Genomic DNA, 57,671 nt, shown 5'->3' with positions numbered 1-57,671 from the left:
TTACCCGTTCCAGCTTGCCGGTGCACACTTATCGGTAGGGGGCTAGGCAGGATTAGTACCCACTGGACATGATGGCACGTTGCCGCCAGTCCCTCGGACTAATACCAAAGGCCGACTTGAAGCTGCGACTGAAACTGGCACTGTCGGTGAAGCCATGATCTAGTGCTATCTCCAGGATGCTTCTATGAGCGTTGCAGGTCATCTCCAGGGCATCACGAACCGCTTCCAGCCGCACTTTGCGGATAAAGTGGCCGGGAGTCAGATGGTAATCCTTGAACAGGCTGTAGAGGGTACGTCGCGAAACGTGAAGCGCGCCGGCCAGTTCATCTGGACCCAGCTCGGGGTCGCCAATATGCATCATGATGTACTGATAGGCGGCATTAAGCTTGTCTCCCGCCGGCCGGCAGCGCGGAGAGGCGACCGTCGAACCATGCAGGAATGCCGAAAGCATCAGCTGAACGGCCTGTAGCACCGGGCTGGCACCATCGGGGTCGTCCTGACAGGGGGGATCGAGCAATGCCAGAGTCGCCGCCAACGCCGCCCGGGCGGTCGTATTTTCCCCTCCCAGTGCAGTACCACAGACCCGCGGGCTCAGCCGCCCCCAGCCGGGAACCGCCTCGTAAGGCAGGATAAGAAAGGCGAGCTGGGCATTTTGCTCCAGTGTCAGGCAATAGGGACGGGCGGTATCACAGATGGTGACGCCGCCGGTGGATAACCGCGCACTGCGGCCGTCCTGCTCTACCCTCATGCTGCCGGCTTGCTGCCACATGACCTTGATATAACCCGACTCAGTCGGGCGGATTCCCGGCTCAGTGTGGCTGACACGCAGGCTGGACGACTGAATGGATGCCAAGGAGCGCTCGCCAAAGCTGCGTAGGCGCACGTTCGCCCAAAACTCCCGGGTACAGTCCGAGACCATTTCCAGCCCGGGAAAATGGTGATCGGCAAAGTCCCGCCAAGAACCAAAGCCGTGGATAGTACTGTTCGTCGTCCCTTCCCGCCTGTCCGGGGAAGAAACCGGAAATCCTGCGCTGTTGGAGGCCGCCGGATGCACAAGCTCGTCAATGTTCACGGGAACCATCTACCTTCCTTAGTTGTTCCACCTCAATGTAACAGTTCGAAAACAATTGTAACAGTGCTGGATACCGCCGTCGGGGAGGCTCGCTTTTCCATCCAGAGGGAACGGATCGTCAACAGGTTTGCATCCAGGGTCATGCAGCGGCCCGGGATCTTCTACATACTCCTAACAAAACCGCATCAAGCAACACATCCGGGCCGTGCCGAACAACAGCTGTCAGCGCCTGATCCTGGAGCCGAATCCAGGGTCCATGGGGGATGACCATTATTTAAACCGTGCAGGCGAGGTGAACATACCCGCACCTGCCCAAAAAGAGGGAGCAAACCGTGATAGAAAAAAAGGGACATTATATCGCGGGCCGCGAGGTCGAGGCGTCCGATGGTAAAACCATGAGGGTGATCAACCCGGCGACAGATGAAGTCCTGGCCGAGGTCGCCCAGGGAACGGCGGTGGATATGGATACCGCCGTCAAGGCAGCATACGCACAGCTGACCCAAGGCGCCTGGCAGCGACTTTCGGGGGAGGATCGCGGGCGCCTGCTCTACAAGCTGGCTGAGCTAGTGGAGCGGGATACCGGACGGATTGCCGATCTGGATGCCGCCTGCATCGGTCGCCCCCGCCAGGAACCACGCCTGCTGGACCTGCCGAATGCCGTCAGTACCCTGCGCAACTGCGCCGGCTGGGCCGACAAGATAGAGGGGCGCACCATACCGACGCCAGGTTATATGGGAACACCCACCCTCTCCTATACCAGCCGTGAACCGGTGGGGGTAGTGGGTGCCATTCTCCCCTGGAACACCCCCTTTATGATCACCGTCTGGAAATTGGCCCCTCTGCTGGCCGCCGGCTGCACCGTCGTGCTCAAGCCGTCCGAAGAAGCGCCGCTCTCTGCACTCCACCTGGCTCGGCTGTGTCAGGAAGCGGGTTTTCCTGGCGGTGTGGTTAATGTGGTTACCGGTTTGGGCGAAGTCGTCGGCCATGAACTCTGTGTCCACCCCTTGGTTGACAAGATCTCCTTTACCGGCAGCCCGGAGGTGGGCCGAATCATTCAAGGTTCCGCCGGCAGCCTGTTCAAGCATGTCGCTCTGGAGCTGGGAGGTAAAAGCCCACAAATCGTGTTTGAAGATGCCGACCTCGAACGGGCCGTACAGGGTTGTGCACTCGGTATCTTCTTCAATAGTGGCCAGGTGTGTGCTGCCGGCAGCCGAATTTTGGTACATCACTCCCTGCTCAACGACTTTGCCCAACGCCTGGCCGAGATCGCGGGCTCGATTAAGGTCGGCGATCCAACCGCCGACGATGTCCAGATGGGGTCACTCGCGAGCCGTACCCAGCAAGAGCGCGTCAACCACTATATCAGCCAGGGCATCAAGGAAGGGGCACAGCTATTGAGTGGCGGAATAGACGAATCAATGCGCGGTTGTTTCGTCAAGCCCACCGTGTTCGTTGGCGATAACGGGATGAACATCGCCCAAGAGGAAATTTTCGGCCCTGTCGCGACCGTGATTGGTTTCAAGGACGAGGCCGAAGCCATCAGGATTGCCAACGATACCCGTTATGGACTGGCGGCGACGATCTGGACATCCAGCCTGTCCCGGGCGCATCGCCTGGCGCGAGATGTGAAAGCCGGCGCCATTGCAGTGAACTGCTGGGCACCGATAGATGCGCGCCTGCCCTGGGGAGGGATGAAGTCCAGCGGCCTGGGGAGAGAGTGTGGCTTGGCCGGCGTACTGGCCTATACGGAAGAAAAAGTAGTGACCGTCCTGATGGACGAAGCAGACTGAGCATAGCTCCCACCAGAAGACATATCCATGCCAGGACGGTTGCAACAAGATGAGATAGAGCCCCCTTTGCACTCCCCTGGCATTCCTCAACGGGAGCACACCACACCCGTCAGAGAGCCATAGGTTCAGCCTCTGTACAGGACCGGCGCTGAACGGCTGACCGCAGGTAGTGGCTGAAATCGGTGTTACCGCCGAATGTGGATACCAGGGCTTGCCAGCGTCGGCAATCCCACTTACAGCCAACTGAAATGTTATTGATATTCAGATAGTTATCAAAAGGATGTGGAAGATGAAAAAACGGAAGACATTATCAACCATCACGGCAATCGCATTGGGAACCGGCCTTGCCGTGACCCTGGGAGGGGCTGCCGCGCTGATGCCGATGCTGGCGCAGGCACACGGCGGCACGGACGAATTCGTGCCTCTGCAGGCCACCCTGGAGGACTTTGGTGCCACGGTGAAATGGGATGATTTTGCCAATACCTTCACCATCACCAAAAACAGCACACTGGTCAGGGCAAAGCCCGACTCCAACAGGGTGCTGATCAATGGCCGGCCGCTCGAACTGGAAGCCCCCGTGTTAATGAAGCAGGATACGGCCTATGTGTCGCCCCGTTTTATCAATGAGGTCTTCCAGTCAGGACTGGACCAGACCTTTCAGGTCGAGTCCCTGCCTCACCCGCTCAACCCCTTGAGTGCCGAAGAAATCGAACAAACTGTCAACATCATCAGGTCGGCGGGCAAATACACGGACGGACTGCGCTTTACCGAAATTACGCTGAAGAGGCCACCCAAACAACAGGTATGGAATTTTGCCCTGAACGAACAGGCGCTGTCGGCTAACCGAAGCGCCGAATTCGTTATTCTCGACGGCAAGAAGGTCATAGAAGGCACCGTCGATCTCGTTACCCGTCAGCTGCTGGACTGGTCCGAAGTCGAGGGCGCCCACGGCATGGTACTGGTTGACGACTTTGCCAAAGTGCAGGCAGCCATAGAGGCTAGCCCCGAGTACGCCCAAGCCCTGCAGAAACGCGGCATCCAGGACGCTTCACGGGTGGTTACCACGCCCCTGACCGTGGGCTATTTCGACAATGCGGATGATCTGCAACAGGATAAGCGCCTGCTGAAGGTGGTTTCCTATCTGGATACGGGCGACGGCAACTACTGGGCCCATCCCATTGAGAACCTGGTGGCAGTGATCGATCTGGAGCAGCAGGCGGTGATCAAGGTTGAGGATGAAGGCGTAGTGCCTATCCCGATGAAAGCGACTCCTTACGACGGTCGGGATCAGACGGCTTATCAGCCCCCGAAACCACTTAATATCGTGGAGCCGGAAGGCAAGAACTACACCATCAGTGGCAACCGGATCCACTGGCAAAACTGGGATCTCCACCTGCGGCTGGACTCCCGGGTCGGTCCGATCTTGTCGACCGTCACCTATAACGATCAGGGCACGAAACGAAAAATCATGTATGAAGGGGCCTTGGGCGGCATGATAGTGCCCTACGGTGACCCGGATGTAGGCTGGTACTTCAAGGCCTACCTCGACTCCGGCGAATACGGTATGGGCACCTTGACCTCTCCCATGGTCCGCGGCCAGGACGTACCGGAAAACGCCGTGTTACTCGATGCCACCATTGCCGATTATACGGGAGCACCGATGAACATTCCGAATGCCATGGCGCTCTTCGAACGCTATGCCGGTCCGGAATACAAGCACCAGGAGATGGGACAAGCGAACGTCGGCAGCGAAAGGCGCGAGCTGGTGGTGCGCTGGATCAGCACCATCGGCAATTATGACTACATTATCGATTGGGTATTCGCCCAGAACGGCACCATCGGCATCAATGCCGGCGCCACCGGCATCGAAGCAGTCAAGGCCGTAAAGTCCAGCACCATGCATGATGCAACGGCCACGGCGGATACCAAATACGGTACCCTTATCGATCATCATATCGTCGGCACGACTCATCAACATATCTATAATTTCCGTCTCGATCTGGACATAGACGGCGAGCAGAATTCGTTACAGGAGATCAATCCGGTGGTTGCCGAGAATACCGCCGGAGGCCCACGTAAAAGTACCATGCAGACCGAACAGCGCCTGGTAGGCAGCGAGCAGGATGCGGCTCAGAAGTTCGATCCCTCGACCATCCGCTTGCTGGCCAACAGCCACAAGGAGAACAAGCTGGGCTACCCGGTTGCCTATCAGTTAATCCCCTATGCCGGGGGCACCCACCCCGTCGCCAAAGGGGCCAACTTCAGCGAGGATGAGTGGCTGTTCAACAGGGTCAGCTTTATGGACAAGCAACTGTGGGTCACCCGTTATCATCCCGACGAACGCTATCCGGAAGGCAAGTATCCCAATCGCTCACGCCTCGATACCGGCCTCGGCCAATTCAGTGCGGACGACCAGTCCATTGTCGACACGGACAACGTGGTCTGGCTGACCACGGGCACCACCCATGTAGCACGGGCGGAAGAATGGCCCATCATGCCAACGGAATGGGTTAATGTGCTGTTAAAGCCGTGGAATTTCTTCGATCAGACCCCCACCCTGCATATGGCCAAGCAGGAGAAGTAACCACCGACTGGTAGTAATATCAAGGGCGGCCATGATGCCGCCCTTTGTGAAGCTGCGCTGAACCTGAGACGTCATATTCACCCTATACGAAAAAGGCCCTTCACTGATGTAAAGGGCCTTTTTCGTATAGGGTGCCTGGCGTGGCCCGTCCCCTCGCTGCGCTCGGGTCGCTCGGCGCTGAACAGGCGGTGCCTTTTCCGGGCGCGTCTCGCCCTACTTTCACATGGCAAAGGCAGTGCCAACAGATGGCCCTGCTGCATCAAGGAGGACAAAGGGAGCTACTTAGCCGACCCGCCGCACCACGGATGGTGCGGCGAAGCGGACCATTTATCCTGCTTTTGCAGAGCAACCCAATAGAGCAGTTATTTAATCTATTTGGTGTTAGTCCACATCACGACCCAGAGCCGCCCGGCGAATGCGATACCATTGCTGTCGGCTAAGCACTATGTTTTCGGCCTGTACGGCCTGTCTTACCCTTTCTATCCTGCCGGTACCCAGGATCGGCAAGGGGTGGCTGGGCAGCATCATAACCCAGGCAAGCACCACCTGAACTATGCTGGCGGCATCCACTTCCAATGCTACCTGGGCCAGGACATCCCGTAATGGCTGATGAACCGGTGCCTTGAGCAGGCTGCCGCCACCCAGGCAGGAACAGGCCATGGGCTTGAACTGATGCTGCTGGCTCTGGTCCAGGGTGCCGTCGGTAATGGCCTGCTGGCGGATGGGGGATATCTGGACCTGGTTGGTTACCAACGGAAAATCGAGCCGGGATTGCAACAGCTCAAACTGACTCGGCGTGAAGCTGGAAACACCCAGGTGGCGGACCTTGCCGCTGCGCTTCAACTGGGTAAATGCCCTGGCGACCTCGTCTGCATTCATCAGCAGATCTGCCCTGTGCAGTAACAGTAAATCAAGATGATCCGTTCCGAGATTGCTCAGAGACTTGTCGACAGATGCCAGTATATGGGCTTTTTCACTGTTATAGTGGGGCACATGACATTGAGGTGTGTGCTCGGAGGGCAGCACCATGCCGCACTTGCTGACAATCTGCAGTTGTTCCCTGAGGCGGGGCTTCAATTTCAGGGCCTGACCCAAGGCGGCCTCCCCCCCATAGTCGCCATAGGTATCGGCATGATCGAGGGTGGTGAGACCCAGTTCCACATGCTGTTCGACAAAGCCCAGCAGTTGTTGGGGCGACATCTGCCATTCGAGCAGCCGGCAGTAGCCCATCACCATACGGGAAAACTGAGGGCCTTCGGGACTGATCAAGATTCGAGAAACCGACATAGTCACAACTCCCTTGTGCAGAAATTAACTTATTATTCCCGGATATCCGGGGTATTTAACAGCCTCCCTGCTGGTTGCCGTCAGCTACCAGCGGCCGGGGGCCTATTACTGTGCATAAATGTCGACAAGGCTGTGCTGAATTCATAAGCCGTCACGGAACATACCCCGGTATTCATTCCTGTTGATGCAAGGGTAGTCGTAATTCCACTATGCCGTCTTCAAGATGCATCTCAACCTTGAACCCCAGTTTGCGCGCCAGTACCAGCATGCCCCGGTTGGAGGGCATGGTCATGGCGCTGAGCATGCTTAGTCCTCGGCTTTTTGCGTAGCGAATGATTTTCTCCATCAGCAGCCGGCCGAGGCCGATGGCCTTGAGATCGGAGCGGACCAGGATGGCGAATTCGGCATCCTGGTTGTCCGGATCGGAGACGGCCCTGACTACTCCCAGTATGTCACCGTCCAGGGCGACGGCGACAAAGGCCATTTCCCGGTCGTAGTCTATCTGGGTCATATGGGCGAGTTCTTCATGGCCGATGACCACATCGGCAAAGAAGCGCTTGTACCTGTCTTCGTCGGAGACATGGCCGACAAAGTCCTTATGGGCGGGCTCGTCCTCCGGCAGAATTGGCCTCAGCACGATGGGACTGCCATCCTTGAGCTGCGCGTTTTCCTCCCATTCCTTGGGATAGGGTCTGATGGCCAGTCGGGCCTGGCCTTCGCCTTCGAAAGGGCTGAGTGTCATATTGACGTCCAGGGCAACCAGTTCATCGCCGGATACCAGCAGGGGGTGTATATCCAGGCTGACAATTTCCGGATGATGAATGATCAGGTGCGATACCTGGGTCAGCACCCGGCAGATGGCGGGAATATCCAGGGGGCGCTGGGATCTCTGCTCCCTTATCTTGCCGCTTTTCAGGGCATGGATCACCAGATAGCGGGCCAAGGTCATATTGAGCGGGGGCAGGGCCACGGCGGCCTGTTCTTCTCCTTCCCAGTCGACACCGCCATCGCCCAGCAGGATGATGGGGCCGAATACCGGATCCAGGCGTACGCCGATGTGCAATTCCTGGGCACCCGCCCGTCGTGCCATGCGCTGGACCAGCAACCCGGAGATACGGGCCCCGGGATAGGTCTGGCGCACCCGATCCAGGATGGCATCGGCGGCCTGGGCCACCTCCACCGCCGATCGCAGATTGAGCATGACCCCGGAGACATCAGACTTGTGAGGAATATCGGGTGAGCGCAGCTTGATGGCCACCGGATAGCCAAGCTGTTCGGCGATGTAGGTGGCCTCAGAGGCATCGGAGGCGATCCAGGTAGGCAGCGTTTGTATGCCATAACCGGCCATCAGCCGGCTAACTTCATGGGTATCCAGGCTGAGCGTGCCCTCATCCAGCGCCTGTCGGATCAACTCGCGGACGGTATCGATGTCGCTTGGCATATCGGAAATGGAGACCGGGGTTTCCATCAGCAGCTTCTGGTTGCGGCGATATTCCACCAGATGCATAAAGGCGCTAGCGGCGCTTTCCGGTGTGCGATAGGTGGGGATGCCCGCCTCGGTGAAACAGCGCCTGGCTTCAAACACGCTGGTTTCGCCGGACCAGTTGGTCAGTATATTGAAACGCTGGGCCCTGGGGTGCTGCCTGATAACCTCGTTCAGGGCCCTGGCGACCCGAGTACTGGACACGGCCGCGGAAGGAGCATGCATCAGCAGGATGGCATCGAAGTCATCACTTTCCAGCAGGACTTTCAGGCTGTCTACATAGCGGGCTATCGGGGCGTCTCCCACTATATCAATGGGATTGGTATGAGACCAGGCACTGGGCAGTACCTGATCCAGGGCTGCCAGGGTGGTGTCGCTCAGGCTGGCCAGTTTTCCACCCCGGGCCAGCAGGGTGTCTATCGCCATGATGGCGGGACCGCCGCCATTGGTCAGAATAACCAGGCGTTCTCCGCGTAGGCTCTGGGCATGGTTCAGGGTTTCCACCGCAGCGAACAGATCGTGGGTATCTCTCACCCTGAGCATGCCGGCCCGGCGGATGGCGGCATCATAGGCAGCATCGAGGCCGACATCCCCGCCGGTATGCAGGTGGCCCAGCTGGGCACCGAAACGGGTTTTGCCGCTCTTGACCACCAGTACTGCCTTGTTACGAGACGCGGCGCGGGCGGCAGACATAAAGGTGCGGGCATCCTGGATGGCATCCATATAAAGCAGGATGGCGTTGGTATGCCTGTCCCGGGCCAGATAATCTAGCAGCTGGGCAAAGTCGATGTCACCGGCATCGCCCAGGGAAATAAAATGGGAAAAGCCGATGTCGTTATGGCGAGCCCAGTCCAGGATGGTGGCGCATACGGCCGCCGATTGTGATACAAAGGCGATCCGCCCCGGTTTGGCCGGAAAGGGAGCAAAACTGACATTCAATCCGAGGTGGGGCAGGATGACCCCCATGCTGTTGGGGCCGAGCAGGCGCATCTGGTAATGTCGAGCCAGGCTTTTCATCTGCGCAAGGGGCCCGGGTTGGGTACCGGCGGCGAGGATAATCGCGGCCTTGCAGCCTTTTTGACCCAGCTGCTCGATAATGGCCGGATTTTTATCGGCCGGCGTGCAGATAATGGCCAGGTCGGGCACCCTGGGCAGGCTGGCAATGTCCGGGTAGGCCATGACTCCGGCCACCGCATCATATTTGGGATTGACCGGCATCACGGGACCACTGAACTGGCCGGAGAGCAGATTCTTCATCACCAGGTGGCCTGCGCCCTGAATCCTGTGGGATGCACCAATAACGGCTATGCTGGCAGGCCGGAAAAGCGCATCAAGTCCTTGCAGGGGCATGGTGACTCCTTAAGATAGTGTGTGCTGCGTGAGCAGCCCCGGGATGGTGTAGCATATTATAAGGCATTGATCCTGCGTTTGTTTTAATGGCACTGCGACTGTGAGGCTGGTCGCGGTTATCCTGAGGTATTCACCGAGACCCAATGATGGAACCCTGGCTATTGTTTATTCCTGCCTGTCTGGCCCTGAATCTAACACCTGGGCCGGATGTATTGTTTATTCTATCGCAAGCTTTGGGTGCCCGACGGGGTGGGTTATGGGCCACCCTGGGGTTGGGCCTGTCCTATTTGGGTCATACCCTGTTGGCGGTGGTCGGCCTGTCGGCGCTGGTGATGCAATCGGCGACCGCCTTTACCCTGATAAAATACCTGGGGGCGGCCTACCTGCTCTACCTGGGCTGGAGCAGCCTGCATAGTGCCTCCCGGTTGACCATGCCGGCGGCGGCAGAGGATTCCGGTACCTGGCGCATTTTTCGCCGGGGCTTGATGGTCGGCCTGCTCAATCCCAAGGTGGCGCTGTTTTTTCTGGCCTTCCTGCCTCAGTTTGTTGTGGTGAATGCCGTTCCGGTACCGCAACAGTTGCTGCTGCTGGGACTGGCGTTTACCCTGACGGCGACCCTGTGTAACGGCGGTTACGCGCTGATGGCCAGGGTACTGCAGATGCGTATCAAGGGCAGCCCCGGTTTCTCCCGGATCACCGGCAAGTTGTCGGGGCTGATCATGATGGGGCTGGGGGTACGCTTGGCCCTGGCAAAGGCGTAGAGAGCGAACCAACGATGGCTGATCCCCCGGGCTGTTTAATCTGCCTGCCCTGGTTACACTGGCGCTAAGCGGAACAATAAAGGATGAATATGAACTTCCCTACTATTGAAGAGTACGTTGGTAACACTCCGCTGGTGCGCTTGCAGCGCCTGGCCAGCCATACCAATAGCCAGGTGCTGGTCAAGCTGGAAGGTAACAACCCGGCGGGATCGGTCAAGGACAGGCCGGCGCTGAACATGATCCGCCAGGCCGAGGCCCGGGGACAAATCCGTCCGGGAGATACCCTGATCGAGGCCACCAGCGGCAATACCGGTATTGCTCTGGCAATGGCGGCGGCAATCAAGGGCTATCGCATGGTGTTAATCATGCCCGACAATGCCACCGAGGAGCGCAAGGCCTCAATGCTGGCCTATGGTGCCGAGCTTATCCTGGTGAGCAAGGAAGCCGGTATGGAAGGGGCCCGGGATCTGGCCGACAAGATGGCCGCCGAGGGGCAGGGGGTGATCCTGGATCAGTTCAACAACCCGGACAATCCAGAGGCCCACCTGCTGACCACGGGGCCGGAGATCTGGCGGCAGACCGACGGACGGCTGACCCATTTCGTGTCCAGCATGGGGACGACCGGCACCATCATGGGGGTATCCCAGTACCTCAAGCAGCAGAACGAAGCGGTGCAGATCGTCGGCCTGCAGCCCTGTGAAGGCAGCCATATCCCGGGCATTCGCCGCTGGCCCGAAGCCTATCTGCCGGGTATCTTCGATAAGAGTCGGGTGGATCAGGTGCTGGATATCAGCGAAGAAGAGGCGGTCGCGACCATGCTCAGGCTGGCGAAAGAAGAAGGCATCTTCTGCGGTGTCAGCTCCGGCGGCGCCGTGGCCGGTGCCCTCAGGCTGGCCGAGCAGCTCGATAACGCCATCATAGTGGCCATCATCTGCGACCGGGGTGACCGTTACCTGTCATCCGGGGTGTTCAACGAGTAAAGATCGGGATCTGTGATCAGGGACAGGGGAAGACCGTTTGGTAATCCCCTGTCCCAGTTGCAGTGGGTAGTGGCCCACATCCTCCGTTACCGGCAGGGCGTCCATATCAGCCCTTAGGGCCACCACCGGGCCCTGAGGGGCGCCGCGCATGATGCCCATGCCCCGGTATGGGCAATACCCGTCCGAACATCCAGGCCCAGTGTCTTCAGGTGATCCGCCGCCAGACCGGCGACGGTATGCACGATTGCCGAGTTCAGGATGGGGGTGAATATTCCAACGCCACTCAATGACCCGGGGCATGACGGCGCCAATGCGCTGTTGCACCGTCGCAGGTACCGGGACTTCACTGGCTTATATAGCGCTGCTCAGTATCAGAGCAGACAGCATAGGAACGCGCAGTATTTGGGCGATGGCTGTCATCATGATGACTGTCCTCTTTTGTCGGAAGAAACGGATGATTCGAGTATGGTGCGGTCGACGTGAATGTTGGCCGTAGTGTGCTGTAGAGGTCTCCGCCAGCCTGGTGTGGCGGTCAGCACCAGTTGCGCCATACAACCGGCCACCACGCCCCACAGTGCCGACGACAGACCAAACAGCGACAGCCCGGAGGCGGTGACCACAAAACTCAGCAGGGCCGCTTCCCGCTCGTCCGGTGTCTCCAGCGCGGTGACCAGGTTGCTGCCAATGGCACCCAGCAGGGCCAGCCCCGCCAGTATCGCCACAAAGGCCGCTGGCAGAGAGGTGAACAGGCCGACAATGGTGCCGGCGAACAGGCCACCCACCAGATAGAACACACCGTTGAACATCCCGGCCACATAGCGTTGGCGGGGATTTTCATGGGCGTCTTCGCCGGCGCAGATGGAGGCGGTAATGGCCGCTACCACTATGCTGATGCCGCCAAACAGCGCCATGGGCAGGGACGCCAGGCTGGTGACAGCCAGCACCGGCCTGGCACTCACGCGGAAGCCGGTGGTGTGCAATATGGTCATGCCCGGCAGAAACTGGCCTGACAGGTTAACCAGCACCAGCGGCAGGGCCAGACCCAGGGTGGTGGTCAGCGACCACTCGGGGGTAATGAAGTGCGGCGAGGTCAGTGACCAGCCGAGGCCGGTGAAGGTGGCGCCTTCCAGCAGCATCGCCAGCACCATGCCCACCAGCAGCAACAGGATCAGGGTGTATCTGGGACAGTAGCGGCGACACACCAGGTAGGTGATGACCATGCTGGCGGCCAGGGCCGGTGCCATTTCCATGGCCACAAAGGCACCGGTGCCGAACTGAAATAAAATGCCGGCCATCATGCCGGCGGCCACTCCCCGGGGGATGGCGCGCATCAGGCGGTCAAAACTGCCCGACAGGCCAATCAGCAGGGTAATGACGGCGGCGGTGAGATAGGCGCCCACTGCCTCGTTGAGGGATAGGTCGGGAAACAGGGGCACTAGCAATGCAGTGCCCGGGGCCGACCAGGCGGTGACCACGGGCGCTTTCAGCCAGAATGACAACACCATGCCCGACGCCGCAGCGCCAATGGAAATGGCCCAGACCCAGGAGGTCATCATCCCCTGAGTAACTCCGGCGCTGGCGCCGGCCTGGAATACGATGGCGAGAGGGCCGGCGTAAGAGACCAATACCGCCAGAAAGCCGGCGGCCACCGCCGGCAGCGAAAGATCCCGTAGAAAAGCCTTCATGTTTGGCTCCTGTGAAAAAGTGAACAGCATGGTCCCGGAGCGAAACCGGGACCATGCGTATTCACGCGAGCGCTCAGCCGTTGGTGACGGCTTCGGTGGCTGGCTGACTGGCGGCCTGCCGCCCGACCAAGGCAATGGCCAGGGTGGCGATGGCACCGGGCACGGCCAGAGCCAGGAAGTTCATCTGGTGCGGCAGTGCCAGGGCCAGCAGGGTACCGCCCAGCATGGGCCCCAGGATGGCGCCGTTACGACCGATGCCCGATGCCCAGCCGAGGGCGGTGGAGCGGATGTTGGCCGGATAATACTGGGCCACATAGGCATACAGCAGGATCTGGGAGCCGATGGTGGTGGCGCCGGCCACGGCCATCAGGCTGTACAGCAGCCACATCGGGTGCGGATAACCGAGCGACACCAGGGAGGCAGAGGCCAGCATGAAGAAGCTCACCAGCACCGAGCGCAGGGAGAAGCGATCGGCCAGCCAGCCGCCGCCCACGGCACCGACGATGGCGCCGATGTTGAGTACCATCAGGAACATCAGGCTGGAGCCCAGCTCGTAACCGGCCGCGGACATCAGCTTAGGCAGCCAGGAGCCGAGGGCATAGACCATCAGCAGGCAGCAGAAGAAGGCGGTCCAGAACATCAGGGTGCCCAGGGTGCGACCACCGCGCAGCAGCTCCAGCACAGGGGCCTTCTGCACGTTGGCGGGCGGCACCACCAGCTCATCCTTGTCGGTGATCTGCTGAGCCGGATCAACCTGCTGCAGCAGCACGCGGGCTTCTTCCTGGCGGTTCTGCGCCATCAGGAAGGCGACCGATTCAGGCAGGTATTTTATCATCAGCGGCAGCAGCAACATGGGCACCACGGCCAGATAGAACATGATCTCCCAGCCGTAGTTGGGCACTATCCAAATCCCCAGGCCGGCCGACATCATGCCGCCCACGGCGTAACCACTGAACATCAGGGCTACCAGGGTGCTGCGGCTTTTCTTCGGGGAGTATTCGCTCATCAAGGACACCACATTGGGCATGACGCCACCGATGCCCAGGCCGGCGATAAAGCGCAATATGCCGAATTGCCAGGGATTACTGACCAGGCCGTTGATGACGGTGGTGAAGCTGAACAGCACCACGCAGATCAGAATGGTTTTCTTGCGTCCGAGCTTGTCGGACAGCATGCCGAAACCCATGGCGCCGAACATCATGCCGAACAGGGCGCTGCTGCCCAGCAGCCCGGCCACATAGGGGTTGAGGGCCCACTGGTCCATCAACAGCGGCAAGACCACGCCGTAGATAACCAGGTCGTAGCCGTCGAAAATAATGATCAGGGAACACCAGAACAGCACCTTCCAGTGGAAGGGGGTAAAGCTGGCGTTGTCTATGGTCTGGTTTACATCTATCTGTTTCATTCGGTATTACTCCGTGTTTTTTCCTTAACCCAGGAGTTGGGATTAGCCCCGAAGGACAAAAAAAGGCCACCCATCCTCGGGCAGCCTTTACTGCTTATCAGCCCAAATCGCCACCGGCGACCGGGAGAATGGTGCCTGTGATATAACTGGCATCGTCTGAGGCGAGGAACAGGATGGCGCCTGCCTGCTCGTCCAGGGTGCCGTATCGGTGCATCAGGCTGCTCGAACGGGTCTGATCGACCAGCGTCTTGTACCACTGTTGCTCGCGATCACCTTGTGCTTCGGTGTTGCGCGGGGTCAGCCGGGGCGGAGCCTCAGTGCCACCGGGCGCAGTGGCATTGACCCGAATGCCCTGCTCGGCATACTCGAACGCCAGGTTGACGGTCATGGCGTTGACGCCGCCCTTGGCCGCGCCGTAGGGCACCCGCATTAGGCCGCGGGTGGCCACGGACGACACATTGACGATGGCGCCGCCTTGCTGTTCGACCATATGGGGCAGCACTGCCCGGCAACACCACAGGGTGGGAAACAGCGAGCGCTGGATTTCCTTCTGGATCTGCTCCGGGCTGTAGTGCTCGTAGGGCTGTGCCCAGATGGTGCCGCCGACATTGTTGACCAGGATATCGATGCGGCCGAACCGTTCGATTGCCTGGGTCATTGCGGTTTCCGCGCCGTTCCAGGTTTCCAGATCGGCCTGCACGGCGATGGCCTGAATATCCTGCCGGCTCAGCTCCGCTACCAGTTCATGCACATGGTCGGCGAGATCCACCAATACCAGGCGAGCGCCTTCCACCGCCGCCCGCTCGGCGACCCGTCGCCCTATGCCCTGGGCGGCCCCGGTGACCACCATTACCTTATTGTCGAAGCGGGATTTCATGCTATCGCCTCCGCAGCCAGGCTGGGGGTGAACTTCTCGTAGTGGAACGAGTTTGGCTGTATGCCCTGTTCACGGAAATAGCCCAATACTGCATCCACCATGGGGGGAGGACCGCACAGGTAGACGTCCACTTCGCCGTGGTTGATGGGTGCGTCTTCCATATGATTGGTGACGTACCCCTTGAGCGGATGGACACTGTCCGCGCTGGCGACCACTGTCTTGAAGCTGAAATTCTCGAGCTCGGCGGCAAATTGCTCCAGCGCCTGGACGCACACCAGATCATCGTCACTGGTCACGCCGTAGAGCAGGTGGGTCGGTTGGTCACAGCCCTTGGCCTTGAGGTGTTCCAGCATGGCGAGGAAGGGGGCCAGTCCGGTACCACCGGCCAGCATCAGCACTGGGCGCACCAGGGGACGCAGGTAGAAGACGCCCATGGGACCGGTCAGGGTCAGCTTGTCGCCGGTCTTGGCCTGACCCACCAGCCAGGAGCTCATCAGCCCACCCGGCACGTTGCGGATCAGGAAGCCGAGATCGCGGCTGCCTGGTTGCGAGCTGAAGGAATAGGCGCGGGTCTCGTCGGTGCCCGGCACCTGGATGTTGACGTACTGGCCGGGCAGGAAGCCGATGTCCTGGTCCGCGGTGACTTTCAGCTCGATGGCGGTGGGAGAAATCAGGTTTACCTCGGCCACGGTGCCGCCGATGTCGGCATTGCCGGTTTTGCACAGGGTGGATGCGGCGGGGATCTCCACCACGCAGTCGCTGGCAGGGATCATCTGGCAGGTCAGCACCTTGCCTTCGGCCACTTCCTCGTCGGTCAGGGCCTCGTCGATGTACTCTTCACCCAGGTCGAAATTGCCCTGGTGGCAGCTGCCCTTGCAGGTGCCGCACACGCCGTCGGAACAGTCCATCGGCAGGTTGATCTGGTTGCGGTAGGCCGCGTCCAGCACGGTTTCCCCTTCGTTGCAGCTGATGAAACGGGTGACGCCGTCTTCAAAGTTGAGCGCTATGTTATAGCTCATGATCCTCTCCCCACCCGTTATAGGTGATAGATATCAATCACCTGATTGATGTAGTCGTTGTTCAAGATGACTTTCTTTTCGGTAATCACCGGCTGCTCACCACTGGTGTCCAGGGTATAGAAGGAGGTGCCGAAAAAAGTGGCGGTACTGTTGTAGCGATGGCTGTTGGTCTGCCAGTTGAAGCGCAGTTTCACGGTGTTGCCTTCCCGTTCCAGTATTTCCAGGTTGCTGGTCAGGTGCGTGGTGCGCGGCTCGGGCAGGGAGCTGGCGCCGGAGCGCTCGGTCTTGATGCGGTACACGCGGTCTTCCAGACCTTTCCGGTTGGGGTAGTAGATCAGCGAGATCTCGGTTTGCGGATCCTCGGTCAGGGTGTCCTCGTCATCCCAGGCAGGCATCCAGTACACTACGTTTTCGCTGTAGCACTCTAGCCATTCGTCCCACTGACGATCGTCAAGCAGGCGGGCTTCGCGGAAGACAAAGGCCTGGATCTGTTCAAAGCTCATGCTCATGCGGAAGCCCCCTGTTCTTTGATGGAAATCAGCTGGGCGCGCTCGGTTTCGACCGCCTGCAGCATTTCTTTTACCCAGTGCTGGTGGTGAGTGACGTACAGGCCTTCATCTTCCGGCTTGGCGCCGCTCAGGGTAGGCTTGAGGCCGATGGCATCGGCGCCCGCATCCGGACCTTCGATCCAGTGGGCCGCACCCCGGCTCATGTCGTTCCACTTCAGGCCGCTGGCCTGGTAGCCGTTCTGGCAGGCGCGAAATTCTTCCAGGTCGTCCGGGGTTCCCATGCCGCTGACGTTGAAGAAGTCTTCGTACTGGCGCAGACGCTTGGCGCGATCCGCCGCCGGCTCGTTCTTCGGCGCCCAGCAGTAGATGGTGATTTCGGTCTTGTTGACGGAAATCGGGCGCAGCACCCGGATCTGGGTGGAGAACTGATCCATCAGGTACACGTTGGGGTACAGGCACAGGTTCTTGGTGGTGTTGACGATGGCGTCGGCACGGGCCGCGCCCAGCTGCTCTTCCAGCCGCTGCAGATGACTGTAAACCGGCCGTACCTGAGGGTTGGTGAGTCGGGTCCACAGCATCATATGGCCCTGCTCGAAGGAGTAGAAGCCGCCTTCGCTGGACCAGCTTTTGGCGTCCACCGCTTCGGTGCCGCCCTTGTCGTAGTTGCGCTGGCTCATGGTGGACAGGTAGTTCCAGTGCACCGTGCCCACGTGGTAGCCGTCAGCGCCGTTTTCGGCGGTCAGCTTCCAGTTGCCTTCATAGGTATAGGTAGAGCTGCCGCGCAGTACTTCCAGGCCGTCTTCCGCCTGATCGACCATGTTGTCGATGATCTTGGTGGTTTCACCCAGGTATTCTTCCAGGGGCAGTACGTCGGCGTTGAGGCTGCCGAACAGGAAACCGCGGTAGGACTGAAATTTCGGCAGTTGCTTCAGATCGTGAGAGCCGTCGGTGCTGAAGCTGTCGGGGTAGCCCCCCTTTTTCTGGTCCCGGGCCTTCAGCAGCTTGCCGTCGTTCTTGAAGGTCCAGCCGTGGAAGGGACAGGTAAAGGAGGCCTTGTTGCCACGCTTCTTGCGGCACAGGGTGGCTCCCCGGTGGGAACAGGTATTCAGCAGGGCGCGCAGTTCACCATCCTTGGTGCGGGTGATCACCACCGGCTGGCGGCCAACGGTGGTGGTGTAGTAATCACCGGGGTTTTCCACCTGGCTCTCGTGGGCCAAATAGATCCAGTTGCCCTCAAAGATGTGCTTCATTTCCAGGTCAAACAGCGCCTGGTCGGTGAAGATGCCGCGATCACAGCGATAGTGGCCGGTTTGCGGATCGGCTTCCACCGCGGCCCGGATTTTCTGTTCGAGTTTGTCGAGTTGGCGAGTCATGTTTCGTCACTCCATGTGAGGTTGCTGCCCTGCTCGGGCGCGAGTTTGCCCGAGCCAGCCCGCTGGGGCTGGCTGTTATTAACAGGGTTCAGTTGAAGGCTTAGGCTTTTTCGTCTTCCAGGGCACGCTTGCGCTCGTGGCGCTGCTGGTGCTCGGGCTTGTCGGAGGCCACCAGCTGAATGTTGAATTCCACCCTGGTGAACGGCTTGTTCAGGCCATATTGCTCGGCGGCGGCACTGTCTTCGATGCGCACGGCGTCGCAGACCAGCTCTTCGCGGGTAGCAAAGGCGAAGTCGTCGTAGGTGTATTCGTCACCGGCCAGGTTGATCTGGGTGGTCAGGTGCTTGTAGCCCGGTTTGGACACAAAGTAGTGAATGTGCGCCGGACGGCGGCCGTGACGACCCAGCTGGTTCAGCAGCGCCTGGGTGGCGCCGTCGGGCGGGCAGCCGTAGCCTGACGGAATGATGCTGCGGGCAGTGTAGCGACCGTCGGCATCGGTCTTGATGCTGCGACGCAGGTTGTACTCGCTCTGGGACGGATCGAAGTAGGAGTAGCCACCCTTGAGGTCGGCGTGCCAGATTTCCACCAGGGTGTTGGGCAGGGGCTTGCCGCTCTCGTCAGTCACCACACCGGTCAGGATCATGGTTTCGCCATCCTGAGTGCCGTCGTCCATGCGGGCGAAGCCCTCGGATTCCGGGGCGCCAGCCACGTACAGGGGGCCTTCAATGGTGCGCGGGGTGCCGCCGGCCAGGCCGGCCTGCTCGTCTTCGGCATCCATGCGGATATCCAGGTATTTGTCCATACCCAGGCCCGGGGCCAGCAGGGCAGCTTCACCGTTCTTACCCAGGTCGTTGATGTAGTACACGGCGCTCCAGAACTCCTCCGGCGTGATGTCCAGATCTTCGATGATCTGGAATACGTCATGCATGACCCGGTGCACAATGGCCTTGACGCGCTCGCTGCCGCCTGCCTGATGGAGTCCGGCGACTTTTTCCAACAGCTCTCTGACTTCTTGAGTTTCCATGGTTTTGACTGACATTGCTCTGGCTCCTTGCATTATCTGTTTTGATTCTGTGGTGTAGGGCACTTCAAACGCTTAACGGCTAACGATTAACGGTCATCCTGATGAATGGAGGACGGGTGCCGGCACAGGGGCGCAACCGTAATGTCCATGTAGGGAAACAGCGGCAGACGGCTTATCAGATCCTGCAGCTCGGTGTTGTCGGCCACATCAAAAATGCTGACGTTGGCGTAGCTGCCGGCCACCCGCCACAGGTGGCGCCATTTGCCCTGAGACTGCAGCTCCTGGGCATAGACCTTCTCACGGGCCTTTATCTCGGCGGCCACCTCGGCCGGCATGTCGTGGGGCAGATTGACCTTCATCTCGACTTTAAACAGCATGCTATATCTCCTTGGGTATTCTGCAGTGCCTGCGGCAGGCTTACTGGCGGCGGTACTCGCCCAGCTTGTCTTCGTTGAGGGTGATGCCCAGGCCGGGGCCGTCGGGCAGGGTCACGCCGTTGTGATGGAAGTTCAGCGGCGTTTCCACTATGTCGTCCTTCATCAGTAGCGGGCCGAACATCTCGGTGCCCCAGTGCAGCTTGTCCAGGGTGGCCCAGGCGTGTAGCGAGGCGGCGGTGCCGATGGTGCCTTCCAACAGGGTGCCGCCATAGAGGCCGATGCCGGCGGCGCTGGCCACACTGGCCACCTTCAGGGCCTGCAGCGGGCCGCCGGCCTTGGCGATTTTGAGCGCCACCGAGCCGGCAAAACCGGCGGAGGCCAGGGTAAACATGTCGGTGGCGTCGGCCACGGCTTCATCCGCCAGAATGGGCAGGTGGAATTTCTCGGACAGCCGCACCAGGGCGGCGTGATCCTTCATGGGGGTGGGCTGCTCCACCAGGTCGATGCCGGCGGCCTGCAGCTCGGCCATGCCCTTGGCGGCGGTGCTTTCATCCCAGGCCTGGTTCACATCCACCCGCACGCTGGCGCTGTCGCCCACGGCGGCCTTGATGGCGGCCACGTGGCGCACATCGTCCATCAGCGCACGACTGCCGATTTTCAGCTTGAAGTCGCAGTGGCGCTGTTCGGCGATCAGCTTGTGGGCCTCGTCGATGTCTTTCTGGGTATCGCCGCTGGCCAGGGTCCAGAGCACCGGAATGTGCTGGTGCACGGCACCGCCCAGCAGCTGGTGCAGGGGCTGGTTCAGGCGCTTGCCCTGCAGGTCGAGCAGGGCGGTCTCGATGGCGGATTTGGCCAGGTTGTTGCCGCGGATTGCCCGGTTAAGCCTTACCCGTAAGGTATTGAAATTGTCTGCCGGCTGTTCCAGCAGCAGGGGTTTGAAATAGGTATCTATGGTCAACTTCACGCTTTCGGGGCTTTCCGGGCCATAGGCCAGGCCGCCGATGGTGGTGGCTTCACCCAGCCCCTCGAGACCGTCTGAGTCCTTAACCCTCACTATCACCATGGTCTGAACGCCCATGGTAGTCATGGAAAGCTTGTGGGGACGGATAGTCGGGATGTCGACCAGGATCGCTTCAATGGACTGAATGATTGCTGACATGTAACCTCTGAACCTCGAGTGATAACGCTCTGTTGCAGTGAAGTTACAGTTTCGGGGCTGGGCACACCAATATTGATTAAGTTACTACTAATACCCTGGAGGTATGGATGGAGCTGAGACACTTGCGGTATTTCATCGCCGTGGCGGAAGAACTGAACCTGACCCGGGCCGCCGAAAAGCTGTTTATCGCCCAGCCGCCCCTGACCCGGCAAATCAAGCAGCTGGAGGAGGAACTGGGGGTGCAGCTGTTCATCCGCAAGCCGCGGGGGCTGGAGCTGACCCAGGGGGGCTTGTATTTCCTGCAGCAGGCCAGAACCATCATGGACAAGCTGGATGCCAGCATCGAAGGCACGCGGCAGATAGCCCAGCTGCGCAAGACGGTATTTGCCATCGGGTTTGTACCTTCGGTGTTCTACGGCCAGTTGCCGTTGATGGTGCGGCGGCTGCGGCGCAACAAGAACCTGGAAATCATACTGCACGAGCTAAAAACCCAGGAGCAGGTCGAGGCGCTCAAGAGCGGCAAGATCGACATCGGTTTTGGCCGGGTGCACATCGAGGATCCGGATGTGGAACAGGAGGTACTGTTCAACGAGCCGTTGCTGATCGCCCTGCCGTCGTCCCACCCCCTGACCCGGCAGTCGCTCACCATGGCGGAACTGGCAGAAATTCCGATGATCGCCTTTCCCGCCGGTGCCGGTCCCAACTTCGCCGATATTGCCCTGGGGCTGTTCCATCGCAGAGGCTTGAAAGTACAGGTGATCCAGCAGGTCAACGACCTGCAGACGGCATTGTCGCTGGTGGCCTCGGATATGGGATTTACCTTTGTGCCCGAGCAGGTGCACAAACTGCATCGGGAGGGAGTGGAGTTCGTGCCGGTGGCGGATGACAAGCTCACCATACCGGTGATCGCTTCCCGCCGTCGGGGAGAAAATCCCAATGCGGCGATGCGGCTGGTCAACACCATACTGATGGAGCTGGTGGAAAACCGGCTGACCGGGCGTTATCCCTGATCGCTCAGCCCTGCAGGGTTTCCCGGATCAGTCGGGCCTTTTCCTGCAGTAGTGGCAGGAAGCGGCCGGTGAGGGTATCCATGTCCACCCGGGCGGCGTTGGTACTGATGTTGATGGCCCCCAGCAGTTGGCCCTGTTGGTCGAAGGCCGGCACCGCCAGTGAGCGCAGCCCTGAATCCAGCTCCTGATCGACGATGGCGTAGCCCTGTTGGCGTACCTGGTCGATGGCCCGGCGCAGTTCGTTGCTATCGGTGATGCTGTGGGCGGTGTGGGCCTGCAGGGACACGCGTTGCAGATAGGCTTCCAGCTGATCTTCCGGAAGTTGGGCCAGCAGCACCCGGCCCATGGAGGTGTAGGCGGCGGGCAACCGGGTCCCCACCGACAGGCGAATGGCCATCAGCCGGTGCTCGGCCGCGGAGCGGGCGATATAGACAACATCGTCACCGTCGAGAATGCCCAATGAGGTTGACTCGCCTATCTCCCGGGTTATTTCCTCAAGGTAGTGCTGGATCACTACCCGGTAGGGGTTGGCGGACAGGAAGGCATTACCCAGCTGCAGTACGCGGGGGGTCAGGGCGAAGTGGCGCTGTTGCTTGTTCAGGTAGCCCAGGGCATGCAGGGTCAGCAGAAAGCGCCGGGCCTTGGCTCTGTCCATGCCGGTCTTGGCTGCCACCTCGCTCAGCGTCATGAGCGGTTGCTGCTGATCGAAGGCCTGTAGTACCTCCAGCCCGCTGGCCAGGGCAGTGACGAAGTCCCTGTCTTCCGGGCTGAGCTTGTCGTCTGTGGTCATGGTTTCCCCTTGTGGCGGCATTGAGTGATGAGCTGTCGTCTATGGTATCAAAAGTTCGTATAACGAACACTCGTTAGTACCTCTTCATTGGCTGCTGCTCATGTTCAAAAAATAATCTCTTTCTTTTCAATTGGTTAATAATTTTTTCTACACAATGGCCGGGGGCGGGGTTTGCCATCCGCATGAAAAGGTGTAAGTATGTTCGCAATGCAAACTCAAGTTCGCAGTGCGAACTTTCCATCCACCCAGGGAGGCGATACCCATGGCCGAATTCATGAGCCTGCACGACGCGGTTGCTCGCTACCTCCAGGACGGTGCAACCGTCGCAATGGAGGGTTTTACCCACCTGATCCCCTTTGCAGCGGGACACGAAATCATTCGTCAGGAAAAGCGTGGTCTGACCTTGATCCGCATGACCCCCGACATCATCTATGACCAGCTGATCGGTGCCGGCTGTGCCGATCGCCTGATTTTCTCCTGGGGGGGCAACCCCGGCGTGGGCTCTCTGCACCGGCTGCGAGACGCGGTGGAGCGAGGCTGGCCTCACAAGCTGGAAATCTTTGAACACAGCCATGCGGCCATGGCCTGCGCCTATGAAGCCGGTGCCGCCGGCCTGCCGCTGGCGGTATTGCGCGGTTACATCGGCAGCGACTTGCCCAAGGTCAATCCGCAGATCCGCTTTATCGAGTGTCCCTTCACCGGCGAGCGGCTGGCTGCGGTGCCGGCGGTGCGGCCCGATGTCAGCATCGTCCATGCCCAACGTGCCGACCGTAAGGGCAATGTGCTGGTTTCCGGCATAGTAGGGGTACAGAAAGAGGCAGTGCTGGCGGCCAAATACAGCATAGTGACAGTGGAAGAAATCGTCGACGATCTGCAGGCTGAATCCAATGCCTGCGTAATCCCGGGCTGGGCCATCACCGCCATCGCCGAGGTGAAGGGGGGCGCCGCGCCTTCCTACGCCCACGGCTACTACGAGAGAAACAACAGTTTCTACAAGGAATGGGATGCTATCTCCCGCGATCGTGACACTTTCAACGACTGGCTGCAGCAGCACGTTTATAACGCAGGAGGGCAGGCATAATGACACTCGAATACACCTCTTCAGAAATGATGACGGTCACCGCCGCCCGTGCCCTCGGCAACGGCATGACCTGCTTTGTGGGCATAGGCCTGCCCAGCGAGGCGGCTAACCTGGCCCGCTTGACTCACGCCCCCGACGTGACCCTGATCTACGAATCCGGCACCCTGCAGACCAAGCCCGATATCCTGCCGCTGTCGATCGGTGACGGCGAGCTGTGCGAGCAGGCCCTGACTACAGTGGCCGTGCCCGAGATGTTCCGTTACTGGCTGCAGGGCGGTCACATCGACGTGGGTTTCCTGGGTACCGCCCAGATCGACCGCTACGCCAACCTTAACACCACCCTGATTGGTGATTACCAGTCACCCAAGGTACGCCTGCCCGGCGGCGGCGGCGCGCCCGAGATAGCCACCAACTCCAGGGAAGTGTTCATAACCCTGAAGCACTCGCCACGCGCCTTTGTGGAAGCGGTGGACTTCATCACCACCCTGGGCTACGGTCGCGACGGCAAGGGCCGTGACGGCGTGCCCAACATCGGCAAGGGCCCGACCAAGGTGATCACCGATCTGTGCGTGATGGCCCCGGATGCCGAGACCAGGGAGCTGACCGTGGTCTCCCTGCACCCTGGCGTGACCCGCGAGCAGGTGAGTGATGCCACCGGCTGGCCGGTACGCTTTGCCGACGAGCTGGCGCTGACTCCCGAGCCGAGCGCCGAGGAGCTGACCATTCTGCGTGACCTCAAGGCCAGAACCGCCGAGCACCATGCCAAGCCGATCTCCCGGGAGGCCGCCCAATGAAGCCGGTTTATCTGTGTCATCCCCGCCGTACCGCCATCGGCCGCTTCGGCGGCACCCTGGCGGCGGTGCGCCCCGACGACCTGGCCGCCCGCGTGTTTGAAGCCGTGCTGGCCCAGGTGCCGGATCTGGACCCGGCCGCCATTGACGAAGTCATCATGGGCTGCGCCAACCAGGCCGGTGAAGACAACCGCAACGTGGCGCGCATGTCGTCCCTGCTGGCCGGCCTGCCGGTGAGCGTGCCCGGCACCACCATCAACCGCCTGTGTGGTTCGGGCATGGATGCGGTGGGCACCGCCGTGCGTGCGGTCAAGGCCGGTGAGCTGGAGCTGGTGCTGGCCGGTGGCGTGGAATCCATGTCCCGCGCCCCCTTCGTCATGGGCAAGGCGGACACCGCCTTCAGCCGCACCCAGACCATTGAAGACACCACCATCGGTTGGCGTTTTATCAACCCGCTGATGAAGGCCCAGTACGGCGTGGACTCCATGCCGGAAACCGCCGAAAATGTGGCCGAGCAGTTCAATATCTCCCGGGAGGATCAAGACGCCTTTGCCGCCCGCTCCCAGGAGAAGGCCGCCGAGTCCCAGCGTAACGGCCGTTTCGCCGAAGAAATCGTGCCGGTGGAAATTCCCCGTCGCAAGCAGGAGCCGCTGATCTTCGCCGACGACGAGCACCTGCGCCCAAACACCAGGGTCGAGAAGCTGGCCAGGCTGCCCACTCCGTTCCGGGCCGGTGGCAGCGTGACCGCCGGTAACGCCTCCGGCGTGAATGATGGCGCTGCCGCCATGCTGATCGCCAGCGAAGACGCCGTGCAGCGTCATGGCCTCAAGCCGATGGCTCGGGTTCTGGGCATGGCCACCGGCGGCGTGGAGCCGCGGGTAATGGGCATTGGTCCTGTGCCAGCGGTACGCAAGCTGCTGGCCCAGCACAAGCTGACCATGGATGACATCGACCTGTTCGAGTTCAACGAGGCATTTGCCGCCCAGGCCTTGGCCTGCATGCGCGAGCTGGGACTGAAGGACGATGACCCCAGGGTCAACCCCAACGGTGGCGCCATCGCTTTGGGTCATCCGCTGGGTATGTCCGGTGCCCGCCTGCTGCAGACCGCTGCCCATGAGCTGCACCACCAGAACAAGCGTCTGGCCCTGTGCACCATGTGTGTGGGCGTGGGCCAGGGTATCGCCATCCTAATCGAGCGGGTTTAAGAGCTCAGGCCCAAGGCTGTGGCACTCCCAGTGCGAAGCAGCAGCGCGGTTGCGCTCTGCCGACACGCTGCAAGCCATCCATGGGCGCTCGATAAATGCCATCCCTGGCATTTGACGGTTGGCTACGGCAATCCCCGCTGCTGCTTCGTGATGTTGCTGTGCTGCCTGTCAGATACTGGCCGTCAACCCGGGGCGCAGGCCAAGGAGAGCAAAGCATGCCTGCTTTGCTGGCCCTCTGTGCCATGGCCGACGAAACTACAGGGTATGACAACCAACAAGAAATTGTGATTAGGATCCAGGGCCCAAGGCCCTAACTATTCGGAGGCTGAATGTCTTTTCTGGAAATCAACGGTCGCGTCGTCGGCTACCGCCTGCTGGGCGACGCTTCACTGCCGCTGGTGGTGCTGGCGCATCCGCTGGGCATGAGCCAGGCGGTGTGGGATGAGCTGTTGCCCGCCCTGTTGCCCCGTTATCGCGTGTTGACCTGGGATCTGCCCGGCCACGGCAGTAGTGCTGCCTGGCGCGGGGAGCAAATCACTCCCGCCAGCCTGGCGGCGGAAGTCCTGGCCCTGGCCGAGGCGGCCGGCGCCGAGCACTTCCACTTTGCCGGCACCTCCATCGGTGGCGTCATCGGCCAGCAACTGCTGAGCCGGCACGGCGACCGCCTGCTGTCGGCCACACTCACCAATACCGGTGCCGTGATCGGCACCCGCGACGCCTGGCAAACCCGGGCCGCAGCAGTGCGGGAGAAGGGCCTGGTGAGCATGGCCGTGGACATAGTGCCGCGCTGGTTCGGCCCGGCCGCCTGCCAGGCTCAGCCGGCACTGCTGCAGGGCTGGAATACCATAATGGGATGCGGTGATGCCAACAGCTACGCCCTGCTGTGCGAAATGCTGGGGCGTGCCGACTTCCGCGAGCAACTCGGTAACCACAAGGTGCCTTTGCTGCTGGTGGGCGGTAGCGACGATGTGGCCACTCCGCCCGAATCCCTGCGGGCCCTGGCCCAGTGCTGTGGCACCGGCGACCCGGTGATCCTGGACAAGGTGGGCCATGTGCCCTCGGTGGAATGCCCGGAACGTTTCAGCCGCTTGTTGCTGGCGCATCTTGGCTGATGGCGGTGAGACAAGCCCGCCGGTCATGCGGGTATAGATAAAAAGAAACCCCCTTCTGGTAAAGAAGGGGGTTTTCATTGTTCGCAAGAGCCTGCAATCGCAGGCCTTTTTACTATCAGGAAGCGGATTGCTCCGGCTTTTCCTGTTTTTCCGGCACCACTGATACCGCCGGTTTGGCGATCAGCGAGCGGGTTTCTTCCACCGCCTCGGTCAGGATCACCTGGGTGAATTGACCCAGTTCGAAAATCGGCTCCTTGTCCAGGTAGACACGGCCGTCATCCCAGCTGCACTCCAGTCGATCCCGATTGGCCAGGATCAGCGACGAAGGCATAAAGACCACGGCGCCGTTTTCCTGCAGGCGCAGCTTCACTCCACCGCGGCCGATATCGATGATCTCGGCCTCAAAGACCTTGGCTTCGGTGACCGCACCTTGCAGGTAACGCACATACAACCAGTCGGCGATATCCCGCTCGGCACGGCGATGCATGCGGCGTTGTTCGGACAGGTGGGTGGCCAGCTCGACAGTGGGGGCATGGCGGTCAACGGCCTGCTCGCTGAGGATGGCCTTGATTAGCCGGTGGTTGATGATGTCGCCGTATTTACGGATGGGTGAGGTCCAGGTGGCATAGGCGGTCAGTCCCAGACCGTAATGCGCGGCCGGGGTCACTCCCATGGCGGCGAACGACTGGTAGCGGCGGATACGGCTGTCCAGGTAGCTGGTTTCCCGGGCATCCAGCCAGCGGCGCAGGGCGCAGAAACCGTCCAGGGTTGCCAGGGTATCCGGGTCGAACGGGGCTTCATGAGCCTGCAGCAGCTCGATGAGTTGCTCCATTTTTTCACTGTCGAAGCCCGCATGCACATTAAAGATACCGGTGCCCGCATGTTCGGCCAGCCAGTTGCCGCACGCCAGGTTGGCGGCGATCATGGATTCTTCCACCATCTGGTTGGCGATGCGCCGCTGATCCACATGGATGGCCACCACATTGCTTGCCGTGTCCAGTTCGAAGCGATAATCGGGTCTGTCCTTGAACACGATGGCGTGTTCGGTGCGCCAGCGGCTGCGGGCCTCGGTGAAGGCGGCCAGTTCGCGCAGCTGCTCGGCAATGATCTCGGACTCGGGCTGCCAGTCTCCCTTTTGCTCCAGCCAGTCAGACACCTTGTCATAAGCCAGCTTGGCCTGGGAGCGGATGCGGGCGGCAAAGAACTCAACCTGCTCGGTGACCTGACCGTCGAAGGTGACATGCAGGCGGGCGCACAATGCCGGGCGTATTTCGCCGGCCTTGAGCGAACAGAGTTCGTCGGCCAGGGTACGCGGCAACATGGGGATATTGCGGCCGGGCAGGTAGACGGTGAAGGCGCGTTCGGCGGCAATCTTGTCCAGCTCGCTGTCATGGGCCACATAGGCGGTGGGATCGGCAATGGCCACGGTCAATTCCCAGCCGTTATCCAGCTTGCGGATGCCCAGGGCATCGTCCATATCCTGGGTGGATTCGCTGTCGATGGTGAACAGCGGCTGGTCGGTCAGATCCTGCCGGGGCAGGGTGTCTTCCAGTGTCTGCCACTGCTCCTGATCCTGGGGCGCCTGGTTGGCCAGGGCATTGCGTGCCAGCACCACCCACCAGGGGGCAATGGGATCGTCCACCCCGGCCACCAGTTCGACCACATCGGCAAAGAAGCCGTTGTCGTTCAGGGCGTGGCGCTTGAGCTCGGCGACTACCCAGTCACCGTCCTTGAGGCTTTTTTCGTCCAGCCCCTTCTTGGCACGGGCCTTGATGGCATCCTTGATCAGCGGATGATCGGGCACTATGTTGAGCCGGTCCCGGAACCATTTCACCCGGGCCACAAAACGGGTTATCCCCTGCTCGATCAGGCTGTCGGGTTCAGCCACTTCCTTTTCATTTTCGGTACGTACCAGGGCGGTGACCCGATCGCCGTGCAACACCTTCTTCATGTAGGGAGGCGGAATAAAGATGCTTTCTTTCTCGCTCACCTCGAGGAAACCAAAGCCTCTGGCGGTGGCCTTGATGGTCCCTTCCTTGGTGGGAATGGACTCGCGGATTTGTTGCTTGAGCTGAGCCAGCAGGGGGTTGTTTTGAAACATATGCGAAAACCTGTCGAAATATCGGCCTGACTATACGGATTTCATCCGCCAAAGCCAAGGAAACCTTGACCCGGTAGCGGTTGTCTTGTGGTCGATCCGGCATGCCTGCCAGGGCAGGAAGCGGGCGGTTGCCACCGATATGAAAGGGAGTTGTCGTCGGTATGGCGGGGGCGCTGAGCCTGGTGCGTCGAGTCATGGGGTCCTGCGGTGAGCACCGCAGGACCCGGCAGGTTTACAGCAATTCGGGCACCGACTGGCTCAGTTCCGCCGGCCATACGCCGCACTGTACCTGGCCGATGTGGGAAAGCTGCAGCAGTAACATGGCCAGGCGGGATTGGCCGATGCCGCCGCCGATGGTCTGGGGCAGGCGCCCGGCCAGCAGTTGCTGGTGCCATTCCTGGGTTGCCCTGTCTTCGCTGCCGGTCAGTGCCAGCTGGCGGGTCAGCGCCTGCTGATCGACCCGGATCCCCATGGAGGAAATTTCGAAGGCATCTTCCAGTACCGGGTTCCAGACCAGGATATCGCCGTTCAGGCCGGCCAGGCCGTCCTTGCCCTCGCTGGACCAGTCGTCGTAGTCGGGCGCACGCACGTCGTGGCGATCCCCGTGGCTGAGCTGACCACCAATACCCATCAGGAATACGGCACCCAATTCCTTGGTGATGGCACGTTCCCGGCCCTTGGCATCGAGCTCGGGGTAACGGGCCAGCAGCTCCTCTGCATGCAGGATATGGATCTGCTCGGGCAGGAAGGGCGTGAACGCGAATTCGGCGGCGGCGGCCTGTTCGGTACGTTTGATGGCGCCGTAAATACGCTGCACCGTCTGTACCAGGAAGTCGGCATGGCGTTCGGCGGGGGACATGACCTGCTCCCAGTCCCACTGATCTACGTAGACGGAGTGGATGGGACTGAGCCGGTCTTCATCCGGGCGCAGGGCCTTCATATGAGTGTAGATGCCTTCACCCGGCTCAAAGCCGAAGCGGCCCAGGGTATGGCGTTTCCACTTGGCCAGGGAATGTACCACTTCGAAGCTGGCTTCCGGCAACGCCTTGACCTTGACCTGTACCGCTTTTTCATGGCCGGACAGGTTGTCTTGCATGCCATCTCCCAGGCGGCTCAGGATCGGAGCCTGTACCTCGAGCAGATTGAGTTGCTGGGCCAACTGACCGGAAAAATACTCTTTTACAAAACGGATTTGACGCTGGCGCACAACATAACTTTGTTTCATCTGACTCACCTGGGTTGCTATATCTTTTGCAGGATAATCAGTTATGTCTGATGGGATTTCAATAATCATTGGCAGAAAAAGGGATTGTGTTTTATTTTCTATAAAAATTAGCCTTTATTTTAACGGATTGTTGAATTTAGATGGAAAAAACAGACTTTCATTATCGGATCGATAATCTCGATAAATCCATCCTGATGGCGCTGATGGATAATGCCCGGGTGCCCTATGCGGAACTGGCCAAACGTTTCGAGGTGAGTCCGGGCACCATTCATGTGCGGGTCGAGAAGATGAAACAGGCGGGGGTGATAGAAGGCACTCGGGTACAGGTCAACTCCAAGAAGCTGGGGTACGACGTTTGCTGTTTTATCGGCATCATCCTGAAAAGCGCGCGGGACTATCCACAGGCACTGGCCAAGCTGGAGCAGCTGGAAGAAGTGGTCGAGGCCTACTATACCACCGGGCACTACAACATCTTTATCAAGGTGATGACCCGCTCCATCGATGAGCTGCAACGGGTGTTGATCAACCGTTTACAGCCCATCGACGAGATCCAGTCCACCGAGACGCTGATCTCCCTGCAGCAGCCTATCGACCGGGATGTCACCCCCTGACCGGGCTTCAAGCCCCGCTTCAGTAGGCCATCAGGCAGGTTTTAAGCTGTTTGTTTAAAAAGCGCATGACCTGCTGACGGGTGACGATGCCGATGACCTTTTTACCCTGTACCACGGGATACAGCTTGGGTTTGGGGCCTCCCATCATGCGCGCCAGCTCAAATACATCGGTATCCGGGGTGACGGTCAGGGGAGTGGAGCGCATCAGATCACTGACCTTGGCGCGGTTGTCGCAGTAGTAATTGGCATTGATCAGTTTGGGGATGCAGTCCTGTTCCGACAGGAAGCCGACAATATGTCGCTGTACATCCACCACTGGCAAGCCGCTCAATCCCGACTCCAGCATTCGATCCAGGGCTTCCGATATGGACATATCCACTGTCAGCATGGGCAGGCTATGTCGCATGATTTCGTTTACTTGTGCCATTGCCATTCTCCTTAAATGCTTGATAAACCGAGTGTGGCAGTCTTTATATGCATTATCCAATAGGCCTTGCCTGCTGGATTGATAGCCTTCGCCTCGGCCTGTATTGAGCATAGAACATGGGGCCGCGACTGGAGCGCGACCTGGCTCATTTACGGCGGAGTGGGCCTGTGGAGACGGGCCGCTGGCCGAACGACTGTCTGTTTTTTGATACAGTTTAAGTGTTTGATTTTTAATGAAATTAAACCAGCCTCTGTTTTTTATGATACTCAACTGATACAGCTTGTATAAGTGTCATGTCAGCCTGTTTTATAAAGTATTGAAAATAATGGATAAAAAATATCGGTCCGGAATTTGCGTGTGTTATGGCTGTCTGATACTGCTTTAGCACCACTGAGCGGCTATCGGGCCCGTGCAAGGACGCACATTCTGTACTTTTTTAGACCGGTCTACCCCCGACCGGTTTTTTTTGTCCGATAGCCAGCCGCTTTGATATCCTGCCTGTCTGCCGGGTTGCTAAGTAGGTGTATGATGTCGAGAGCGGTGAGGGGCCTGGCTCCGCGTTCTTTATTGCAGTTGGTATTGATGGCCTTCCTGCTGGTGCTATTACCCTTGATCTTGCTGGTGTACCAGAACAGCCGCAGCCTGGAGCAGGTGATAGGACTGGCCCAGGACGGTATCGAAGGGGCGGTCAGGGATACCCGCCGGGCATCGGACATGAACGATCTGGCCCTGGATATGGAACGTACCATAAGACGATATGCTGTCCTGGAGGATCCGGAGCTGAGGCTGTCTTACCTGCGCCTACTCGAACGCTATCGCAGCGCCCTCGATGGCCAGCTGGTTGCCGTCGATGCGGGCACACTGACCACAAGTCTACCTCGGCTCCTGATTGAACTGGTTGACCTGGCTCAGGCCGATGGGGCACAAATCCGTCAACGGGCGGCGATATTTGATCAATTTAATGCCCTGACATTGCAACTTGATCAGCTGACCCGGGAGCAGGTGGATGTGCGCATCCAGCAGGTGCGTCAGCATGTGCTGCAGCTGCGTCGGCAATTATGGTGGTTAAGCACGGCACTGGGAGGCGCCAGCCTGTTGCTGGTACTGTTGTTTACCTACCTGATTATCCGGCCGGTGCGTCAGCTTGAACGCTGTATATTAAGCCTGGGGGCAGGAATTGAGCCTGATGACAGGCCGATCCGAGGGCCGGCCGAGTTGGTGGCCCTGGGAGAACGGTTGCAATGGTTACACCTGCGTTTACGCGAGTTGGAGGCTCAGAAACTGCAGTTTCTGCGCCATCTTTCCCACGAGTTGAAAACGCCCCTGGCCAGTTTGCGTGAGGGCGCGGATCTCCTGCTTGAACGGGTGACGGGTCCGCTCACCCCCGAACAGGAGGAAATTTGTGATTTGCTGGTTCATAACAGCTTCCGCCTGCAGGGCCTTATCGAGCAGCTGCTCGATTACAATCGGGTGCAGCAGGTTCAGGTGTTCAAGCAAAGGGTCGATGTGCGCCCCCTGCTGGAGCAAAGTCTGAATGCCCATCGCCTGACCATAGAAGGCAAGGGCATGCAGGTGCAACTGGAGGTGGAGGACGCCGAGCCGATCGCAGATGCGCACCGGCTTAAGCTGGTATTGGATAACCTTATCTCCAATGCGGTAAATTATGGTGACCGGGGGGGGCTGATCCAGATACGGGCGGTTCAGGCCGGCGACTCGTACACTTTGAGCGTTGCCAATAGCGGACAGCCGATCCCGGAACAGGATAAAGCGCGCATTTTCGAGCCTTTTGTACAGGGCAGCCAGGAACGTAAAGGGGTATTGAAAGGCTCGGGTATCGGCCTGAGTATTGCCAGGGAGGCGGCCATAAGTATGGCGGGAACACTCCGTCTCAATGATGACAGCGGGCTGGTCTGCTTCGAACTCAACCTGCCTGCAAGTACAGACATAGACAAGGACAAGATTGATGAATAAACACTGGCTTCTTTGCCTGTCGGCGCTGTTGCTGTCTGCCTGCTCATCTCCCGTCTGGAAGACAGCTCCTGACGCATCGGCCCCGGCCGCCGCCGGGGCATCGGCCATAACGCATGATGAATTGCTGAGCTGGCTAAGCTATGCCGACAAGGTGCTGCACAGTAACGACGCCGAGCGCAAGCGCAGCATTCAGAGCCTGCGACGGCAGGACAACAACAATGAACTGCAGCTGGCACTTTGGCTCAGTCATCCCAAGGCCGAGCCGGGCCAGCGCCAGCAGGCACAACAGTTGTTAAGCCGGAATATGCCGGTCATCAGCCCCAGCCTCAAACAGTTCTTTGCCGTTTATCAAGGATATAATCAAGAGATGTTGGCGTTGAATGAACTGGCCGAGCAGCGGCAGGCGCAGGTCGAGAGCCTGAGCAGCAAGCTGAAGGAACTGGCCACCATCGACGAACAAATCAGCGAGCGCAAATATCAGGGGCCTGGCCAGCCATGAAGCGTAAAGCCAAGGTACTGCTGGTGGATGACGACACCAGCCTGCTGAAACTGCTGGGTCTAAGGCTCAGGAGCGAGGGCTTTGAGGTGTACTCTGCCGAGTCGGGGCCGCTGGCGTTGGAGCAGCTGGAAAAAGACCGTCCGGATTTGGTGCTGAGTGATTTGAAGATGGACGGCATGGACGGCCTGGCCCTGTTCGATCGCATCCAGGCCCAGTATGTGGGCTTGCCGGTGATTATCATGACCGCCCATGGCTCTATTACCGATGCGGTCACCGCCACCCGCTCGGGGGTATTTGGTTTCCTGACCAAGCCTATCGACAAGGAATCCCTGCGCAAGACCATCAATGAAGCCCTGTCCGTGTCACTGCCAGCCCATGAGGCGGACTGGCAGACGCGGATCATGACCCGTAGCCCGCTCATGGAAGGGGTACTGGAGCAGGCCAGGCGTATCGCCCCGCTGGATATCAGTGTGCTGCTCACCGGACCTTCCGGGGCGGGCAAGAAGCTGATGGCCCAGGTTATCCATGATGCCAGCCCGAGGCGGGACTACCCCTTCATGGTCCTCAATTGTGCTGCCTTGACCGAACAATTGCTGGAATCCGAATTGTTCGGTCATGTTAAAGGGGCGTTCCATGGTGCAGTGTCCGACCATCCAGGCCTGTTCCAGTCGGCCCAGGGAGGCACCCTGTTGCTGGATGATATCGGCGATCTGCCCCCGGCGCTGCAGGTTAAGCTGTTGCGAACCCTGGAACAGCAGCAGGTGCGGCCGCTGGGCAGCCGCCGCGATGTCGCCATAGATGTGCGCATCCTATCGGCGGCCAGCCGGGATCTGGTCACCGCCATGGAGCAAGGTCGATTCCGGGAAGACCTGTTCTACCGCCTGAATGTATTCAATCTGCCAATGCCGGCACTCGAGGAACGGCCGGAGGATATTCCCCTGCTGGCCCGTCACTTCCTGGATCAAATCAGGCAGCGGCAGCCGGTTCAGGTGACCGGGTTCGCGCCGGAAGCGCTGGCATTGCTGGCCGCGGCGGCCTGGCCGGGCAATGTGCAGCAGCTGCGCAATACGGTAGAACAGGCGGTGGCCCTGGCCTCGGCGCCGGTGATCGGCCCCCAGCTGCTGGAGTCCATCCTGTCCGGTGGCGGGAACCATTTCCCTACCTTCAACGAAGCCAGGGCCGATTTCGAGCGGGTGTACCTCCACAAGGTGTTGCGGATGACCGACGGCAACGTAACCCAGGCCGCGGCGCTGGCCGGACGCAACCGGACCGACTTCTACAAGCTGCTCAACCGGCATGGCCTCGAGGCCAGCAGCTATAAAGATAAGCCCGAACAGTGAAAGATTTTTGGGTGTGCTGCGCTCTATAACAAGGAACCCCTACTTATGGATCCCGCATGCTGATAAAAATCTCCAAATCCTCCACCATCGGTGAGCATCAGGTCACCCCGGAAGCGGTCTATCAACAACGCCGGCAACTTATCAAGGGCCTGGGACTGGGCCTGGGGGCCGCGGCCCTGAGTGGTTCGGCAAACGCCAGCCTGTTTGGCCTGTTCGATGACAAAGACGACGCGGCCGGGCCGGCAACCACCAGGCCGCTCGAATTCAGTCGTCCCGCCGGTTACCGGCCGGAGTTACCCCTGACTACCGAAAAGGTAGCGACCAGTTACAACAATTTCTATGAGTTCGGCACCGACAAGTCGGATCCAGCCCGCCATGCCCAGCAATTTAAGTCCCGTCCCTGGACCCTGGCCATTGAGGGTGAAGTGAACAAACCCCAGACCCTGGATGTATGGGCCTGGCTTGAGCGGCAACAGCTGGAGGAGCGAATATACCGCCATCGCTGTGTTGAAGCCTGGTCCATGGTGATCCCCTGGCTGGGGGTACCACTGGCCGACATCATCAGGGCGGCCGAGCCGACCTCCAGGGCCAGATATGTGGCCTTTGAAACCCTCTATGATCCGGAACAGATGCGCGGCCAGGCTTCCCGCTATGTTGGCGGTGGCATCGATTATCCCTATGTGGAAGGTTTGCGCCTGGATGAGGCGCTGCATCCCCTGGCCTTGCTCACCGTGGGTATGTACGGCAAGACGCTGCCGCCGCAAAACGGCGCCCCCGTGCGCCTGGTATTGCCCTGGAAATACGGTTTCAAGGGTATCAAGTCGATAGTCCGTATCCGCCTGACCGAGCAGCAACCCCCGACGACCTGGAACCTGCTGGCCCGTCACGAGTATGGCTTTTATGCCAATGTTAATCCGACGGTGGATCACCCCAGATGGAGCCAGGCCAGCGAGCGGGTGATCGGCGAAGGCGGCCTGTTCGGCAGCGAGCGCCAGCCCACCCTGATGTTTAATGGCTATCAGCAAGAGGTCGCCGACCTGTATAGGGGTATGGATCTGAGGAAGTGGTTTTGATCCGGCTGACTTCGCGCCGGCTGCTCTGGCTGAAGGGCGTCCTGCACCTGCTGGCGGCCCTGCCGCTGCTCTGGCTGGTATGGGCCGTCAATGCCGGTCGCTTGAGTGCTGATCCCGTGCCCGAGCTGCTGCAGTTTCTTGGCCTGTGGGCGCTGCGCTTGCTGCTGCTGACCCTGTGTATCTCTCCCCTGGCGAAAATGCTGAAAAACGGCGCCCTGATCCGGGTCAGGCGATTGGTCGGACTCTGGTGTTTCGTCTACGCCAGCCTGCACCTGGGAGTCTGGCTGCTACTGGATCTGCAGCTGGCCTGGGGGTTGATCGGCGGGGAGATCCTCAAGCGTGGTTTTATCACCCTGGGGATGCTGTCATGGGTTGTCCTGCTGCTGCTGGCGGCCACCTCAACCCAGGGCTGGCAACGGCGTCTGGGTCGCCGCTGGCAGCGGCTGCATAACGGCATCTACCTGGTGGCTCTGCTGATCCCCATCCACTTCTGGTGGTCGGTCAAATCCGGCTGGATCGAACCGTTTCTGTACCTGGCCGTCAGCCTGGCGCTGCTGTGGTGGCGGCGGGATAAACTGCTGCGCCTGGTGCACGGTTTTTACAAAGCGCGTCCGGTTTAGGCTACACTGGCGTCCGTTGATTGAATCCGCCATGAGGACATTATGGACGACCAGCTGTGGGCCCTGTGCTATCTCGACGAGGGCGTGGCCCTTTCCGTTATCAGCCGTAAAGAAACCCGTTGTCAGTGGCTGAAGGGAGAAGACCAGGCCCGACAATATGTGCTGCAGGACTATCTGCATTATGTCGCCGAACTGGGCGAGCTGGAGCCGGAACAAACCGTCGCCGCCGGGGAGCGCTTCGCCCTGCTGATGGAGCAGTATCCGGAGCCGGAGGTGCTGGTGGAATACCTCAATGATCTCACCGCCGGCCTGACCCGCATCATCTGGTTCGGCCCCCTCTATGCCCTGGCCGAAGACTCCAGCGATTTCGCCCTGGCGCTGCGGGAGCATTACTGGCAGGAATACGGCGAGGGCGACGAAGACCCGGCCCTGCCGGTGCCGGAAGAGGACTGGCCCTACCTGGTGGAAGCCATGGACGAGTTCCTGCTGAACGGGGATTACTGATCCCGCACCCTCTTATGGCCTTACAAGCGATTCCATTTGCTAACAGGAGGGCAAGGGGCGGCGTTTCACCGACCGTCACATGCCAGGGAGGGCATGTGCCGAGCTCCACAAGGAGGTGCTTGCAGCGTGTCGGTGGAGCGCTTGCTTTGGCCGACGTGTATGACCCCTTCAGACGATTCAGGCCGCTGTCAGCATGATCCTCTATATCGCCGAAAAACCCAGCCTGGGCCGGGCCCTGGCCGATGTTCTGCCGAAACCGCACCAAAAGGGTGAGGGTTTTATCCGGGTCGCCAATGGTGACGTGGTCAGCTGGTGTATCGGCCACTTGCTCGAGCAGGCCCAGCCCGATGCCTACGATCCCGCCTATAAACAGTGGCGGCTGGAGCACCTGCCGATCAGCCCCCGGGAATGGAAGCTGGAGCCCAAGGCGAAGACCCGCGGCCAGCTGGGGGTGTTGCGCAAGCTGCTGAAAGAGGCGCAGCGCATTGTCCATGTGGGAGATCCGGACCGCGAGGGGCAGCTGCTGGTGGATGAAGTGATTAACTTCTGTGCTGTGCCGGCCGCCAAGCGGGAGCAGGTGCAGCGCTGCCTGATCAGTGACCTGAACCCCGGCGCGGTCAGCAAGGCCCTTAGCCGGCTGCGCAGCAACCGGGAATTTGCTCCCCTGTCGGTATCGGCCCTGGCCCGTTCCCGGGCCGACTGGCTGTATGGCATCAATATGAGCCGATTGTGCACCATTCAGGGGCAGAAAATGGGCTACCAGGGGGTGCTGTCGGTGGGGCGGGTGCAAACCCCTGTGCTGGGCCTGGTGGTGCGCCGCGATCTGGAGATCGAGTCGTTTCAGGCCAAGCCCTACTATGAGGTGGATGCCCTGTTGCAGACCGAGGGGGATGAGCAGTTCCGCGCCCGCTGGCAGCCGAGCGAAGCCTGTCAGCCCTGGCAGGATGAAGAGGGGCGGGTGCTGTCCCGGGCGCTGGCGGAAAATGTGCTCAAGCGTATTGCCGGCCAACCGGGTCGGGTACGGTCGCTTGCCAACAAGCGCAAGCAACAGGCGGCCCCGCTGCCTTACAACCTTTCGACATTGCAGATCGATGCCGCCCGCCGATACGGCCTGAGCGCCAAGCAGGTGTTGGACAGCTGCCAGAGCCTGTATGAACGGCACAAGCTGATCACCTACCCCCGCTCTGATTGCCGCTACCTGCCGGAAGAGCATTTCAGCCAGGCGCCGGCCGTGACTACTGCCATTGCCCGCGTGTGTCCGGCCCTGGCACCGGCGGTGGCTGACGCAGACCTCGCATTGCGCAGCAAGGCCTGGAACGACAACAAAGTCGAAGCCCATCACGCCATCATCCCGACCGGGAAAAAAACAGATAGCGGCCGGCTGTCGGCGACCGAACTCAATATCTATCAGCTGATCGCGCGCCAGTACCTGGCCCAGTTCTATCCGGCCTGGGAATACCAGGATCAACAGGTCGATGTGGAGATTGCCGGCGGCCTCTTTATCGCTCGGGCCCGGCAACAGCTCAACAAGGGCTGGAAGCGGTTATTTGAAAACCATGAGCGCGGCAAGCAGGAAGAAACACCGGAACTGCCCAGCCGGCTGCCCAGGCTGACCAAGGACGAAACCTTGCTGTGCCTGCGGGGGGAGTTACTGGACAAGCTGACCCAGGCTCCCAAGTATTTCACCGATGCCACCCTGCTGGCGGCCATGACCGGCATCGCCCGCTTTGTGCATGACCCCGAGGTCAAAAAAATCCTCAGGGATACGGATGGCCTGGGCACAGAAGCCACCCGCGCCGGTATTATCGAGCTGTTGTTCAAGCGCCAGTTTCTGCTTCGCCAAGGCAAACAGATCCGGGCCTCAGAGGCCGGAAAAAAGCTGATTGCCAGCCTGCCGGATGCGGCCACTACCCCGGATATGACCGCCCGCTGGGAGGCCCAGCTGGACGCCATCAGCCGTAAGCAGGCCAGCTACCAGGGCTTTATGACAGCTCTGGAAGACACCCTTCCCGAGTTGATGCGACAGGTGGATCCTGCCTCCTTCCGTGGTCTGCAGGGGGGCGTCAAACCCAAGGCATTTCGTAAACGCAGGACGCGCAAAGCCGTTGCCGGGCCCAAATAACGGCCATCGGGGTCGTCAGGCCGTGACAGGTCCGGCTCGTTACCCCGACGGCAATGCTATGCTTAGGCTTTGATTCGAGTGAATCACCCCCTCTTATTCAGCGCAGCGGATGGATATCGGCCATGGACAAGATTCGACTGTTGTTCGCCCTCTTTTCCATGTTCCTTGGCGGCTGCAACCTGACCAGCGATGCCCAGTACCAGACCGCCTATGAGGCCGAACTTCAGGGCGATGATACCAGGGCGTTTCGTTATTATCTCAGGGCGGCCGAGAACAACGGCTACCCGGAGGCCCAGTATTCCGTTGCCAATATGTATCTCGAGGGCAGGGGAACCCGGCAGGATACGGGGCAGGCAATCAGCTGGTTCAAGCGGGTGGCGGATGGCGGGGATCCGGTCTGGAGCCCGCTGGGTCACCTGCAGCTGGGCAGCATCTATCGTGGGGACTACGGTGAACGGTACCGGGACCGTGAGCAGGCGGCAGAGCACTATCGGGCCTGTGCCGAGCAGGGGGATGAAGAGTGTGCCCGGTTACTGACCTTGCTGGGCCGCCCGCCCTCGTTGTCCCCCCCCGCCGTATCGCCGGCCATTCCTGCCCTCGGAGGTGAGCCTCCTGCCGGTTCGGAAGCCGTTGAACTGTACGCCCGTCGTGAACCCAGCGTGTACAAGATAGTGGTCTACGAGCGGCTCGGCGCCGGCCTTGAGCCCATCAGCCTGGGCTCTGCCATTGCCATCGATCCCTACCGCGCAGTCACCAACTACCACCTGGTCAAGGCCGGAGGGGTCCCCGTCAGTATCAATACCCGGGGTGAATACGTCCGGGAAGGGGACGTGCTGGTATGGCGGGTGGTCAAGACGGATCCCAGGCGCGACCTCGCCCTGCTGGAACTGATAGAGTCCAACCGGCAGCTGGAGTTCACCGATGCCATCAAGCCGTTCAGCCAGGTTAGGGTCGGCGAGAAGGTGTTTGCCATCGGTTCCCCGGCAGGGCTTGAGAAAACCCTGACCGAAGGCATTGTCTCCGCGTTGAGGAATGAGCGCGGGGTTCGGCTGATCCAGACCACGGCCCCCATTACCTATGGCTCATCGGGTGGCGCCCTGTTCGATGCCGAGGGGCAGCTGATCGGCGTCACCACCAAGGGAATACAGGCGGGGGGCAACTTTAACTTCGCCATTGCGGTGGACGAGGTGCAGGCGTTCCTGGCGGAGTAGGTGATATCAATCTGATAACTGTCCCGGCAGATTGCCAATTCTCGCTACAGAGTATAAATCGGCCAAAGGGCCCGCGCACCGACTCGCTATGGATACATCCATATACGCTCTCTGTTTCGTCCCTGAAACAGAAGGTCGGTGGAGCAGATCGCTTCGTCCTCCTTGATGTACCGATATTGCCTGTTTGTGCTATCCACAGCCAAATCAGGTGTTAACAAGAGGCAACAGGGATTGTTTCTAGCGACCGCCAGATATGGCGAGATGCTTAATTAGGTGGTCTCAAACCGCAGCTGCCCGTCCCAGTCCCTGTGGTTGAACACCTGACCCTTGGCCCTGACTTCGGCCAGGGCGTCCAGATCCAGTTCGGCCACCACCCACTGGGCTTGTTCGGGCTCGCCCATGGTCAGCACGCCGTCGTCCGGATAGCCGTAGTCCACCGGGGTATAGATGGCGGCCCGACCGGTATTGACGTCCACCGCTTCCGACCAGGGGGCCGTCCCTATGGTCGGAGACTGGGCCACGAAACATTGGTTTTCCAGTGCCCTGGCCTGGCAACCGATACGTACCCGGTTGAAGCCTGCCTGGGTGTCGGTACAGCTCGGCACCAGGATCAGGTTGGCGCCGGCCTCGACCTGGCGGCGGGCCAGCAGGGGAAATTCGCTGTCATAGCAGATGGCCACGCCTACCTTGCCGAAGGCGGTATCCAGCACCTTGAGCTCGGTACCCGCGTCGATCTGCCATTGTTCGTTCTCGAAGCGCGTCATCTGCAGCTTGTCCTGCCAGTCGTCACTGCCGTCGGGACGGAACAGGTAGGCACGGTTGCGGTAGCTCTGGTCTGGCTGGCGAACCGGGAAGGTACCGGCCAGTATGTGCAGCTTGTATTGCCGGGCAAGGGCGCCGAACAGGGTCTTGAAATCAGCCAGCAGGTCCTGCATGGCCTCCAGCTGGCCATGGAGTGAGCGGTAGACCGGTTCTTCAAACAGGGAAGCCAGTTCCATGCTGAAGTATTCCGGAAACAGCAGGAAGTTGGCGTCCCGCTCGACCGCCTCCGCCACCAGGCGGCGGATCTTGCGTTCATAGGCGGTCCAGTCCGGCAGGAAATCGATCTGGTACTGGGCACAGGCCAGACGAAGGGGAGGAGTCATGATGCGGTGTCCAGTCGTTTAAGATAAAACTGCATGGCCTTGTCGGTCTCTGACGGCTGATCGATATCCTTCCAGCCGAAGTGGGTGCTGAGGCCGGGTTCGGGCCGATAACCGAAGTGCCGCCAGATCGGCTCCAGGGGTTGGTAGCCGGCGGGGCGTAACGGGTGGTCGGCCGACCGCTCAACGGCGCAGAATGCCGAGTAAGCAAGGCCGCCCAGCCGGCGGGCGTGGGCCTCGCGTCCGTCGAAGAAAGCCCGGTAGATGCCCTGACCCCGATAGGCGGCCAACAGCACGGACTCTGCGCAGTAGAAGACGCGCTCGACCGCCATTCCCTGCGCGATAAAGGGACGCTGAAAGGCCTCCATCTCATGACACAGCGGCAGCCCGGTAGAGGCCCCGACCAGTTGCTCGCCATCGAGCGCCAGCACGCAGACGCTGGTCTCGGTGCGGGTATAGGTGCTCAGGTACTCGGCTTCGTAGTCCAGGCTACCGTCATAGAGGTAGGGAAAGTCGCGGAACACCCGGATACGCAGCCCGGCCAGCCGTTCCAGCCAGGGCGTCAGACCCTGGCCGGTAACCGTAAGGAGTTGTACGGAGCTGCTCATCAGGCGCTGACCTGGGCTACCCAGTCGTTGAGATTGTAGTAGTTGCTGATACGGGCAACCTTGTTGTCGCGCAGCTCGAAGAAGGCACCGGCAGGCAGTCGGTATTGCTGGCCGCGTGCCTCGGGCAGGCCTTCATCGGTCACCAGGTATTCGCCCAGAACCACAAATTCGGCGGCGGCCCGGGTGCCATCCGCATTGGCCATGATCTGGATGTCGACCAGGCGCTCCCGGTAGTTGCGGTTCATGCGTTCCATAAAGGCCGCGAAGGCGGCCTTGCCGACCTCTCGTCCACCCTGGTTGATGTCGTGCTGCACATCATCGGTCAGCAGATTGAGAAAGGTATCCATGTCGCCGTCGTTAAAGGCCTGGTAATAGTCGGCGATCAGCCGTTCGGTGTCTGCTCTGCTCATGGTGTTGTTTTCCTGGTCCTGAATCAGGGGATAATCTCGGCGAAACCACCGGAGTGGTCAAGCTGGTCTGTCTGCCCCGACCGGCAAATCACTTTTACACCCCGGCAAAAATAGGTGCGCCCGGAAGGTGCACGCCGCCAAGGGATGACTTAACCCGACCCGGCACTTGGGGTACACTGACGCGGCGTTTATTCAGGATACTCCATCATGTTGCTCACTCAGGCATCCCTTGCCCCCTACAATACCTTTGGTCTGACCCAAACCGCCGACAGGCTGGTGGTGGTGGAGCAAAGGGAACAATTATTCAGCCTGTGGCAAGCGCGACAGGATGAACCCTTGTTGATCCTGGGGGAGGGCTCCAATCTGCTGCTTACCGCGCCATTCCATGGCCTGGTGCTGGTCAACCGGCTCAAGGGCATAGCGGTGACGGAAACGAACGATGCCTGGCTGCTCAAGGTTGAAGGGGGAGAAATTTGGCACCAGCTGGTGTGCTGGACCCTGGAGCAGCAGATGCCCGGACTGGAAAACCTGGCATTGATCCCCGGTACCGTCGGCGCTTCACCGATCCAGAACATTGGTGCCTATGGTGTCGAGTTGGCCCAGTACTGCGAGCAGGTAGAGAGCCTTGACTGGCATACGGGGGAGCTGGTGCACTGGTCCGCCGCCGATTGTGTGTTTGGCTACCGGGACAGCGTATTCAAGCACCAGGCCAAACACCATCTGATCCTGAGCGTGACCCTGCGGCTGCCCAAGAACTGGCAGCCCCGCACCGGCTATGGTCCGCTCGCGGAGCTGGGTGAGCAGGCCGCCCCCCGGCAGATTTTCGAACAAGTATGCGCGACCCGTAGGTCCAAGTTGCCTGACCCCAAGGTGCTGGGCAATGCCGGCAGCTTTTTCAAAAACCCCAAGGTCAGCCTGGCTCAGGCGCACGCCTTGCAGGCCGCCTGGCCCGGTATGCCGGTGTTTCCGGCCGAGCCCGGCCTGGCCAAGCTGGCCGCCGGTTGGCTGATCGACAAGGCCGGGCTGAAAGGCACTCGGGTGGGGAGTGCAGGTGTCCACAGCCAACAGGCGCTGGTACTGGTCAACCATGGCGGCGCCACCGCCGAGCAGTTGATCCGTCTGGCCGAGCTGGTGCGCGAGCGGGTCGAGCAGCAGTTCGGCGTGCGTCTGGAGCCGGAAGTGCGCATCCTGGATGATAAGGGGGAAACCAACCTGGACGAGGTACTGTCATGTCTGTCCTGACCCCGCTGCGGGAAGCGCTGCTCAGCCAACTGGCCGACGGCCAGTTTCATTCCGGAGAGCAGCTGGGCGAACGGCTTGCCATCAGTCGGGCTGCGGTCAGCAAGCATGTACAGGCGCTGAAGGCGCTGGGCCTGGATATCTACAGTGTTAGCGGCAGGGGCTATCGGCTGTCGGTACCACTGCAGTTACTGGATCCCGAACGCCTGGCCCGGGCACTGGCGCCGGGTCGGGTGGAATGTGTCCCGGTGATCGGTTCGACCAATCAGTACTGGATGGAGTCAATCGAGCGTCTCGACAAGGGTGATGTCTGCCTGGCCGAATGCCAGACCGCCGGGCGTGGCCGGAGAGGCCGCACCTGGATATCCCCCTTTGGCGGCCAGCTGATCATGAGCATGTACTGGCGCATGGATCAGGGCATGGCGGCAGCCATGGGCCTGAGCCTGGTGGTGGGTATCGCCGTGGTCGAGGCCCTGGCGGCGGAAGGCTTTACCGGTGTGCAGCTAAAGTGGCCCAATGATTTATATCTGAACGGACGCAAACTGGCGGGCATACTGGTGGAAATGTCCGGGACCGCCGGTGGTCCCTGCCATCTGGTGATCGGCATGGGGCTCAATCTGGTGCTGCCCCGTGAGCAGCAGCAACGCATCGATCAGCCCTGGGCCGAACTGGCCGAGCTGGCCCCGGTGACCGATCGTAACCGCCTGGTGGTGACCCTGGTCCGCTATTTACAGGAGTATCTGACCCGTTTCGAGGCCAACGGCATAGCGGACTTTCGGGAGCAGTGGAACCGGCTGGACTATTTCAACGGCAAACCGGTGCGGGTATTGATGGGCGAGCAGGAAATTCATGGTATCGCCAGGGGTATCGAGGAGCAGGGAGCCCTGTTGCTGGAATTGGAGAGCGGGGAAATCAGACGTTTCCTGGGAGGGGAAATCTCACTGCGCGGCAACACTGGGGATTTGTGACTCGGGATTCGGGACTGGGTCAGTCCCGAATCCCCCATCCCGGATTTACTTCTTCAGCCAGATCTTTTCCACCCCATGGTCCCGGCCCTTGGTCAGGATTAGCTCGGCCCTGTCTTTGGTGGGTAAAATATTTTGTTTCAGGTTCTTGTAGTTGATTTCCTGCCAGATACGGCTGCCGACGGCCACCGCTTCTTCCTCGGACAGCTGGGCGTAGTGCTTGAAGTAGGAATCGGGATCGGTAAAGGCCCCGGAGCGCAGCTTGAGGAAGCGCTCCACGTACCAGGTTTTCAACAGCCGTTCATCTGCATCCACGAAGATTGAAAAATCAACAAAGTCAGAGACGAATACCCGGTGGGGCTCATGGGGATAATCCATGCCGCTCTGCAGCACGTTCAGCCCCTCGATAATCACGATATCCGGTAGCTCCACCACGGTTTCCCGATCCGGCACTATGTCGTAGAACAGGTGGGAATAGACGGGAGCCGTCACCCTTGGCTTGCCGGATTTGATCTCGGACACGAACTGGACCAGGCGGCGAATATCATAGGACTGGGGGAACCCCTTCTTCTGCATTAGTCCCCGTTGCTCCAGTACCGCATTGGGATAGAGGAAGCCGTCTGTGGTCACCAGGGCAACCTTGGGGTGCTGTGGCCAGCGCTCAAGCAAGGCCTGCAGAATACGCGCCGTGGTACTCTTGCCCACGGCCACCGAGCCGGCGATGCTGATTACATAGGGGACATGATGGGGATCTTTGCCCAGGAATTGATCCAGTACCCTGTTACGCCTTTGTTTGGCCTTGATATAGAGGTTCAGCAGGCGGGAGAGGGGCAGATAAATGTCCCTGACTTCATCCAGTGATACTTTATCGTTCATGCCCTGCAGGCGTTTGAGCTCAATTTCCGTCAATGGTAATTGCACCGCATCACGCAGCTCTGACCAGGTTTCACGGGAAAAGGCCAGATAGGGCGAGTTGTTATCTATCTTCATGGGCGAGTCCTGTATTAGCCCGAGGACGATACACCATGGTTGAATGATGAACAAGACAGGCTTGTCGGCACCTTAATGAATTTTTGAGGATTTACGGTCACAACAACAGTGCCGTGCGTTTGAGACGGGGGACATATGGCCCGGCGAACTATCCGGAGTGACCGTTATTGGCGGTTTTTTGCACGAACAGGCCGGCGAAATAAAAAACTTGAACCAAAGGTGTTGCATCCACCCAAGTCCTTGCCCTAGAATTCGCCTCGCTCTTGTGCCGGCATAGCTCAGTTGGTAGAGCAACTGACTTGTAATCAGTAGGTCGAGGGTTCGACTCCTTCTGCCGGCACCATGAAAATTTGGAGGGGTTCCCGAGTGGCCAAAGGGATCAGACTGTAAATCTGACGGCTCAGCCTTCGCTGGTTCGAATCCAGCTCCCTCCACCAAATTTACAGGCAGGTTATCTGACCTTCCTGGAATAAAGCGGTTTGACGGTTGTTCAAAGTAAAGAGTTTTGCGGGCATCGTATAATGGCTATTACCTCAGCCTTCCAAGCTGATGATGCGGGTTCGATTCCCGCTGCCCGCTCCAGATGCTGATATAGCTCAGTCGGTAGAGCGCACCCTTGGTAAGGGTGAGGTCCCCAGTTCGAATCTGGGTATCAGCACCACTTCTTTACCCCGGCACCCTCAAGCCTTTTTTGTTATATACTTCCTACTTGCGATTCGCGTGGTATAGCTCACCACCAAACCAGTTAGAGGGACGAGCATGTCTAAAGAAAAATTTGAACGTAACAAACCGCACGTTAACGTTGGTACCATCGGCCACGTTGACCACGGTAAGACGACACTGACCGCTGCCATCACCAACGTCCTGGCTAAGCAGTTTGGTGGCGCCGCCCGCGCTTTCGACCAGATCGACAACGCCCCTGAAGAAAAGGCCCGTGGTATCACCATCGCCGCTTCTCACGTTGAGTACGACACCGAAACCCGTCACTACGCTCACGTTGACTGCCCTGGCCACGCCGACTATGTGAAAAACATGATCACCGGTGCTGCCCAGATGGATGGTGCCATCCTGGTTGTTGCCGCTACCGACGGCCCCATGCCGCAAACCCGTGAGCACATCCTGCTGGCCCGCCAGGTAGGTGTACCTTACATCGTTGTGTTCATGAACAAGTGTGACATGGTTGACGATGAAGAGCTGCTCGAGCTGGTTGAGATGGAAGTGCGCGAACTGCTGTCCGAGTACGACTTCCCGGGCGACGACATCCCTGTTATCCAGGGTTCCGCGCTGAAAGGCCTGGAAGGCGATCCCGAGTGGGAGCCGAAGATCATTGAGCTGGCTGCAGCCCTGGACTCCTACATCCCTGAGCCCGAGCGTGCCGTTGACGGTGCCTTCCTGCTGCCTATCGAAGACGTGTTCTCCATCCAGGGCCGTGGTACCGTTGTTACCGGTCGTGTTGAGCGCGGTATCATCAAGGTAGGTGAAGAAGTTGCCATCGTGGGCATCAAAGAAACCACCAAGACCACCTGTACCGGTGTTGAAATGTTCCGCAAGCTGCTGGACGAAGGTCGTGCCGGTGAGAACGTAGGTGTTCTGCTGCGTGGTACCAAGCGTGAAGACGTTGAGCGTGGTCAGGTTCTGGCCAAGCCGGGTTCCATCACCCCGCACACCGGTTTCGAATCCGAAGTATACGTACTGTCCAAGGAAGAAGGCGGCCGTCATACTCCGTTCTTCAAAGGCTACCGTCCTCAGTTCTACTTCCGTACCACTGACGTGACCGGTACCATCGAACTGCCGGAAGGCGTTGAAATGGTTATGCCTGGCGACAACATCAAGATGGTGGTCAACCTGATTGCTCCCATCGCGATGGAAGAAGGTCTGCGCTTCGCTATCCGTGAAGGTGGCCGTACCGTTGGTGCCGGCGTAGTAGCCAAAATCATCGACTAATTGCGCTTACAATCGCATCAGAAAGCCCCTATAATAGGGGCTTTCTTGTATTAGGGGCGTAGTTCCAATTGGTAGAACGGCGGTCTCCAAAACCGACGGTTGGGGGTTCGAGTCCCTCCGCCCCTGCCATCCACCTCGCCAACAGCGGGGCTTTTGCGTCTGTAACAGACTTAAGTTTTTAAACAGGTAGCTTATGAGTGCAAACACCGAGAGCCAGGGCGGGGCCAAAGATTCCCTGTTATGGGGTCTGGTTTTCATTGTTCTGGCCGCAGCCGTGGTAGCCAATTATCTTTACAGTGATCTCGCCGTCTTTATCCGTGCTGCTGGGGTAGTGGTGGCGGTTGCCGTTGCAGGCTTCCTTGCCTATCAAACCCAAAAAGGCAAAAGCTCTTTCGCCTTTGCCCGTGAATCCCGCATGGAAATGCGCAAGGTGGTCTGGCCGACCCGACAGGAAGCCATTCAAACTACCCTGATCGTGCTGGCTGTCACCGCGTTGGTGGGCCTGTTCCTGTTTTTGCTGGATGGCCTGCTGGTATGGCTGGTCAATCTGGTTACTGGAGTATAAGGATAAACCATGTCTGAACAAAGAATGCGTTGGTATGTGGTCCAGGCGTTTTCCGGTTATGAGTCCCGCGTAGCCAAGTCCCTGCGCGAGCATATCAAGATGCACGGCATGGAAGATCAGTTTGGCGAAGTGCTGGTACCCACCGAAGAAGTGGTGGAAATGCGTGCCGGACAAAAACGCAAGAGCGAACGCAAGTTTTTCCCCGGCTACGTGCTGGTGCAGATGCTGATGAACGATGACACCTGGCATCTGGTCCGCAGCATCCCCCGGGTAATGGGCTTTATCGGCGGTACCTCCGACCGTCCGGCACCCATTTCCGATAAAGAAGCCGATGCTATCCTCAATCGCTTGCAAGATGCGGTCGACAAGCCGAAACCCAAGACCCTGTTCGAGCCGGGTGAGGTGGTGCGGGTCTCTGATGGGCCCTTTGCCGACTTCAACGGCGTGGTTGAAGAGGTGGACTACGAGAAGAGCCGGGTCAAGGTATCCGTGCTGATCTTCGGTCGTTCCACCCCGGTCGAGCTGGAGTTTGGACAGGTAGAAAAGAGCTGAGCGAATTTCACTCATCATCTCTTGCGAAGGGCGGCAAAAATCACTACAATTTGCCGCCCTTTTAACTTTGGGGAGCCGATAAGGAGCAAGACTCCGAGGCGCTATCACCCATTCACGAGGTATTTTTCAAATGGCCAAGAAAGTACAAGCCTACATCAAGCTGCAGGTTGCAGCCGGTGCAGCTAACCCGAGTCCGCCCGTTGGTCCGGCTCTGGGTCAGCACGGTGTCAACATCATGGAATTCTGTAAGGCGTTCAACGCCCGTACAGAAAGCCTGGAAAAAGGTTCACCGACTCCGGTTATCATTACCGTCTACAGTGACCGCTCCTTCACCTTCGAAACCAAGACTCCGCCTGCGGCCTACCTGCTGCGTAAAGCGGCTGGCATCAAGTCCGGTTCCGGTAAACCCAACAAAGAGAAGGTGGGTACCATTACCCGCGCTCAGTTGGAAGAAATCGCAACTGTGAAACTGCAGGACATGACCGGTGCCGATCTGGACGCCCGTGTTCGTTGTATCGAAGGTACTGCCCGGTCCATGGGCCTGGTAGTGGAGGGCTAAGACGATGGCTAAACTGACCAAACGCATGCGTACCATCCGTGAGCGCGTTAATGCATCACAAGAGTACCAAATCAATGAAGCCGTTGCCCTGCTGAAAGAGCTGGCGACCGCTAAATTCGTAGAAAGCATCGACGTTGCCGTCAACCTGGGCATCGATGCACGTAAATCCGACCAGAACGTGCGTGGCGCCACCGTGCTGCCACACGGTACCGGTCGTGACGTGCGCGTTGCCGTATTCACTCAGGGTGCCAACGCCGAAGCCGCCAAGGCTGCCGGTGCCGAGCTGGTCGGTATGGATGACCTGGCCGAGCAGGTCAAGAAAGGCGAAATGAACTTTGACGTTGTTATCGCCTCTCCCGACGCCATGCGCGTTGTCGGCCAGCTGGGTCAGATCCTGGGCCCGCGCGGCCTGATGCCGAACCCGAAAGTTGGCACCGTGACCCCGAACGTTGCCGAAGCGGTACAAAACGCCAAGGCCGGTCAGGTGCGCTACCGTAACGACAAGAACGGTATCATCCATACCACCATCGGTAAGGTTGATTTCGACGCAGAAAAGCTGAAAGGCAACCTGGAAGCCCTGCTGGGTGCGCTGAAGCGTGCCAAGCCGGCTTCCTCCAAAGGCCAGTACATCAAGAAAGTCAGCCTGTCCACCACCATGGGCGCCGGCGTGACTATCGAGCAAGCTAGCCTGGATGTTGCTTAATTAAGCATTTACAAGGCGCAGCTTTTCTCTTAGAATTTTGCGCCTTGTAATTTGGTTGGGGGCTTCGACTCCCGTCCAAGACCGCTGGAGACTTTGATGTCTTAATTTTCCAGCGTAGATGGTGCCGGGACCCAGTTAGAAAGATTTCCTTTCTTCTGGAATCTGCCACCTTGGTGCCTCTGATAAAGAGGCGTGTGTTTAATCTGGGAATTTCCCAGGTGGAATCCAGGAGTTTAGCCAATGGCATTAAGACTCGACGACAAAAAAGCAATTGTTGCTGAAGTCAACGAAGCTGCCAAGGGCGCCCTGTCTGCAGTTGTTGCCGATTCTCGCGGCGTGACTGTAGCTGCCATGACCACCCTGCGCAAGCAAGCCCGTGAAAACGGTATCTACCTCAAGGTAGTCCGTAACACCCTGGCTCGCCTGGCAGTGGAAGAGACCAACTACGAATGCCTGAAAGAGGTATTTGTTGGTCCTACCCTGATCGCGTTTTCCAACGAGCACCCGGGCGCAGCTGCCCGTCTGTTCAAGGATTTTGCCAAAGAGCAGAAAGCGTTTGAGGTGAAGGGTCTGGCATACGAGGGCGAGTTTATCCCCGCAGCCGATATTGACCGTCTCGCAAAACTGCCGACTTACGACGAAGCAATTGCGAAGCTGATGGCGACTATGAAAGAAGCCTCCGCTGGCAAGCTGGTTCGTACCATCGCTGCCCTGCGCGACAAGAAAGAAGCCGAAGCCGCCTAAGCTGTTTCTGGCTGCTTGATTACCGAATACTTCAGAACATTAGGAATTTGAGTCATGTCTATCACTAAAGACCAAATCATTGAAGCCGTTGCAGAAATGTCTGTAATGCAAGTTGTTGAACTGATCGAAGCAATGGAAGAGAAGTTCGGCGTTTCTGCCGCTGCTGCTGTTGCCGTTGCTGGCGATGCCGGTGCTGCCGTTGAAGAGCAGACCGAGTTCGACGTGATCCTGACCGGTGCTGGCGCCAACAAAGTTGCCGTTATCAAGGCCGTTCGTGGCGCTACCGGCCTGGGCCTGAAAGAAGCCAAAGGCCTGGTTGAGTCCGCTCCTGCCGCTGTTAAAGAGCAGCTGAGCAAAGGCGAAGCCGAAGCACTGAAGAAAGAACTCGAAGAAGCCGGTGCTTCTGTTGAGCTCAAATAAGCTACACTATAGCTTTGCGGCCTGAGTAATCGGGCTAGGGCTGGTGAATCTTTATTCACCGGCCCTTTTGCGCTGTGGGACGAGGGGAATTTTCACATCGTTTGATCCTCTTGTCGTACCAGCCATCGGGTTTTGTCGAGAGACCCGTGTCTTACAAAAAACGGTGTTTTTAGAGCTGTCCCATTTGGACAGAGTGGGTCACTTATCAGCGAGCTGAGGAACCCTATGGTTTACTCTTACACAGAGAAAAAACGCATTCGTAAGGACTTCGGTAAGCGTGACCAGGTCTTGGACACGCCTTACCTGCTGTCAATCCAGCTTGACTCCTTCAAACAGTTTATTGATGCAGATCCGCAAGGCGAGTACGGTCTGGAAGCGGCTTTCCGTAGCGTTTTCCCTATCACCAGTTATTCTGGCTCTGCCGAGTTGCAGTATGTCAGCTATCGTCTGGGTGAGCCCGTATTTGACGTACAGGAATGTCAAATCCGTGGTGTGACTTACTCGGCGCCCCTGCGCGTCAAGTTGCGTATGGTGTTGTATGACAGAGAAGCTGCGGCCGGTACTGTCAAGGACATCAAAGAGCAAGAAGTCTACATGGGCGAAATCCCGCTCATGACTGAAAACGGTACCTTCGTGATCAATGGTACCGAGCGGGTAATTGTTTCCCAGCTGCACCGCAGCCCGGGTGTGTTTTTCGATCACGACCGTGGCAAGACCCATTCCTCCGGGAAGGTGCTCTATAACGCCCGGGTGATCCCTTACCGTGGTTCCTGGCTCGATTTTGAATTCGATGCGAAAGACAACCTGTTTGTCCGTATCGACCGTCGTCGCAAGCTGCCCGCATCCATTATCCTGCGCGCGCTCGACTTCACCACCGAAGACATCCTGGCCACCTTCTTCGAGACCACCAAATTCGAAGTGATCGATGGCAAGTTGATGATGGAGCTCAAGCCCGAGCGCCTGCGCGGTGACACCGCCTCATTCGATATCGTCGTCGAGGGTGAAACCGTGGTGGAAACCGGTCGCCGTATCACCGCACGCCATATCCGTCAGCTGGAAAAGGCCGGTGTCGAGCAGATCGAAGTGCCGGTGGAATATGCCGTCGGCAAGGTGTCGGCCAAGGATTATATCAACGCCGATACCGGTGAAGTGATCGTTGCCGCCAACAGCGAGTTGAGCCTGGAAAACCTGGCCAACCTGTCCGTGGCCGGTTTCAAGCAGTTCGAAACCCTGTTTACCAACGAGCTGGATCACGGCGCCTACATGTCCGAGACCCTGCGTATCGATTCCTCTACCAGCCGGCTCGAGGCCCTGGTGGAAATCTATCGCATGATGCGTCCGGGCGAGCCGCCTACCCGTGATGCGGCCGAGACCCTGTTTGAAAACCTGTTCTTCTCTGAAGACAGGTACGACTTGTCTACCGTCGGACGGATGAAGTTCAACCGTCGTCTGCTGCGTGATGACTCGAATGGATCTGGTACTCTGACCAAGTCCGATGTCGTCGACGTGATGAAACAGCTGATTGCCATCCGTAACGGCAATGACGAGGTGGACGATATCGACCACCTGGGTAACCGTCGTATCCGTTCCGTCGGCGAAATGGCCGAGAACCAGTTCCGCGTTGGCCTGGTCCGTGTTGAGCGGGCGGTCAAAGAGCGTCTGTCGCTGGGCGACCTGGATACTCTGATGCCACAGGATCTGATCAACGCCAAGCCAATTTCGGCTGCCGTTAAGGAATTCTTCGGCTCCAGTCAGCTGTCCCAGTTTATGGATCAGAACAACCCGCTGTCGGAAGTGACCCACAAGCGCCGTATTTCGGCCCTGGGCCCGGGCGGTCTGACCCGTGAGCGTGCCGGCTTCGAGGTGCGAGACGTACACCCGACCCACTATGGTCGCCTGTGTCCTATCGAAACGCCCGAAGGTCCGAACATCGGTCTGATCAACTCGCTGGCCTGCTATTCGCGCACCAATGAATACGGTTTCCTCGAGACCCCTTACCGCAAGGTAATAGACAGCCAGATCACCGACGAGGTGGATTACCTGTCCGCCATCGAGGAAGGTCACTTCGTGATCGCCCAGGCCAACGCCGCCGTCGATGAGCAGGGTCGCCTGCTGGAAGACCTGGTACCTTGTCGCCACAAGGGTGAAGCCACCTATATGAACGCGGATCAGATCCAGTACATGGATGTGAGCCCGCAGCAGATCGTATCGGTCGCGGCCTCATTGATCCCCTTCCTCGAGCACGATGATGCCAACCGGGCCTTGATGGGTTCGAACATGCAACGTCAGGCGGTGCCGACCCTGCGTGCCGACAAGCCGCTGGTGGGAACCGGTATCGAGCGTGCCGTGGCGGTGGACTCGGGTGTGACCGCAGTGGCCAAGCGTGGTGGTATCGTCGATTATGTCGATGCATCCCGTATTGTGGTCAAGGTCAATGAAGAAGAGATGTTGCCGGGCGAAGCCGGTATCGACATCTACAACCTGACCAAGTATACCCGTTCCAACCAGAACACCTGTATCAACCAGCGTCCCTGTGTGATGCCGGGCGAGCGAGTACTGGGCGGTGATGTACTGGCCGACGGCCCGTCCACCGACCTGGGTGAACTGGCCCTGGGTCAGAACCTGCGCGTCGCCTTCATGCCCTGGAACGGTTACAACTTCGAAGACTCCATCCTGCTGAGTGAGCGGGTGGTGCAGGAAGACCGCCTGACCTCCATCCACATCCAGGAGCTGTCGAGCATCTCCCGTGACACCAAGCTGGGTCCGGAAGAGATCACCGCCGATATCCCCAACGTGGGTGAAGCCGCGCTCTCCAAGCTGGATGAGTCCGGTATCGTGTATGTGGGTGCCGAAGTCAAGCCGGGCGATATCCTGGTGGGCAAGGTAACACCGAAAGGTGAAACCCAGCTGACGCCGGAAGAGAAGCTGCTGCGTGCCATCTTCGGTGAGAAGGCCTCCGACGTGAAGGACTCTTCGCTGCGGGTGCCGAACTCCGTATACGGTACCGTGATCGACGTGCAGGTCTTTACCCGCGATGGTGTGGAAAAAGACAAGCGCGCCCAGGACATCGAGCAGATGCAGCTCAAGCAGGCCAAGAAGGACCTGACCGAAGAGTTCAGCATCCTCGAGGACGGCATTTATGCCCGTGCCCGTTCCGTGCTGATTGCCGCCGGCATGAGCGCCGAGAAGGTCGACAAGATCGCTCGCGTCAAATTGCTGGAGCAGGCGCTGGACGACGAAGCCAAGCAGGTCGAGCTGGAGCAGATCGCCGAGCAGTATGCCGAGTTGAAGGCGGACTTCGACAAGAAGTTTGAGAACAAGCGTCGCAAGATCACCCAGGGTGATGATCTGGCGCCGGGCGTGCTCAAGATCGTCAAGGTTTACCTGGCGGTCAAGCGTCGCATCCAGCCTGGTGACAAGATGGCCGGTCGTCACGGTAACAAGGGTGTGGTTTCTACTATAGTACCGATAGAAGATATGCCGCACGACGAGCATGGCCGTCCGGTCGATATCGTGCTGAACCCGCTGGGTGTACCCTCGCGGATGAACATCGGTCAGATCCTCGAAACCCATATGGGCCTTGCTGCCCGGGGCATCGGCGAGAAGATCGATCGCATGATCAAGGAACAGCAGGAGCTGGCCCGGTTGCGCGAATTCCTCCAGGAAGTCTATAACCTGGGTGACGGTGTTCAGCAGAAGATCGATATCAGCAGCTTCTCCGATGCGGAGGTCAAGGTGCTGGCAGAAAACCTGCGCAAGGGTCTGCCTATCGCCACGCCGGCGTTTGACGGTGCCCGTGAGCACGAGATCAAGCGTCTGCTGACACTGGCCGATCTGCCGGAGTCCGGCCAGATCACCCTGTATGACGGCCGTACCGGCAATGCCTTCGAGCGTGCGGTCACCGTGGGCTATATGTACATGCTGAAGTTGAACCACCTGGTGGATGACAAGATGCATGCCCGTTCTACCGGCTCTTACAGTCTGGTTACCCAGCAGCCGCTGGGCGGTAAAGCCCAGTTCGGTGGTCAGCGTTTCGGGGAGATGGAAGTGTGGGCACTGGAAGCATACGGTGCCGCCTATACCCTGCAGGAAATGCTGACCGTCAAGTCGGACGATGTGAACGGCCGGACCAAGATGTACAAGAACATCGTGGACGGCGATCACCGCATGGAGCCGGGCATGCCCGAGTCCTTCAACGTACTGTTGAAGGAAATCCGCTCCCTCGGTATCAACATCGAGCTGGAAGAAAATTAAGGCGAGAGACTGCCTCGAAATAACGGCGCCCCTCTTTCTTTGGGAACTGGGGCGCCCAGGTAGAACTCCTCACAGGAGACTAACGTGAAAGACTTGCTTAAGTTTTTGAAAGCGCAGAGTAAGACTGAAGAGTTTGACGGTATCAAAATCGGTCTGGCTTCTCCGGACATGATCCGCTCTTGGTCCTATGGCGAAGTCAAAAAGCCGGAGACCATCAACTACCGTACCTTCAAGCCGGAGCGTGACGGCCTTTTCTGTGCCCGGATCTTCGGACCGGTCAAGGACTATGAGTGTCTGTGCGGTAAATACAAGCGCCTCAAGCATCGCGGTGTGATCTGTGAGAAATGTGGCGTTGAAGTTACCCAGACCAAGGTGCGCCGTGAGCGCATGGGGCACATAGAGCTGGCCAGCCCGGTTGCCCATATCTGGTTTTTGAAGTCCCTGCCGAGCCGCATCGGCTTGCTGATGGACATGACCCTGCGCGATATCGAGCGGGTGCTGTACTTCGAATCCTACGTGGTAATCGAGCCGGGTATGACCAACCTGGAACGCAGCCAGATGCTCTCCGAAGAGCAATACCTGGATGCGCTCGAAGAGTGGGGTGACGAATTCGATGCCAAGATGGGCGCCGAGGCGGTATTGTCCCTGCTGCGTGCCATCGAGCTGGAAAATGAAATCAAGACCATGCGCGAGGAGCTGGATCAGACCAACTCCGAAACCAAGCGCAAGAAGATCACCAAGCGCCTCAAGCTGATGGAAGCCTTCCATTTCTCCGGCAACAAGCCCGAGTGGATGGTAATGACAGTGCTGCCCGTGTTGCCGCCGGACCTGCGTCCGCTGGTACCGCTGGACGGCGGACGCTTCGCGACCTCGGATCTGAACGATCTGTATCGCCGGGTGATCAACCGTAATAACCGTCTCAAGCGTCTGCTGGATCTGGCCGCGCCCGATATTATCGTGCGCAACGAAAAGCGTATGCTGCAGGAGTCTGTTGACGCTCTGCTGGACAACGGCCGCCGTGGCCGTGCCATCACCGGCTCCAACAAGCGCCCGCTGAAGTCCCTGGCCGACATGATCAAGGGTAAGCAGGGACGTTTCCGTCAGAACCTGCTGGGTAAGCGGGTCGACTATTCCGGTCGTTCCGTTATTACCGTGGGTCCGACCCTGCGCCTGCATCAGTGCGGTCTGCCCAAGAAGATGGCGCTCGAGCTGTTCAAGCCCTTCATCTACGGCAAGCTGGAAGCACGTGGCCTGGCGACCACCATCAAGGCCGCCAAGAAGATGGTCGAGCGTGAGGAAGCCGTGGTCTGGGATATCCTGGACGACGTGATCCGCGAACATCCGGTATTGCTGAACCGGGCACCGACCCTGCACCGTCTGGGTATCCAGGCGTTCGAGCCGGTGCTGATCGAAGGCAAGGCCATCCAGCTGCACCCGCTGGTGTGTGCGGCCTATAACGCCGACTTCGACGGTGACCAGATGGCGGTACACGTACCGCTGACCCTGGAAGCCCAGCTCGAAGCCCGTGCGTTGATGATGTCGACCAACAACATTCTGTCTCCCGCCAACGGCGAGCCGATTATTGTCCCGTCTCAGGACGTGGTACTGGGTCTGTATTACATGACCCGGGACAAGGTCAACGGCAAGGGCGAAGGCATGTTGCTGACCAGCCCGAAAGAGGCCGAGAAGGTCTATCGTGCCGGCCATGCCGAACTGCATGCCCGGGTCAAGGTGCGTATCACCGACTTCGAGAAAATGGAAGACGGCGAAATGGTTGAGCGTACCGCCATTCGCGACACCACCATAGGCCGGGCCATCCTGAGCCTGATCGTGCCGAAGGGCTTGCCCTTCGAGATGATCGATCAGGCGATGGGCAAGAAGCAGATCTCCAAGCTGCTGAACGGTTGTTACCGTCGTCTGGGTCTGAAAGATTCGGTTATCTTTGCCGACCAGCTGATGTATACCGGTTTCCATTACGCCACCCTGTCTGGTGTTTCCGTGGGCATCAACGACATGGTGATCCCGGATGCCAAGAAAGACATCATCGGTGAAGCCGAAGCGGAAGTAACCGAGATCCAGGATCAGTTCCAGTCCGGTCTGGTGACCGCGGGTGAGCGCTACAACAAGGTTATCGATATCTGGGCCAGT

General features: G+C 59.2%; 49 protein-coding genes and 5 tRNA genes (1 of these 54 only partly in view). 34 read left to right on the top strand and 20 right to left on the bottom strand.

All coding sequences use genetic code 11. The annotated features are described in order from the left end of the window. Positions 1-52 precede the first annotated feature (52 nt). Complete coding sequence (locus DCS96_RS17900; protein WP_116475774.1) at positions 53-1,081, bottom strand: helix-turn-helix domain-containing protein; 1,029 nt, start codon at positions 1,079-1,081, stop codon at positions 53-55. Positions 1,082-1,404: 323 nt separating this feature from the next. Here DCS96_RS17900 and DCS96_RS17895 point away from each other — a divergent pair, with 323 nt between their 5' ends. Together DCS96_RS17895 and tynA are read left to right on the top strand one after the other, a co-directional pair. Continuing rightward, positions 1,405-2,862, top strand: coding sequence for an aldehyde dehydrogenase family protein (locus DCS96_RS17895; protein ID WP_198650126.1), 1,458 nt, complete (start codon positions 1,405-1,407; stop codon positions 2,860-2,862). Between the two features lie 289 nt (positions 2,863-3,151). Next, entirely contained in the window at positions 3,152-5,446 is a 2,295-nt protein-coding gene (gene tynA, locus DCS96_RS17890; RefSeq protein ID WP_116475773.1) for a primary-amine oxidase, read from the top strand. 381 nt (positions 5,447-5,827) lie between these two features. On the opposite strand, the gene DCS96_RS17885 is transcribed toward tynA, so the two are convergent. Then, on the bottom strand, positions 5,828-6,733 hold the full coding sequence (locus DCS96_RS17885; RefSeq protein ID WP_116475772.1) for an aldo/keto reductase: 906 nt from the start codon (positions 6,731-6,733) through the stop codon (positions 5,828-5,830). Positions 6,734-6,905: 172 nt separating this feature from the next. Beyond that, entirely contained in the window at positions 6,906-9,566 is a 2,661-nt protein-coding gene (locus tag DCS96_RS17880) for a bifunctional acetate--CoA ligase family protein/GNAT family N-acetyltransferase (protein ID WP_116475771.1), read from the bottom strand. A 143-nt stretch (positions 9,567-9,709) separates the two neighbouring features. Here DCS96_RS17880 and DCS96_RS17875 point away from each other — a divergent pair, with 143 nt between their 5' ends. Continuing rightward, positions 9,710-10,327 (top strand): LysE family translocator, encoded by a 618-nt coding sequence (locus DCS96_RS17875; protein WP_232818316.1) that lies wholly within the window; start codon positions 9,710-9,712, stop codon positions 10,325-10,327. An 89-nt stretch (positions 10,328-10,416) separates the two neighbouring features. Further along, positions 10,417-11,307 carry a cysteine synthase CysM gene (gene cysM, locus DCS96_RS17870; protein ID WP_116475770.1) on the top strand — a complete coding sequence of 297 codons (891 nt, stop codon included), beginning with the start codon at positions 10,417-10,419 and terminating at the stop codon, positions 11,305-11,307. Between the two features lie 419 nt (positions 11,308-11,726). Here the strand turns inward: cysM and DCS96_RS17860 are convergent, their stop codons facing one another. The 9 genes from DCS96_RS17860 to DCS96_RS17820 form a co-directional block, all read right to left on the bottom strand. Beyond that, entirely contained in the window at positions 11,727-13,022 is a 1,296-nt protein-coding gene (locus tag DCS96_RS17860) for a benzoate/H(+) symporter BenE family transporter (protein WP_116475769.1), read from the bottom strand. A gap of 43 nt (positions 13,023-13,065) precedes the next feature. Beyond that, positions 13,066-14,397 carry an MFS transporter gene (locus tag DCS96_RS17855; RefSeq protein WP_116475768.1) on the bottom strand — a complete coding sequence of 444 codons (1,332 nt, stop codon included), beginning with the start codon at positions 14,395-14,397 and terminating at the stop codon, positions 13,066-13,068. 97 nt (positions 14,398-14,494) lie between these two features. After that, complete coding sequence (gene benD / locus DCS96_RS17850) at positions 14,495-15,274, bottom strand: benzoate diol dehydrogenase BenD (RefSeq protein WP_116475767.1); 780 nt, start codon at positions 15,272-15,274, stop codon at positions 14,495-14,497. Further along, positions 15,271-16,293 carry a benzoate 1,2-dioxygenase electron transfer component BenC gene (gene benC / locus DCS96_RS17845; RefSeq protein WP_116475766.1) on the bottom strand — a complete coding sequence of 341 codons (1,023 nt, stop codon included), beginning with the start codon at positions 16,291-16,293 and terminating at the stop codon, positions 15,271-15,273. Before benC ends, benD begins: the two co-directional genes overlap by 4 nt. Positions 16,294-16,310: 17 nt before the next feature. Next, complete coding sequence (benB, locus tag DCS96_RS17840) at positions 16,311-16,802, bottom strand: benzoate 1,2-dioxygenase small subunit (protein ID WP_116475765.1); 492 nt, start codon at positions 16,800-16,802, stop codon at positions 16,311-16,313. Continuing rightward, positions 16,799-18,175, bottom strand: a complete 1,377-nt coding sequence (locus DCS96_RS17835; RefSeq protein WP_116475764.1) for a Rieske 2Fe-2S domain-containing protein — start codon at positions 18,173-18,175, stop codon at positions 16,799-16,801. The genes benB and DCS96_RS17835 overlap by 4 nt, the downstream gene beginning before the upstream one ends. Before the next feature lie 100 nt (positions 18,176-18,275). Further along, positions 18,276-19,214, bottom strand: a complete 939-nt coding sequence (catA, locus tag DCS96_RS17830) for a catechol 1,2-dioxygenase (RefSeq protein ID WP_116475763.1) — start codon at positions 19,212-19,214, stop codon at positions 18,276-18,278. 71 nt (positions 19,215-19,285) lie between these two features. Next, the gene (gene catC / locus DCS96_RS17825) at positions 19,286-19,576 is read right to left on the bottom strand and encodes a muconolactone Delta-isomerase (RefSeq protein WP_116475762.1); all 291 of its coding nucleotides are present in this window, start codon (positions 19,574-19,576) and stop codon (positions 19,286-19,288) included. A gap of 40 nt (positions 19,577-19,616) precedes the next feature. Continuing rightward, positions 19,617-20,735 carry a muconate/chloromuconate family cycloisomerase gene (locus tag DCS96_RS17820; RefSeq protein WP_116475761.1) on the bottom strand — a complete coding sequence of 373 codons (1,119 nt, stop codon included), beginning with the start codon at positions 20,733-20,735 and terminating at the stop codon, positions 19,617-19,619. A 107-nt stretch (positions 20,736-20,842) separates the two neighbouring features. On the opposite strand from DCS96_RS17820, the gene DCS96_RS17815 reads away from it, so the two are divergent. Further along, positions 20,843-21,745 (top strand): LysR family transcriptional regulator, encoded by a 903-nt coding sequence (locus tag DCS96_RS17815; protein WP_116475760.1) that lies wholly within the window; start codon positions 20,843-20,845, stop codon positions 21,743-21,745. 4 nt (positions 21,746-21,749) lie between these two features. On the opposite strand, the gene DCS96_RS17810 is transcribed toward DCS96_RS17815, so the two are convergent. Then, positions 21,750-22,535 carry an IclR family transcriptional regulator domain-containing protein gene (locus tag DCS96_RS17810; protein ID WP_116475759.1) on the bottom strand — a complete coding sequence of 262 codons (786 nt, stop codon included), beginning with the start codon at positions 22,533-22,535 and terminating at the stop codon, positions 21,750-21,752. A gap of 262 nt (positions 22,536-22,797) precedes the next feature. Between DCS96_RS17810 and DCS96_RS17805 the strand changes: the two genes are divergently transcribed. From DCS96_RS17805 to DCS96_RS17790, 4 genes are all read left to right on the top strand, one after another. After that, positions 22,798-23,616, top strand: coding sequence for a CoA transferase subunit A (locus DCS96_RS17805; protein WP_116475758.1), 819 nt, complete (start codon positions 22,798-22,800; stop codon positions 23,614-23,616). Continuing rightward, positions 23,616-24,410, top strand: a complete 795-nt coding sequence (locus DCS96_RS17800; RefSeq protein WP_116475757.1) for a CoA-transferase subunit beta — start codon at positions 23,616-23,618, stop codon at positions 24,408-24,410. The genes DCS96_RS17805 and DCS96_RS17800 overlap by 1 nt, the downstream gene beginning before the upstream one ends. Further along, a complete protein-coding gene (gene pcaF / locus DCS96_RS17795) occupies positions 24,407-25,612 on the top strand; it encodes a 3-oxoadipyl-CoA thiolase (protein ID WP_116475756.1) in 1,206 nt (401 codons plus the stop codon). The genes DCS96_RS17800 and pcaF overlap by 4 nt, the downstream gene beginning before the upstream one ends. 329 nt (positions 25,613-25,941) lie before the next feature. Beyond that, positions 25,942-26,724, top strand: a complete 783-nt coding sequence (locus tag DCS96_RS17790; RefSeq protein WP_116475755.1) for an alpha/beta fold hydrolase — start codon at positions 25,942-25,944, stop codon at positions 26,722-26,724. A 115-nt stretch (positions 26,725-26,839) separates the two neighbouring features. Here DCS96_RS17790 and DCS96_RS17785 read toward each other — a convergent pair whose 3' ends face one another. After that, positions 26,840-28,825, bottom strand: coding sequence for an exoribonuclease II (locus DCS96_RS17785; RefSeq protein WP_116475754.1), 1,986 nt, complete (start codon positions 28,823-28,825; stop codon positions 26,840-26,842). 232 nt (positions 28,826-29,057) lie between these two features. Further along, positions 29,058-30,050, bottom strand: coding sequence for an aspartate--ammonia ligase (asnA, locus tag DCS96_RS17780; RefSeq protein WP_116475753.1), 993 nt, complete (start codon positions 30,048-30,050; stop codon positions 29,058-29,060). A gap of 140 nt (positions 30,051-30,190) precedes the next feature. Here asnA and asnC point away from each other — a divergent pair, with 140 nt between their 5' ends. Continuing rightward, positions 30,191-30,661: a transcriptional regulator AsnC gene (asnC, locus tag DCS96_RS17775; RefSeq protein WP_116475752.1), complete on the top strand. Its 471-nt coding sequence runs from the start codon at positions 30,191-30,193 to the stop codon at positions 30,659-30,661. A 19-nt stretch (positions 30,662-30,680) separates the two neighbouring features. Here asnC and DCS96_RS17770 read toward each other — a convergent pair whose 3' ends face one another. Beyond that, the gene (locus tag DCS96_RS17770) at positions 30,681-31,088 is read right to left on the bottom strand and encodes a CBS domain-containing protein (protein ID WP_116475751.1); all 408 of its coding nucleotides are present in this window, start codon (positions 31,086-31,088) and stop codon (positions 30,681-30,683) included. A gap of 540 nt (positions 31,089-31,628) precedes the next feature. On the opposite strand from DCS96_RS17770, the gene DCS96_RS17765 reads away from it, so the two are divergent. The 8 genes from DCS96_RS17765 to DCS96_RS17730 all read left to right on the top strand — a co-directional run bounded on the left by DCS96_RS17765 (position 31,629) and on the right by DCS96_RS17730 (position 40,428). Continuing rightward, positions 31,629-33,059: a sensor histidine kinase gene (locus DCS96_RS17765; protein WP_198650127.1), complete on the top strand. Its 1,431-nt coding sequence runs from the start codon at positions 31,629-31,631 to the stop codon at positions 33,057-33,059. Continuing rightward, positions 33,052-33,558: a hypothetical protein gene (locus DCS96_RS17760; protein ID WP_116475749.1), complete on the top strand. Its 507-nt coding sequence runs from the start codon at positions 33,052-33,054 to the stop codon at positions 33,556-33,558. Before DCS96_RS17765 ends, DCS96_RS17760 begins: the two co-directional genes overlap by 8 nt. Beyond that, complete coding sequence (locus DCS96_RS17755) at positions 33,555-34,898, top strand: sigma 54-interacting transcriptional regulator (RefSeq protein WP_116475748.1); 1,344 nt, start codon at positions 33,555-33,557, stop codon at positions 34,896-34,898. Before DCS96_RS17760 ends, DCS96_RS17755 begins: the two co-directional genes overlap by 4 nt. 56 nt (positions 34,899-34,954) lie before the next feature. Beyond that, positions 34,955-35,971, top strand: coding sequence for a protein-methionine-sulfoxide reductase catalytic subunit MsrP (msrP, locus tag DCS96_RS17750; RefSeq protein WP_116475747.1), 1,017 nt, complete (start codon positions 34,955-34,957; stop codon positions 35,969-35,971). Continuing rightward, on the top strand, positions 35,971-36,591 hold the full coding sequence (msrQ, locus tag DCS96_RS17745; RefSeq protein ID WP_116475776.1) for a protein-methionine-sulfoxide reductase heme-binding subunit MsrQ: 621 nt from the start codon (positions 35,971-35,973) through the stop codon (positions 36,589-36,591). Before msrP ends, msrQ begins: the two co-directional genes overlap by 1 nt. 42 nt (positions 36,592-36,633) lie before the next feature. Further along, positions 36,634-37,095 (top strand): hypothetical protein, encoded by a 462-nt coding sequence (locus DCS96_RS17740; protein ID WP_116475746.1) that lies wholly within the window; start codon positions 36,634-36,636, stop codon positions 37,093-37,095. A 193-nt stretch (positions 37,096-37,288) separates the two neighbouring features. Next, positions 37,289-39,217, top strand: coding sequence for a DNA topoisomerase III (locus tag DCS96_RS17735; RefSeq protein WP_116475745.1), 1,929 nt, complete (start codon positions 37,289-37,291; stop codon positions 39,215-39,217). 122 nt (positions 39,218-39,339) lie between these two features. Beyond that, on the top strand, positions 39,340-40,428 hold the full coding sequence (locus DCS96_RS17730) for a trypsin-like peptidase domain-containing protein (RefSeq protein ID WP_198650125.1): 1,089 nt from the start codon (positions 39,340-39,342) through the stop codon (positions 40,426-40,428). A gap of 269 nt (positions 40,429-40,697) precedes the next feature. Here DCS96_RS17730 and DCS96_RS17725 read toward each other — a convergent pair whose 3' ends face one another. From DCS96_RS17725 to DCS96_RS17715, 3 genes are read right to left on the bottom strand one after another with little or no spacing between them, the layout of a single operon-like run. Further along, positions 40,698-41,573 carry a carbon-nitrogen hydrolase family protein gene (locus DCS96_RS17725; protein ID WP_116475743.1) on the bottom strand — a complete coding sequence of 292 codons (876 nt, stop codon included), beginning with the start codon at positions 41,571-41,573 and terminating at the stop codon, positions 40,698-40,700. Then, positions 41,570-42,178 (bottom strand): GNAT family N-acetyltransferase, encoded by a 609-nt coding sequence (locus DCS96_RS17720; protein ID WP_116475742.1) that lies wholly within the window; start codon positions 42,176-42,178, stop codon positions 41,570-41,572. Before DCS96_RS17720 ends, DCS96_RS17725 begins: the two co-directional genes overlap by 4 nt. Next, positions 42,178-42,588 (bottom strand): ketosteroid isomerase-related protein, encoded by a 411-nt coding sequence (locus DCS96_RS17715; RefSeq protein WP_116475741.1) that lies wholly within the window; start codon positions 42,586-42,588, stop codon positions 42,178-42,180. Before DCS96_RS17715 ends, DCS96_RS17720 begins: the two co-directional genes overlap by 1 nt. A gap of 204 nt (positions 42,589-42,792) precedes the next feature. On the opposite strand from DCS96_RS17715, the gene murB reads away from it, so the two are divergent. Together murB and birA are read left to right on the top strand one after the other, a co-directional pair. Beyond that, entirely contained in the window at positions 42,793-43,830 is a 1,038-nt protein-coding gene (gene murB / locus DCS96_RS17710) for a UDP-N-acetylmuramate dehydrogenase (RefSeq protein WP_408646020.1), read from the top strand. Continuing rightward, positions 43,818-44,795 carry a bifunctional biotin--[acetyl-CoA-carboxylase] ligase/biotin operon repressor BirA gene (gene birA / locus DCS96_RS17705; protein WP_116475739.1) on the top strand — a complete coding sequence of 326 codons (978 nt, stop codon included), beginning with the start codon at positions 43,818-43,820 and terminating at the stop codon, positions 44,793-44,795. Before murB ends, birA begins: the two co-directional genes overlap by 13 nt. 45 nt (positions 44,796-44,840) lie before the next feature. Here the strand turns inward: birA and coaA are convergent, their stop codons facing one another. Beyond that, entirely contained in the window at positions 44,841-45,782 is a 942-nt protein-coding gene (coaA, locus tag DCS96_RS17700; RefSeq protein WP_116475738.1) for a type I pantothenate kinase, read from the bottom strand. Positions 45,783-46,049: 267 nt separating this feature from the next. On the opposite strand from coaA, the gene DCS96_RS17695 reads away from it, so the two are divergent. From DCS96_RS17695 to rpoC, 14 genes are all read left to right on the top strand, one after another. Next, positions 46,050-46,125 (top strand) — tRNA-Thr (locus tag DCS96_RS17695). Between the two features lie 9 nt (positions 46,126-46,134). Continuing rightward, positions 46,135-46,219: transfer RNA gene (locus tag DCS96_RS17690), tRNA-Tyr, on the top strand. 70 nt (positions 46,220-46,289) lie between these two features. After that, a tRNA-Gly gene (locus tag DCS96_RS17685) sits at positions 46,290-46,364 on the top strand. Between the two features lie 3 nt (positions 46,365-46,367). Continuing rightward, positions 46,368-46,443 (top strand) — tRNA-Thr (locus DCS96_RS17680). Positions 46,444-46,541: 98 nt separating this feature from the next. Further along, positions 46,542-47,726, top strand: a complete 1,185-nt coding sequence (tuf, locus tag DCS96_RS17675) for an elongation factor Tu (protein ID WP_116475737.1) — start codon at positions 46,542-46,544, stop codon at positions 47,724-47,726. A 52-nt stretch (positions 47,727-47,778) separates the two neighbouring features. Then, a tRNA-Trp gene (locus DCS96_RS17670) sits at positions 47,779-47,855 on the top strand. Positions 47,856-47,919: 64 nt separating this feature from the next. Further along, on the top strand, positions 47,920-48,291 hold the full coding sequence (gene secE, locus DCS96_RS17665; RefSeq protein ID WP_116475736.1) for a preprotein translocase subunit SecE: 372 nt from the start codon (positions 47,920-47,922) through the stop codon (positions 48,289-48,291). 9 nt (positions 48,292-48,300) lie between these two features. Further along, a complete protein-coding gene (gene nusG, locus DCS96_RS17660) occupies positions 48,301-48,843 on the top strand; it encodes a transcription termination/antitermination protein NusG (protein WP_116475735.1) in 543 nt (180 codons plus the stop codon). A gap of 130 nt (positions 48,844-48,973) precedes the next feature. Next, the gene (gene rplK / locus DCS96_RS17655; RefSeq protein ID WP_116475734.1) at positions 48,974-49,402 is read left to right on the top strand and encodes a 50S ribosomal protein L11; all 429 of its coding nucleotides are present in this window, start codon (positions 48,974-48,976) and stop codon (positions 49,400-49,402) included. A 4-nt stretch (positions 49,403-49,406) separates the two neighbouring features. Continuing rightward, a complete protein-coding gene (rplA, locus tag DCS96_RS17650) occupies positions 49,407-50,105 on the top strand; it encodes a 50S ribosomal protein L1 (protein ID WP_116475733.1) in 699 nt (232 codons plus the stop codon). A gap of 240 nt (positions 50,106-50,345) precedes the next feature. Continuing rightward, positions 50,346-50,849, top strand: coding sequence for a 50S ribosomal protein L10 (rplJ, locus tag DCS96_RS17645; RefSeq protein WP_116475732.1), 504 nt, complete (start codon positions 50,346-50,348; stop codon positions 50,847-50,849). A gap of 54 nt (positions 50,850-50,903) precedes the next feature. Continuing rightward, positions 50,904-51,269: a 50S ribosomal protein L7/L12 gene (gene rplL / locus DCS96_RS17640; protein WP_116475731.1), complete on the top strand. Its 366-nt coding sequence runs from the start codon at positions 50,904-50,906 to the stop codon at positions 51,267-51,269. A 225-nt stretch (positions 51,270-51,494) separates the two neighbouring features. Continuing rightward, positions 51,495-55,523 carry a DNA-directed RNA polymerase subunit beta gene (rpoB, locus tag DCS96_RS17635; RefSeq protein ID WP_116475730.1) on the top strand — a complete coding sequence of 1,343 codons (4,029 nt, stop codon included), beginning with the start codon at positions 51,495-51,497 and terminating at the stop codon, positions 55,521-55,523. Positions 55,524-55,607: 84 nt separating this feature from the next. Then, on the top strand, positions 55,608-57,671 hold the 5' portion of the coding sequence (gene rpoC, locus DCS96_RS17630) for a DNA-directed RNA polymerase subunit beta' (RefSeq protein WP_116475729.1). 2,148 nt of this gene lie beyond the right edge of the window; 2,064 of the gene's 4,212 nt are visible here — the first part of the coding sequence; it begins with the start codon at positions 55,608-55,610; the stop codon falls past the right edge of the window.

Origin of the sequence: Zobellella maritima, assembly GCF_003075035.1 — a bacterium.
GTDB classification, from domain to species: Bacteria; Pseudomonadota; Gammaproteobacteria; order Enterobacterales; family Aeromonadaceae; genus Oceanimonas; species Oceanimonas maritima.
Note: the sequence above shows the minus strand (reverse complement) of the source record. Positions and strands in the feature narration are given on the sequence as shown.

Bases quoted from the DNA above. Each gene is read 5' to 3' on its own strand.
- rplL (WP_116475731.1), top strand. From the start codon at position 50,904: ATGTCTATCACTAAAGACCAAATCATTGAAGCCGTTGCAGAAATGTCT.
- cysM (WP_116475770.1), top strand. From the start codon at position 10,417: ATGAACTTCCCTACTATTGAAGAGTACGTTGGTAACACTCCGCTGGTG.
- DCS96_RS17860 (WP_116475769.1), bottom strand. From the start codon at position 13,022: ATGCTGTTCACTTTTTCACAGGAGCCAAACATGAAGGCTTTTCTACGG.
- coaA (WP_116475738.1), bottom strand. From the start codon at position 45,782: ATGAAGATAGATAACAACTCGCCCTATCTGGCCTTTTCCCGTGAAACC.
- asnC (WP_116475752.1), top strand. From the start codon at position 30,191: ATGGAAAAAACAGACTTTCATTATCGGATCGATAATCTCGATAAATCC.
- catC (WP_116475762.1), bottom strand. From the start codon at position 19,576: ATGCTGTTTAAAGTCGAGATGAAGGTCAATCTGCCCCACGACATGCCG.
- DCS96_RS17815 (WP_116475760.1), top strand. From the start codon at position 20,843: ATGGAGCTGAGACACTTGCGGTATTTCATCGCCGTGGCGGAAGAACTG.
- DCS96_RS17855 (WP_116475768.1), bottom strand. From the start codon at position 14,397: ATGAAACAGATAGATGTAAACCAGACCATAGACAACGCCAGCTTTACC.
- DCS96_RS17730 (WP_198650125.1), top strand. From the start codon at position 39,340: ATGGACAAGATTCGACTGTTGTTCGCCCTCTTTTCCATGTTCCTTGGC.
- DCS96_RS17875 (WP_232818316.1), top strand. From the start codon at position 9,710: ATGATGGAACCCTGGCTATTGTTTATTCCTGCCTGTCTGGCCCTGAAT.
- DCS96_RS17735 (WP_116475745.1), top strand. From the start codon at position 37,289: ATGATCCTCTATATCGCCGAAAAACCCAGCCTGGGCCGGGCCCTGGCC.
- tuf (WP_116475737.1), top strand. From the start codon at position 46,542: ATGTCTAAAGAAAAATTTGAACGTAACAAACCGCACGTTAACGTTGGT.
- benD (WP_116475767.1), bottom strand. From the start codon at position 15,274: ATGAAATCCCGCTTCGACAATAAGGTAATGGTGGTCACCGGGGCCGCC.
- DCS96_RS17835 (WP_116475764.1), bottom strand. From the start codon at position 18,175: ATGACTCGCCAACTCGACAAACTCGAACAGAAAATCCGGGCCGCGGTG.
- DCS96_RS17820 (WP_116475761.1), bottom strand. From the start codon at position 20,735: ATGTCAGCAATCATTCAGTCCATTGAAGCGATCCTGGTCGACATCCCG.
- rplA (WP_116475733.1), top strand. From the start codon at position 49,407: ATGGCTAAACTGACCAAACGCATGCGTACCATCCGTGAGCGCGTTAAT.
- secE (WP_116475736.1), top strand. From the start codon at position 47,920: ATGAGTGCAAACACCGAGAGCCAGGGCGGGGCCAAAGATTCCCTGTTA.
- DCS96_RS17755 (WP_116475748.1), top strand. From the start codon at position 33,555: ATGAAGCGTAAAGCCAAGGTACTGCTGGTGGATGACGACACCAGCCTG.
- DCS96_RS17720 (WP_116475742.1), bottom strand. From the start codon at position 42,178: ATGAGCAGCTCCGTACAACTCCTTACGGTTACCGGCCAGGGTCTGACG.
- DCS96_RS17715 (WP_116475741.1), bottom strand. From the start codon at position 42,588: ATGAGCAGAGCAGACACCGAACGGCTGATCGCCGACTATTACCAGGCC.
- DCS96_RS17785 (WP_116475754.1), bottom strand. From the start codon at position 28,825: ATGTTTCAAAACAACCCCCTGCTGGCTCAGCTCAAGCAACAAATCCGC.
- birA (WP_116475739.1), top strand. From the start codon at position 43,818: ATGTCTGTCCTGACCCCGCTGCGGGAAGCGCTGCTCAGCCAACTGGCC.
- rplK (WP_116475734.1), top strand. From the start codon at position 48,974: ATGGCCAAGAAAGTACAAGCCTACATCAAGCTGCAGGTTGCAGCCGGT.
- DCS96_RS17885 (WP_116475772.1), bottom strand. From the start codon at position 6,733: ATGTCGGTTTCTCGAATCTTGATCAGTCCCGAAGGCCCTCAGTTTTCC.
- asnA (WP_116475753.1), bottom strand. From the start codon at position 30,050: ATGAAACAAAGTTATGTTGTGCGCCAGCGTCAAATCCGTTTTGTAAAA.
- pcaF (WP_116475756.1), top strand. From the start codon at position 24,407: ATGAAGCCGGTTTATCTGTGTCATCCCCGCCGTACCGCCATCGGCCGC.
- DCS96_RS17800 (WP_116475757.1), top strand. From the start codon at position 23,616: ATGACACTCGAATACACCTCTTCAGAAATGATGACGGTCACCGCCGCC.
- nusG (WP_116475735.1), top strand. From the start codon at position 48,301: ATGTCTGAACAAAGAATGCGTTGGTATGTGGTCCAGGCGTTTTCCGGT.
- tynA (WP_116475773.1), top strand. From the start codon at position 3,152: ATGAAAAAACGGAAGACATTATCAACCATCACGGCAATCGCATTGGGA.
- rpoB (WP_116475730.1), top strand. From the start codon at position 51,495: ATGGTTTACTCTTACACAGAGAAAAAACGCATTCGTAAGGACTTCGGT.
- DCS96_RS17760 (WP_116475749.1), top strand. From the start codon at position 33,052: ATGAATAAACACTGGCTTCTTTGCCTGTCGGCGCTGTTGCTGTCTGCC.
- DCS96_RS17805 (WP_116475758.1), top strand. From the start codon at position 22,798: ATGGCCGAATTCATGAGCCTGCACGACGCGGTTGCTCGCTACCTCCAG.
- DCS96_RS17770 (WP_116475751.1), bottom strand. From the start codon at position 31,088: ATGGCACAAGTAAACGAAATCATGCGACATAGCCTGCCCATGCTGACA.
- benB (WP_116475765.1), bottom strand. From the start codon at position 16,802: ATGAGCATGAGCTTTGAACAGATCCAGGCCTTTGTCTTCCGCGAAGCC.
- DCS96_RS17790 (WP_116475755.1), top strand. From the start codon at position 25,942: ATGTCTTTTCTGGAAATCAACGGTCGCGTCGTCGGCTACCGCCTGCTG.
- DCS96_RS17880 (WP_116475771.1), bottom strand. From the start codon at position 9,566: ATGCCCCTGCAAGGACTTGATGCGCTTTTCCGGCCTGCCAGCATAGCC.
- catA (WP_116475763.1), bottom strand. From the start codon at position 19,214: ATGTCAGTCAAAACCATGGAAACTCAAGAAGTCAGAGAGCTGTTGGAA.
- DCS96_RS17725 (WP_116475743.1), bottom strand. From the start codon at position 41,573: ATGACTCCTCCCCTTCGTCTGGCCTGTGCCCAGTACCAGATCGATTTC.
- benC (WP_116475766.1), bottom strand. From the start codon at position 16,293: ATGAGCTATAACATAGCGCTCAACTTTGAAGACGGCGTCACCCGTTTC.
- DCS96_RS17900 (WP_116475774.1), bottom strand. From the start codon at position 1,081: ATGGTTCCCGTGAACATTGACGAGCTTGTGCATCCGGCGGCCTCCAAC.
- rplJ (WP_116475732.1), top strand. From the start codon at position 50,346: ATGGCATTAAGACTCGACGACAAAAAAGCAATTGTTGCTGAAGTCAAC.
- DCS96_RS17740 (WP_116475746.1), top strand. From the start codon at position 36,634: ATGGACGACCAGCTGTGGGCCCTGTGCTATCTCGACGAGGGCGTGGCC.
- msrP (WP_116475747.1), top strand. From the start codon at position 34,955: ATGCTGATAAAAATCTCCAAATCCTCCACCATCGGTGAGCATCAGGTC.
- DCS96_RS17810 (WP_116475759.1), bottom strand. From the start codon at position 22,535: ATGACCACAGACGACAAGCTCAGCCCGGAAGACAGGGACTTCGTCACT.